Raw genomic sequence first — 56,775 nt, forward strand, 5'->3', positions numbered from 1 at the left:
TAGAGCCCTTAGAACGGGAAGCGCGCAAAACATTTATTATCTCTAATTCGGCGATCGCCGCCGGCATTTTATTGATTTTGGGGATCATGGGCTACGTTATCCATCGCGGTATCCTGTCGCCCCTCATGAGGCTCAACCAAGCCGTAGAAAATAGCAAAACCAGCGGCAACTTTAGCTTTGATGCCGGCAAACTAAACAACGAAATCACCTTCCTCGCCCATACCTTTAACGACGTTTATCAGCAGCTGGCCACCTACGAAGAACTCGAAACAGAAGTCCAACAGCGCAAAGAAGCAGAAATCGCCCTCCGGGAAAGCGAAGCAGAAGAACGCCGCAAAGCAGAAGCCCTCGCCGCGACCATCAAGGAACTCAAAGAAACCCAAATTCAACTCATCCAAACCGAAAAAATGTCCAGTCTCGGACAAATGGTGGCTGGCCTTGCCCACGAAATTAATAATCCCGTCAATTTCATTCACAACAATTTAGTTTGTGCCAATGGCTATCTCAAGGATCTCATCGACCTGAGTAGCCTTTATCGCAACATTTACGGCGACACCCACCCCGAAATTCGCCAAAAAATCGATGACATTGATTTTGACTTTATTCAAGAAGATGCCGCAAAGCTTTTTTGCTCTTTATTAAACGGCTCCGAACGGATTTATAACCTTGTTGTTTCCCTGAGAAATTTCTCCCGCCTCGATCAGGCCGAACAAAAAAATGTTGATATTCACGAAGGGATTGAAAGTACATTACTGATTCTGAATAATCGCCTAGAACGTCTCAAAAATACTTCTGTTCCACCGATTCAAGTGGTTAAAAATTATGGTGAATTACCTTTAGCCCATTGCTATGCCAGTCAGCTGAACCAAGTGTTTATGAATTTACTGAGTAATGCCATTGATGCCTTAGAGGAAAAGGTTGATGGCATTATTACGATCACCACGAAATATCTTGATTCTGGCTATCTTAAGGTGGCGATCGCCGACAATGGTTGCGGTATTCCCGAAGGTATTCGTGATTCTTTATTTGATCCTTTTTTCACCACAAAAACCGTTGGTAAAGGTACAGGTTTAGGGCTATCGATCAGCTACAAAATTATTGTGGAAGAGCATAACGGTAAATTATATTGCGAATCAGAAGTGGGCGTTGGCACAAGCTTTACCCTCGAAATTCCCTGCTAGGACATTTAACTGCGTTAAGGGGCTAAGCGTTGCCGCTGCCATGTGTGGTCTGACTGCAAGGCAAACACAAGGCGGTCATGGAGGCGACTGGGACGGCCTTGCCAAAATTCAATTTTGTCGGGAATCACTCGAAAGCCTCCCCAGTGCTCTGGGCGGGGAATTGTGCTTGCTTCGGGATATTTTTTAGCTAGCTTTTCAAAATTATTTTCTAAAACTTCACGGGCGGCGATCGCCTCACTTTGGGGAGAAGCCCATGCCCCAAGCTGGGACTTACGGGGACGACTATTAAAGTATTGGTCAGATTCTTCTGGGGCAATTTTTTCGACATGCCCTTCAATGCGGATTTGTCGCTCTAGCGGTTCCCACCAAAAAACGATCGAGGCAAAGCCGCTTTGGGTTAGCTCTTGTCCTTTACGGCTTTTATAGTTCGTGAAAAAAATAAAACCTGTTTCGTCAAAATGTTTCAGTAAAACCACTCTTGCACTCGGTCTACCATTAGCCGCTACTGACCCTAAAACCATCGCATTTGGCTCACGAATTTCTTCGGTATCGGAAGCTTCGGCAAACCACGTGGCAAACTGCTGCATTGGGTCATCATTCACATCGTCTTCGTGGAGACCATCACGGGTGTAGTTTTGGCGGAGATGGGCGACGTGCATAATCATGGGACAATTTTAAAAGATGAAAAAAGATGGCAAACGCACCGTATTTTAACGTATTTTTCTTGGGCAATTAGGCGGTGGAGAAATAGGCGATCGCCCCAGAATTTTTTGTAAAGATAAATAGATTTTGACCAACTGTCCTTCCTTGGGGAAGGTGCCGAAGGCGGAAGGGGTTTCGATAAGTTGCAAGACCCACAGACAACCCACCCATTCGACTGAGCTTGAGACGTAGGATCCCCCTAAATCCCCCTTTGTAAGGGGGACTTGAGTTTTTTTGTGGTTCTATAGCTTATTGAAATGATGATATTCGTAATGCTGTCTTTTCTTTAGAGAAGCTTTTTTCGACAAAGAGGTTTCAGCAAATTACGCAACTGAGAGAGAATCTACCTCTAGCTTTAATCACTGGTGCAAGGGGTCTGTTGTAGATGGGTCAACGAAATATTGCGGCAAATATCCGTAAACTTTGGTTATTAAAAGGATTAGAGTCGGCTTGGTTTCCGATCCCCACCCTAATCATTTTCTACGAATCCCACGGCATCTCCCTTGAGCAGGGCGTTCTTCTTAAAGCAATTTTGTCTGGGGCAATTTTTCTGGGCGAAATTCCTTCTGGCTATTTTGCCGATCGCCTTGGTCGGAAAACGAGCTTAATTTGTGGTGCTTTTTTGTGGCTTTTGGGCTGGCTTATTTATTGTACCCAAGGCAGTTTTAGCTGGTTTGCTATGGCTGAAATTTTAGTGGGGCTAGGCGGCAGTTTGATGTCTGGTGCAGATAGTGCGATCGCCTACGATAGTCTTTTGCAACTGGGTCGAAAATCAGAATATCGAGCTTGGGAAGGGAAGGCGATCGCCATTACAGGTTTAACCGAAGCCGTATGTGGTTTAGTCGGGGCATGGGTGGCCGCGACAAACTTGGTTTATCCCTTTTATCTGCAAACAGGCTGTATTTTCCTCTATCTCTTGCTGGCGCTAACCTTACGAGAACCTACAATTCACCACTCTCAAGAAACACCACGATGGCGATCGCTGATTCCTGCCATTCAAAAGATTTTCACCGCGCGACCATTTTTGCGCTGGCTACTTTTGTTTTCAGCAACCCTCTCCTGCGGTTCATTCCTAATCGTGTGGCTCTCCCAAGAATATTTAGTGCAAAATGGCTTGAAGCTGACACAGCTCGGTTGGGCTTGGCTTATTCTCCATGGTGCTTTGGCGATCGCCTCCGGCAATGCCGCAAAAATTTCGACCCATCACTATCCCGTCGTTTTTGCCTCATTACCAATTTTGCTGGCGATCGCCTACATTAGCTTAGGGCTGACCCAGAGCCTATGGGGCATCATTTTTATTATTGCCATCTACATTGTGCGCGGCTTCAACTCACCACTGGTTTTAAGTACCCTCCACGACCACATCCCCTCCAACCTCCGGGCGACCCTCATCTCAGTCAATAGCTTTCTATTTCGCCTAATCTTCTTCGCCTTTGCCCCATTACTCGGCCTCGTTAGTCGCCTCAGCAACTTTAGTATGAGTCTCATCTTTACAGGTATTTTTCTGGGGGCGATCGCCTTTTATGCCTACTGGCACATCAAGCCCACATTACACACCCCCCCGCCATAACATCCGACCCAAACAAAACTAAAGACGGCGATCGTCACAACCCACAAATCCATCCCGGAACTTTCCTGAAGCAATCCCCCTCTCAAGAAAAAAGGATAGACTGGGTTAAAAAATACGCTAAAACAGTGTCGACAAGTAGTTAAACTCCCTGACAAAACTAACCTAGTCCCATTAGCGTTTACCCCTTGTGCTCCTCAGCTATGACATTTTCAAACGCAGGCAGTATTCTGGCAACACTCAGCCAATTTACCCAATTCAACCGTTCCAATGCCTTAACCGAAAGAGTACAAGATATTTCGATTAACGAATTTGTCTGCCTCCTAGACTTTATTACCGCCGAGTTCCAGCAGTTCCTGCGCGCCCTCGACATGATCAATAACGAAGCATTAGAAACAATGCTCGACCAGATCATGGAAGCCTTTACCTTCAAAATTGGCCAGATCCTTAAAGCAGAACGCACCACCATTTTCCTTGTCGACGAAGAACAACAACAACTCTGGTCAAAAATTGACCGCGGCCACAAAAATGGCCCCCGTAACCTACGCATTCCCCTCAAGCTCGGCATTGCCGGACATGTTGCCGCCACCGCTGAAACCCTAAACATTGAAAACGCCTACGAGCATCCCCTGTTCAAAAAAGATATCGACGAGCGTCCCGGCCTACAAACCAAAACCCTACTCTGCATGCCGATCTGTAGCAGCACAGGTAAAGTGGTTGCCGTTGTCCAACTCGTCAACAAAAAAGGCGAAACATCCTTTGACGACCAAGACGAAGAACGCTTTTCCGAATTCGCCTCATCCATCGGCATCATTCTCGAAACATGCCAATCCTTTTACATTGCCGCCCGCAACCAACGAGGTGCTTCAGCCCTCCTCAAAGCAACATCTAGCCTTGGCCAAAGCCTAGATTTAGAAGCGACCCTACAGGCAGTCATGGAGCAAGCCCGCAAACTGATGCAGGCAGATCGTAGCACCCTATTTATGCTGAGTCGCGAGACTAGCGAACTGTGGAGCAAAATCGATAGTGCTGACCGTACCCAGAAAATGGAAGTCCGTATTCCCGCCAACCGTGGTATCGCCGGATTTGTGGCCTCCACGGGTCAGGTGCTCAATATTACTGATGCCTATGCGGATCCCCGCTTTGACCCCTCGACGGATCGCCGCACCGGATATGAGACCCGCACCATTCTTTGTATGCCTGTATTTAACTCCAATAGTGAGCTGATTGCTGTTACCCAGCTCATCAATAAAGAACAGGGCAGTTTTAGCGCCTCCGATGAAGAGTTTATGCAGGCATTTAATATTCAAGCGGGTATTGCCCTCGAAAATGCCAAGCTCTTTGAAAATGTTTTAACGGAAAAACAGTATCAGAAAGATATTTTAGAAAGTCTTTCTGACGCAGTCATTTCTACCGATTTGCAGGGACGTATTGTCACGATTAATGATGCCGCCCTAGAGCTCTTGGGGTATCCCGCAGGTGAACATCACAATGAAACGATGCGACAACTCTGGGAATGTAAATTAGTGGATCGCCCGGTATGGGAAGTTGTCCCGATTGACAATTTACAGGCGCGTTTAGAGGACAGTTTGCAGTATGGTGCAAAATCCTATGTTCCGGAACAGGATCTACATTTAGCGTCCTATTGCCCGCCAGATAGGAGTTGTCTTTTAGCGGTTCCTCAACCGTTAGCGCCGGAAGAGTACCTCATTTGGAATGAAGAGGAAATTGCTGATCCTGCTTATTTACAGCCTATTGATCGCAATATTAATCTTAGTGTGAATCCCCTTACTAATGGTGAGGGTCAGGTGCGTGGTGGCTTGGTCGTCATTGAGGATATTAGTCAGGAGAAGCGCATGAAATCCACGCTATATCGGTATATGACACCGGGTGTAGCGGAGCAGGTTATGGCGCTTGGTGATGAAAATTTGATGGTGGGGGAACGTCGCGATGTGACGATTTTGTTTTCTGATATTCGAGGTTACACTACACTGACCGAAAATCTCGAAGCGACGGAAGTGGTCTCTTTGCTCAATCAATATTTTGAAACGATGGTGGAGTCGGTGTTTGACTACCATGGCACTTTGGATAAGTTTATTGGTGATGCGCTGATGGCGGTGTTTGGTGCGCCTTTACCTCTTGATGATCATGCTTGGATGTCTATTAAGTCTGCTTTGGACATGCGTCGCCGCCTTGATCGGTTTAATCATCGTCGTGTGGTGGATAATCAACCTCAAATTCAGTTTGGTATTGGGATTAGTTCGGGTGAGGTGGTATCTGGCAATATTGGCTCCCAAAAGCGTATGGATTATACGGTTATTGGTGATGGTGTTAATGTTAGTGCTCGCCTTGAAAGTCTGACGAAGCAATATCTCTGTGACATTATTATTAGTGAAGAAACACTGGCGCTGTGTGGCGATCGCCTCTGGGTACGGGAGCTAGACAAAATTCGTGTGAAGGGCAAAAGTAAGGCGACAAAAATCTATGAGGTGATTCAAGAAAGGGAACATCATTTGACGGACAATCATCATGAATTTCTTGATTTGTACCACCGGGGGCGGGCTGCCTATATGAACAAAGATTTCCAGCGGGCGATCGCCGCCTTTAAGCAAGCCCACAAAATCCATAAACATGACCAAGCGACTCTCATTCATTTGCGTCGGGCACAGCGCTTTTCTAATAACCCACCGGGAAAAAATTGGGATGGGATCTACACGATGCAAACGAAGTAAAGGCGAATTGGCTCAACGTATTGGTGATCGTTCAACTGGATTTAGCGTGAAATCGTTGTGGTGAGGATGTCCCGTGCTGCCACATCGCAGGCAGTGCCATCACCCATTACGGAGCGCATTTCGGCATAATCGGCGAAGATCTGATCGCGGCGATCGCCCGCATGAATCAAGCTGAGGGCTTCTTTGGCAATATTTTCAGCGGAGGCTTCTTCCTGCCACAATTCCGGCACAATGCCACGCATCAGCATCAAGTTCACCGCAGACATAAACGGGATCGAAAAACGCACAATCCATCGGGCAATCCAAGCGGTGAGGGGATGGATTTTATAGAGCACCACCTGGGGCACATCCAGCAGGGCAACTTCTAGATTGACTGTGCCTGATTTTGTGATCGCTACATCTGCAGCGGCGATCGCCACGGGAGCATAGTGGGGATTCTCAATTAAAATCGCGTTCAAACCCGCCTCATTAACGGCTGTTGCAATGGCATTACGGTAATGGGGCAATGCGACTGGAATTAAAAATTTCAGATTAGGGATACGTTGCTGGAGAATTTTGGCCGCCCCCACAATACTGGGCAATAGATATTTCAATTCTTGGCGACGGGATGCCGGTAACAACGTCACAATTTTTTGATCTGGATTTAGCCCTAATTTATCGCGGGCATCCATTTTATTCGGACATTGCTTCATCTTTGCCACAAGGGGATGGCCAATGTAATTTACGTCAATGCCGTACTCGGCAAAATAACGGGCTTCCTCAGGAAAAATCGCCAAAATACGATCTGTCACCTTGGCGATCGCCTTAGTATTGCGGTCATTAAACGACCAGACCCAAGCTTGGGGGGCAATATAATAAAACACAGGAACCTGCGGCAAACGACGGCGCACAAAATTACCGATGGCAATATTCGGCCCGACATAATCAATCAAAATAATCCGGTCAGGGGGATTCTGCTTGAGATAACGTTTTGCCTGTCCTTGTACCCGTAAAGTCGGAATAATATAGGGTAACGATTCCACCAGACCAATGGAGCCGATACGGGTGGTATTCCCCAGCAGTTCAGCCCCCGCCGCCGCCATGCGATCGCCCCCCAGCGCCGTGATTTTTAGATCAATATTGAGTGCCTCAGCCTGACGAAATAGCGCTTCGACTAAAAGACTGCCCTGTAAATCACCGGATACTTCCCCGGTGCTAATAAAAATATGCATTACTTAACTCCGTTTCCCCGGCGTTAAACCGCGTCGCTCCGGTTGGAGGGCTGTTTCAAGAAAAGTTTGGAGATGGTGGAGATGTTCATGCTCACCGAGGGTATTTAGCTTGGCTATTGCATCGGACATTTTTAGATCGGAGCTGTAGAGTGTTCGAAAAGCTTTTTTTAATAATTTCATTTCAGCGCGATTAAGACCGCTTCGCTTCAGTCCAACGAGGTTGAGTGATCGCACCCTTGAAGGATTCCCTTCTACCAACATAAACGGCGGCACATCTCGATCAATGCGACTCATGCCCCCCAACATTGCCATTTTGCCAATATGCACAAACTGATGAATCCCTAACATCCCGCCAATTACTGCGCGGGACTCAATCTCCACATGGCCGGCGATCGCCACACTATTGGCAATAACGATGTTGTCCGCAAGCACACAATTATGGGCAACATGGACATAGGCCATCAGCAAATTATTATTACCAATAATGGTCTTTTCCCCTTCTGCCGTCGCCCGATTAACCGTTGTATATTCCCGAAATGTATTGCGATCGCCGATTTGGACTAAACTGGCAGCTCCTTGATATTTCAAATCTTGAGGCTCTAGACCAATGGCAGCACCCGGATAAAAACGATTCCCTTGACCAATCGTTGTGCGACCGTTGATTATCACATGGGCATCGATAACACTACCCGCACCAATACTGACATGCTCACCAATGACAGCATAGGGGCCGATCTGGACGGACGGATGGATCTCGGCTTTTGGATGTACCACTGCCGTGGGATGAATCAGAGTACTCAACGGAATTCTCCAGCTTGCTCCATAGTAGTTTAGAAAGATGTTGTTATCGCCTATTCAAAATCAAGGCGCGAAAAGAGCATTTCACCGGAAACAGCAACTTTACCGTCCACTGTACCTGTGCCTTTCATCTTGGCGATACGCTTGGCTTTTACCGTAATCAACTCCACTGTCATAATTAGCTGATCCCCCGGCACAACAGGACGACGGAAACGCACCCCATCAATGCCAGCAAACCCAAAAAATGTATTTTCCATCCCCGGCATCTGGGTCAAAATAAAACCGCCAACCTGTGCCATCGCTTCCACCATCAGCACACCGGGCATAATCGGGTGATTGGGAATATGACCTTGGAAATGGGGCTCATTAAAGGTGATATTTTTTAGGCCAACGGCCTTTTCGCCGGGAGCATACTCAAGGATGCGATCCACGAGGGCAAAGGGGTATCGGTGTGGTAGGAATTTCTGAATCTCTTCGACGGGAATGGGCTGGGATAAAGTTCCGTTATTTTCTGTGGTCATAGAAGCTGAGCGTAAATGACAGTCCCAAAGGGCTAATTTAGATTACTACAGATTGTTAACGCTACGGGATTCCCCCATAAATTTACGGTAAGTATTCCGGCGATCGCCTAACGGGTCATTCTCAATTCTTAGCGCGGATAATCTGGCGCTTCACTAAACACGTCCAGAATGTTCTCAATCGTTTCCTTTTGGTTAAGTTCAGCAGTCAGCTCATGGTCACGAAAAATCTTTTCTAAGGACATTTCCCATAATTCTGGATGGGCTTCACGGTTGAGTGCAGCAAAATTCATGGTGTCTCCCCAAATATTGAAAAAAGCTGATAACTGAGCTAACTCCAACATTTTCTGACGTTGAACGACTGTGAGAAATGGAAATCCGATAGATGAAAAATCAGAGGCATTCGATGATGTTGAAATTAATGTATTAAGTTGTTCATATTCTTCGTGGATCTGCATAAAATGCTGGCGTAATTCTTTTTCGACTTTGGCGATCGCCTTCTTGTTAGAACTATCTTTGAGGCTTGAAGCAAGCTCTAAAGCGCGTTTTTGATCGAAGGATAAATATGAGCCTTCACCTTTTAGTACCTTAATTAAACTTTCTAGGGTGTTTGCATCCTTTAATAATGAAATTTGTTCTATCGTTTGTAAACGCAGCGCACCATGAATATAAGCATCTGCACTACGGTCAAAAGAATCCATCTGCACAGTGAAATCCCACCAGTACTCTTCATCCTCTTTCAATAGGTTTTTGGGCAGTTGAATTTGGAGTAAACCACTCTCCGCCAATGGAGTTGGAATAGTTTGGGAGTGAATCAGATCGTCCTCTTCTTCGGGTTCGTTACTGCTACGCCACACAGTAAATTCTGCTTTAACATACAGAGGTCTTCTGACGGGGGCGGGAAGGTAAAACCAGAGACTTGGCTCTGTAGCTAATGTCTCAACAACATCCCCTGTCGGCAATAAAAGACGGAATAATTCCCAATTCATTTTTTTACCGCATCGTTTCATGCCTCCTACATGTCCAGTTCCAAAGGTTGCTTCACTGCGAGCACTACTTGGCGGCACGGGAAGTATTGTGGCGATATTGTTCTTGCTTTCCGACAAAAATTGAGAGGAAGAGGGTGTGGCGATCGCCTGTGTCAGGTTTAGACTCACACTGCAAACCAATCCGAAAGTCCCAAAAAGTAACTTTTGTTTATTCATCATCCCTTACCTTGTAGCTACTACTAAAACCATTCCCTTGCAGGCATGACAAATGCAATATACTGACGCAGACTTTGTTAAATCTTCAAACTAAAAAAATCACAGCACTAAATTATTTTTGATCAGGACAACGGAAGCGACCTTCGATAAAAGGACGTTTTTTCGCATGCTTCGTTTTGCGACCCGTGACTCTTTTACGCCACATTTTGAAACTAGAGCGCTTCATGTAGCGACGCATGATTTCAATGGTTTCTTGTTCTTTAAAACCAAATTGCATTTCAATAGCGTCAAAGGTAGTGCGGTCTTCCCACGCCATTTCAATCACTCGGTCAATGGTTGCACTGTCTAAATTCTTGATATCCATGTTTTCGTCTGGCTAAATTTGTCACAGTCATTAACTTGAGTCAATTAACTTAACGCAAAATCCACCGAAAAAGTTATACAGGTAACTCTAATGGAATCGGGCCTAGGTTACCTTTACGAAAGTCGTTTAGTAAGGTGACTGCGCCGCATTTCTTGTCTCATTGAACACGGCGATCGCCAAAAATATTCAATACCTCATACACCACCTAAAAAATTGTCAAACACACTTGCCTTTGGCAGACAGTCACCATGTGAGAGAACCTTCAAAACCATTACAATTTCATGCCAAATTTTCACTTCATCTTATCTTTGCCAAATGTTTATCTTACCTTTGCAGAGTTATCGACTTCACAAACAAATTAGCACTTACGTATGTTTTGGGCAGTGCCACAATATGTAGTAACAGCCTTCGTAAGTATTACTGACAATGGACAACCACCAACATTCACATAACTCCGACCACAACTCCGATCACAACAATTCATCTGGAGAGTTTATTGATACCCAAGTAGCTGGTGGTTTAGTGCTGCCCACAGATATGGCTTTTCTGCCAGATGGTCGCATGCTGGTTATCGAGAAAAGTGGATTAATCAAGATTTTTGAAGATCCAACAGTTCCGAATAGTAATACTGAAATATACATGGATCTAAGCGATCAAGTTTTTGACGATAAAGAGCGGGGCTTACTAGCCATTGAACTTGATCCGAACTTTGAAACAAATGGCCACTTTTATCTCTTCTACACCAATAGTGATGAGAGTAGAACAACCGTTTCACGCTTCCAACACGTAGAAAATAGCGGTGGTGTATCCAGTCGAGGCGAAATAGGTAACGAAACTGTCCTGTGGCAGGAACATGACATTGTCTCTAGCTGTTGCCATCAGGGGGGAGGCCTAGCGATTGCCTATGAACCCATTGATGGAAATGATCCTAGCCCTTATAAAATTTACATCACTGTCGGAGAAGAGTTTGATGGGCCGAAGTCGCAAGATTTGACCCACGATGATGGAAAAGTCCACCGCATTAATCTAACGGATGGTTCTATTCCCGCTGATAATCCTTACTATGAGGCAGCAACAGCAGGGAGCTACACACCGGAAATTGACACAAGTTCTGCCGCCAATTCCGCAGGCATTTTACAAACTATTTATTCCTACGGTCTACGTAATCCTTTTAGAGCTTCTTACGACCAAGAATCTGAGACTTTATTTATCGGGGAAGTGGGGGGCAACAATAATCGGACAGCTCAAGAAGATATCCATATTGCAGCTCCTGGTGCAAACCATGGGTGGCCAGCTTATGAAGGATTTTTTAACCCCACAAATGATCCCGGTAATCCCCTTCATAGTTACCCTCATCTAAATGGTCCCGGACAAGGTGCAGTACCGTACTTTGGGGCGAACGGGGCTTCTGTGACAGGGGGCTTAGTTTATCGCGGTACAGATTTTCCTGAGGAATATCAAGGGGCATATTTTTATGGGGATTGGGTTCGGAACTGGATTCGTTATCTAGAGCTAGACTACTCTGGCGATCGCCCCGTTGTCGTTCAAGACAACTTTTTTAAAAACGCAACAGGTCAAGTACTAGCCTTCGAAGAAGGTCCCGATGGCGCTCTTTACTACATCACCACCTTTCAGACGGGTAATATTTTTACATTTCAAGGAGCTGTCAACCGCTTAGATTGGAGTCAAGGCAACTCCGCCCCAGCCGGAGCAGGCATTATCCTAACCCCAGAAGAATTAGAAAGCCCTGTCGTTAACCACACAGTAACCTTTGAGGCTGATGTCATTGATCCAGATGGAGATGCTTTAAGTTATCTATGGTCTTTTGGGGACGGCATCGACTTTGACGGAGACGGCGTTGGTGACACAGCCACATCAACAGACCCCAACCCAACCTACACCTATACCGAAAAAGGTCAATACACTGTTGAGCTTGTGGTTACCGATGAAAATGGAGCCGCCACAGTATTCGACTCAAAAACCATTATTGTCGGTCAAAGACCAGAAGTAACCATTGCCACACCTTTAGAAGGTGGACTTTTCCGGGCAGGCGAAACCTTGACCTTCACTGGCAGTGCCATCGACCCAGAAGATGGAGTGTTATCAGATGATAACGTCGTATGGTCAGCTATTTTCTTACACAACGAACATACCCATCCGGGCATTAGTGGTGTACCGAATCAAACAGGTGGTGTGACATTTACCATTGAAGACTTTGGTCACGATTATAGCTCCGATACAGGCTACGAAGTCTTTCTCACAGCTACAGATAGTGACGGTATCAGCACCACCCAGTCAGTAATTATTCGCCCCGAAAAAGTGGACGTAACTTTTGATGCCCCCATTGACAACTATCTTTTCTCCTTAGATGGTCTCACTCGCCTGGGGGACTTTACTCACGACACTGTTATTAATTTTAACCACACTATTGAAGCCCAATATAGCTATGTTTATCAGGGCTTTGAATATACCTTCTCCCATTGGGAAGATGATCCAACAAATACTAACCCTGTCCGTGAATTTATAGTTCCAGAACAAGATGTCACATTTCGACCAGTTTACGAACAAGGTGACTTTGTCGATAATGCTCTAGCTCTAAATGGGACTGGAGGGATTGCTGTCCCGAATCTCGTAGTAGGACAGGATGTTGGTGATTTCACCGTAGAAGCATGGGTGAAGTTTGCGCCAAATAATCCCGTTAATAATATTGATGGGTTAATCAGCTCAGGTACTTTTAGCAGTGGCAATGATTTAAACTTTCACGCCGGTAAATTTCGTCTTTTTAGCTCAACGAGTGGAGATGTAATTATCGCGAATCATCAAAGTGAAGCTGATGTGTGGACTCACTATGCGATCGCCCGAGAAAACGGCGTAATGAAAATCTACGTCAATGGCCAACTCGATCAATCCCAAACAACAACCTGGGTAGACCCTTTAGTCATTGACAACATCGGTACCGGTGTTCAATCAGCTGGCCTCAATGGTGAGTTGGATGAGCTACGTATCTGGTCGATTGCCCGTTCCCAAGCTGAGATTGCAGCCAATATGGAACAGGGCATTGCCAGTGATACTAGTGGTTTGGAGCGTTACTACCAGTTTGACGGCGGCATCATTGATGTTACAGGCAATTCTAATTCCGTACCTCTCCCCAGCTCTGCTCAGTTAGTGCCATCAACAATACCCATCATCTCTGAACCTATCGGTAACTTATCTCCCATTGCTGTCGATGACGAAGCCACTGTCCTCGCTAACAGCACCACCCATCTTCACATCCTTGATAACGACTCTGACCCTGATGGCACCATCAACCCTCAAGTTGTTGAAATTCTTGATGGGCCTAGCCATGGCACCTTGGAGATGATGGATACCCAAGCAGAACTCGACGAGCGAAACAAAGGGCCTCATCACTTCGGGCATGCTGAATATACACCCACCACTGACTTTACTGGTGTCGATACTTTTACTTATCGCGTTCAAGATGATGAAGGTGCTTGGTCTAATCCTGCTACCGTCACTGTCACTGTAGAATCTGACACTCCTTTACCCACACCAAACCAAGCACTTTCCCTTAACGGCCGTGGTGGTGTCGATATCGATGACCTCACTTTATCTGGCGACTTCACCATCGAATCTTGGGTCAAATTCACTGAAGGTCAATCTATTAACAATAAAGATGCTCTCGTTAGCTCAGGAACCTTTGGTGATGGTAATGACTTAAACTTCCACGCTGGTAAAGCTCGTCTCTACAGTTCTAGTTACAGCAACTATGATCCTGTTATTGCCAACCAATCTTCCACAACTGGGGAATGGCAGCACTATGCTTTTGTTCGAGAAGCGGGCATTACGCAAATCTATATTGATGGTGTTTTGGATGCTACATCTTCTGATACTTGGACTGATGATTTCCTCGTCGATTACATTGGTACTGGTGTTCAATCCAGAGGTCTAGATGGCGCATTAGATGAACTTCGTATTTGGTCGATTGCCCGTTCCCAAGCTGAGATTGCAGCCAATATGGAACAGGGCATTGCCAGTGATACTAGTGGTTTGGAGCGTTATTACCAGTTTGACGGCGGCATCATTGATGTTACGGGCAATTCTAGTCCTGCGCCTTTACCCAGCTCTGCTGAGTTGGTTGATTCTACGGCCTGGCTCTAGTAAGAATTTCTGGTCTATGACAAGTTCTAAACTTTAACTGAATGGCTATGGGGATATTCGCCTAACATTTACAGTGACTCGGATACGACTACTTTTACTAACTTCACGGTGGTAGAAGTATGGGAATTGCGAATAAGGATGAAAAAAACTCACTCTTGGGAGAAGCTAGGGGTGGGTTCTCCATGGGCTGCGCAATCTACCGAAACTCTTTCTGCTCTTCGAGCACCTTATCCGGGGAAGGATTAAAGTTCTTTATTGTTTAATCGCAATTACTATAATTGTTTTTGTTAAAGATTTGGGGCATTAGTCAAGTGGGTAACTCTAATGGAATCGGGCCTAGGTTACCTTTACGAAAGTCGTTTAGTAAGGTGACTGCGCCGCGCTCTTTGTCGCCCTGAAAGCGATGTTCTCCTAGGGCAATGATGTAGTCTTCGCCAGACATTTCTGTGGGGTCAAGATCGTAGCGATCGCCTAAGACTTGTCCAAAATTTAGCGCTACTAAATGTTCTACGAGGGCTTGGGCGACCAATTCATTGTCGTAGGATGCTGCGCCAATATCTTCGCAAATGGCGAGTTTTACGGCATTAGCTTGGTCGTCTAGTTTCCACGGAATCACACCGGGCGCATCGAGCATTTCGATCTGATCAGAAATTCTTACCCAGCGTAATTGCTTGGTAATCCCGGCTTTACGGGCACTAGCTACGACTTTTTTGCCGACGAGACGATTAATCAGGGCTGATTTGCCGACGTTTGGTAATCCCATCACCACGGCTCTAACGGGACGGGGTTTCATGCCGCGGGAAATCCGGCGATCGTTCATGGCTTTACCCGCAATTTGGGCGGCTTTAATCACGCCTTTTACGCCTTTGCCTTGACGCGCATCGGTAAAGACAGGTTGGAGTTTTTGCTCTTGATACCAATCTCGCCATTGGGTGAGGGTTTCGCTGGGAATCATATCTCGACGGTTAACTACAATTACCCTCGGTTTGTCTTGCACCCATTCGTCAAATTGGGGGTGGTGGGACGCAAAGGGGATGCGGGCATCGAGTACTTCTAAGACCACATCAACGCGATTGAGTTGTTCTTTGAGTTGGCGTTCGGCTTTGGCGATATGTCCGGGATACCACTGGATCGGCTGGGGCATGGGTCTAAACTGAGGTGATTGTTTCTAGATTGCTTGGGTAAACCACCAAAATTCTCCTTGTAGGAGGGATTAGGGGCGGGTTCTTTGTGAGTCCAATAACCAACTGAAACCCCTTCCGCCTTCGGCACCTTCCCCAAGGAAGGATGTTTACTTAATACTGAATCTGCTTTTGCAAGAACTCTAATGTAACCTACTGGTTGGTCTTCGTAGCAAATCTTCAGGGTAATGGCTCGGCAAAAATCAGGAGATACCCGGCTAGGGGGCGACGGTTACGGATACCTGTATGGGCAGTAATGTTTTTTGCGTCTTTGCCAATTAATAGGTGCGTTGCATCGCCGCTGTCTACCATTGCGCCGTCTTGTACGCCAAGGGCGATCGCCATTTCGACCATGCCGGCATCGGTAATTTCTTCAAAGGCAATTAAGTAAAGATATTTATTGGTGTTATCGATGCCCATAAAGGTGCGGGGAATGGGATCGGCAAAACCACTCATTGCGCCGGGACGGGCTTGCCCTTCAGAAATGGACACTCCCTGTACTCCAATGCCTAAAACTGCGGTTTGTAATATTTCTGTTGTTGGTGGCTTATTGGTTTCTATGCGGGCGTTACCGGCTTTATCCCACCACAATAAATAGCTATGTTTGTGCTGGTGACTTGCTTGACCATCAATCACTAAAGTCTCAAGGGTCGTAACGGCATTGCCGGGGATTGAGCGCCAAATTTGGTGGGGGGTATAGCGGGTGGTATTTACAAAAATCGAGGGTTGCTGTCGCTGTAATGCCCAATCGGCAAGGGTTAGTTTAAATAGGCGATCGCCTTCTGTTTGGTTCCACGGTTCGGCGGGTAAAGGAAAATCTGGCTCACGGTGTTGCATCTCCAAACCCGGCGTATCCCACTGCACTCGTACCGCCATCATGCGACCTTTCCCAAGGTTGTCCGGTATTTCGGTCACTAATAAATCAACGCCTTGGTAAATTGGTTGCCAATCTTCCGTTAGGGCTGGTCGTAAGCTGCGTAATCCGGCGATCGCCCCCAAGACCAACAAACAAGATACACCGCTAATACCCAGTAACCAAGAACGCCAATGTTTTTTTGCATTAGGTTTCGGAGATATTTTTTGGGGTGATTTGAGCATAAATTTCGCGACCGTGAGATGATTCCATCACTCTGAAAATCTTACTTTTTCCACTCCAGAAAAAAATAAAATCCTTTACCTGACCAATCCGGTCATGCTGCAAGTATTTTAAGTTATGCCAAGCTAACGATGGGACTTGAACCCACGACCTACGCATTACGAATGCGTTGCTCTACCAGCTGAGCTACGTTAGCAATTTTTCTGGATATTGATTTTACTATACTTTTTCAAGAGACTAACTGATTCGGTCTTTTAGTTTGGTGCGGGGTCGAGTCGCTGTTTGGGGATTTTGCTCTTTGTGGAGGGCGATCGCCACTCATGATAGATAAAAAAATTAGGTCAAAAACTTTCTAGGGTACTGCTAAAGGTTTCGTAAGGTTTTACGCCGGTAATTGCTGTTTGCAACTCGCCGTCTTTAAAAAACAGTACTGTCGGAATGCTCTTCACCCCAAATCTCGGTCCCACAAACGGATTTTCATCGACATTAAGTTTGAGGATTGTCGCGCGATCGCCATATTTTTCTGCGAGCTGGTCTATTAAGGGAGCAACCAACTGACAAGGCTCACACCACATCGCCATGCAATCAACCACCAGAACTGATGCACTGCCCAGCAGCACCTCTAGCTCCATTTCGTCTTTTATAAATTCAGCTTTGCCCATTATGGATATCTTTCAATATATGAGTTACTTGCACGAGTCATTTAGAATGCTTCGCTGAAAAGATCCTTTAATTTTGCCCGGAGTTTAGCCGCTTCTTGGGGATTTTGCTCTTCGTGGAGGGCGATCGCCTGTTTAAAGAATTTTGCGCTTTCTTCGATTTGGCCAATGCGATAGAGAATGGCAGCCAGATTCTGGTGTGCCCAAGGATTCAAAGGATCATATTTCAAAGATTGTTCGTAGGCTTTAATGGCATCACCAGCGCGACCCACAGCTTTTAGTGCCATACCCATGTGATAGTGCCCCGGTGCAAAGGTCGGGTCAATGACGACTGTTGTTTGATGTTGGGCGATCGCCTCATCAGCCTTGCCGAGGGTCTGCAAGAGTGCTCCGAGATTATGATGTGCGCCAATTTTTAATTTATTGAGAATTGGCTGTTCAATGGCTTGGTTGTAATGTTTAATCGCCTTATCGGTTTCGTCTTGCTTGCGGAAAGCATTAGCGAGGTGATAGTGCAATTCGTACAAAAGATTTGGGCTGGCATTGGCGCTACATTTAAGCCCTTGTTTTAGGGTTTTTAAACCTTTTTTCGCTAGTCCTTCATAAACGTAAATTGCTCCTAATTTGCTACACACATAGGGGTCATTTTTATGGTCGGCGAAATAAGCTTCCATTGCCCGTTTGGCGCGGGTGCTTTTCTCCAGTTTGGCGATCGCCTCGCGTTTGTAGCCCGTATGAAAAATCGCGACAGTATCAATATCTGTAATTTGCCACTGGGGTTCTGCGGTCATCAGTTCGGCCACGCTATCGTCGATCATGGCGTGGTAAGGGCGCTCAAATTTCACAGCGGGATGATTACGAAATAGGCGCGACACCAAAGAATAGGGAGACTGGGCTGCCCCAATTTCGTACCGCACGAGATTCACCACTAAAGTATCTGGCGCGGCGATCGCCTGTTCGATATCGACAATGGCTCTTTGGTTCAGGGTTTCGTCGGCATCCAGTACAAGGATCCATTCTTTCGTGACTAACCTGAGGGCTTCATTTCGCGCCGCCGCAAAATCATTTGACCATTCGTAATGACCAATTTTTGCGCCAAAACTCTCGGCGATCGCCACCGTATCGTCCGTCGAACCCGTATCGAGAATCACGATTTCACCTACGACATCCTGCACACTCCTGAGGCAGTCTGCGAGAATATCAGCCTCATTTTTGACAATCATGCAGAGACTCAAGCGATCTTTCATGGGTTTCGTTGTAGCCAGTAAATTCTAAATATACACAAACAAAATTGTACCTGAAAATTGTCGAACATCAGACATCAAAGATATTTTCAGAAAAACAGTTTATTTCTTAATTTTTACGATACAAAATACAATATTCTTTTTAATATAAAAAACAAAATTTAATCCAAAAAAAATAGATTTTAAACATCAAATCCATAAAATCAAAATCATTTCTAACAGTGGAATTTAGATAACAACCCTTTTCCCTTTAAACATAACTTTTCAAAAAAAATAATCCGGCTACTGTACGGCGAAAAAAATCTAGTTAACCCAGTATTTGGTATTGTCAAAATAGGCGATCGCCACTGTGACAAAAATACTCTCATAGAGAGCCATCAAACATGCAACTATCACAACATTGGTTGAAATTAGGGATTGCTGGATTCCTCATCATCGGCGGTGGCGGCATCAGTATCTTCGGTTTTGGGCTTATCGAAGAGGCGATCGCCGCACAAAACTGGCCGACGACAGAAGGCTACATTAGATCAACAAAATTAGTGCGTGAAACACGCGGTAAGCGGAACATCCCAACCCATCATTTATCACTTTCCTACGGCTATATTGTCGATAAAACAGCCTATATAGGCGATCGCCATTCGTTTGGAAATGGTAATATCGCAAGCCAGAGATTTCGTAATAGAAGCCAGGCGATCGCCACACAAAACAAATATCCGATTAATAGCAAAATTACGGTTTACTACAACCCAAAAAATCCAAGCTCTGCCGTGCTCACCCCCCATCTAAAGTTGACAACTTTCATGCCAGTAACATTAGGACTTCTCCTTTGTTCCGGTGGCCTACGCTTACTATTTTCTAGCTTGCAAAATCCCATATAATATAATCTTTTTTATCTTAGCAATGTCAAATAAAATCAGTAGAGTACTTGCTTTTGTTTACGGTATTTTTTGTTATATTACCTTCATTATTTCAGTATTAATCCTTATATGCTTTATTGAAAATATTTTCTTACCAAAGACCCTAGACTCAGATCAGGCGATCGCCCTATGGCAAGCTTTATCTATTAATACTAGTTTAGTGAGCTTATTTGCTTTGCAGCATAGTGGCATGGCACGTCAGCACTTCAAACAATGGTGGACAACTTTTATTCCAAAACCGATAGAAAGAAGCACCTACGTTCTAGCTGCTAGCGTCATTTTAATTTTCGTAATTTTTGCTTGGCAGCCCCTCGGAATTTCCATTTGGGAGATCACAAATCCCTTTATTTTTTATAGCCTATATAGCTTAAGTTTTGTCGGTTGGCTACTAGTAGCCTTGTCTACCTTTAGTATCAACCACTTTGATTTAGTTGGCCTAAGACAAGTTTACTTTAATCTCAGCAATCAACCCTATTTAGAATTAGAATTCATCACACCAAGACTCTATCAAACTGTCCGCCATCCCATGTATAGTGGCGTTTTATTGGGAGTATGGTGCACCCCCAAAATGACCCTATCCCATTTAATTTTTGCCATCCTATTTTCCGCTTATATTTTTGTGGGTATTAAGCTAGAAGAAAAAGATTTAATTACCCACCATGGTGAACAATACAAAACCTACCAAAAGCAAGTCCCAATGTTATTTCCTGATCTTTTAAAATTTAGGAAGACAAACTAAATTTAACATAAAATCTTTAATTCCCATTAACTTATATCACGACCTAGACCATACAGCTTTTTATGGTGACTATGATATTTTTAGTGAGGTTATTGGAATAAACAATGGTACTTAGATTTAACCCCAGAGCCAAGTCTCTTAGTAAAGCGAATTTAGTTTGTCTTGCTTATTGTGCCAATCTTATTTATCAGCCCAAACAGAAAATTGAGGCATCCCTCAAAAATCTTGGCTTTGACCTTGAAGGTCGAAACTTCTTTCTCTCCAATCCAGATACCGACACCCAATGTTTTGTGGTGGGCGATCGCCAAAAAATCATCATTGCCTTTCGAGGTTCCGAAAGAAAAATTGCCGACTGGGCGACCAATACCAAAGCGATTCGCACCAATTTCTCAGAGGACAAAACCTTAGGAACAGTGCACCGAGGCTTTAATGCAGCACTCAATAGCCTCTGGCCTGAACTAGAAACAGAAATCCAAGCCCTAAGAACCGCCAACCAAACCATTTGGCTCACAGGTCATAGTCTGGGGGGAGCTTTAGCCACCCTTGCCACCGCAAAATTGCATTTAGACAATTCCCAAATTCCGGTGAGCGGCTTATATACCTTTGGCCAACCGCGCGTTGGTAGCCAGAAGTTTTCCATTGCCTTTAACTCGCAGCTCAAAAATATCACCTTTCGGTGTGTCAACAATAACGACGTTGTCACGAGAGTGCCGCCACAAATTTTTGGCTATAGCCATGTCGGTAGATTAATGTATTTTGACGCAAGGGGAAGGCTACGCAATGATCGCAATTTATCTTGGTGGGCAAGATTTTGGGATCGTCTCGAAGGTCGTTATCGCGACGTTTTTGACCTCGACCCAGACGGTATCGGCGACCATAGTATGGCGGAGTACATTCAGCTCGCTTTAAAAGCCTATAAAAGATAAAAAAGAAAGATATGAAAGAAAGACAAAAAAAGGTAGAAATTAAAGCTTTAAACTTACAATTTCTACCCATATTATTTATTTAAATAAACAAACGAAAGTGATTAGAATTTGATATTAGAAAAAGTAAAAACCTTTTCCCCAACAACTTCATCATTTTCTTTAGATGTAATCTCACGCTTTGTTAAGACATAGTAGCCATCAATTTTCTCGAAGCTATCTCGAAAGAGGGTTGTGCCACCTTGTGGCTCTTTTGTCTCAGCATCAAAATACACCGAGTCGTAACCAAGGGATAAATAGCCTTCGTCTGTATCTAGGGTTTCAAAGGTATTGATGTTGACGATGACATTGCGAATCTTACGATTAACGAAGGTGACAGTGTCGTTTTTGATTTTGTAGCTGTTGCCCATAGAAGCGCCAGTTACTTTAATTTCCTGTGCGCCATTGGCATCTTTTTCACCAAACTCAAAGGAGTTTTTGCCGTGGCTCTCTTCAAAGGTACGGCGAACACGGTGAATCGTCATCTCCCAGAGTTGCCCCTCGATTTCTTTTTTTGCAGCTTCGTCTTCGATGCCTGTCACTTCAAAGGACATGTCTGGCTTGATAGTAACTTGACCGCTATGGCTCTCCTCGCCATGGGTAAAGGTGACATCGGCGGTAAAGCCGGGAAAGTCTTTGTCCCATGTGTAGCGATTGTCGTAGGCGGCACGAAAGGCATCTTGGGCAGTCAATGTCTGCGTCATTGTTTTATACTCCAGCAGTGTTCACGAATTTTTTCCTTATCTAGGATAACCATCTGCTCTACCTCATTACTAGGGGAATACCGAACTGTTATGAATCCTGTGCTTCAAATTGCGATCGCCACGGTGCTGTTAGGGTCATCAGGGGTGTTTATTAAGTTTGCTGATCTTTCTCCTTTTGTCACAACTTTTTTTCGAGCGGGTATTCCTTTAGCCATTGTCTCTGGAATATTTTTTTATCGTAAGGAGCCTCTTTTTTGGGGCGCATCACCTTTACTGCTGTTCATTTCTTTTCTCGATGCCATTCGCGGACTGTGCTACGTGATTGGCTTTAGCTACGCAGATCTGAGCAGTGCGGTGATCATTCTCTACACTTGGCCGTTATTTGCGACATTATTTAGCTGGGTGTTTTTGAAAGAAGCGATCCCCAAGCGCAATCTTTTGCTTCTACCGTGCTTTCTGTTGGGCATCATTGTGATCTATGCCGAGGGAGAAATTAGTTTATCGAGTAGTAATTTTCTTGGTTTAACGAGTGTCTTAATCTCGGCAATTCTTGTCGCCTGTACTGTTGTTATGTACAAGGAAAAATCAGAAACTTTTTCTGTGTATCGTCTGATTTTTTACCAAAACTTTTTTGCGGGAACTTTAGCGTTTCCGTTTTTGCTTTTCACCCGCCCTTTTCCAAATCTGTTTGAATCCACAATGGGTATTAGCTATGGGTTTTTAATTGGTTTTGTGGGGTTTGTTTTATTTTTCTCGGCTCTGAATAAATTGAAGGCTTCGACAACTGCGATTTTGTGTTATTTGGAGGTTTTAAGTACGATTATTTTTGGGGTTTTATTTTTTAAGGAGCAGCTTTCTCCTAATGTTATTCTAGGGGCATCGTTAATTCTTGGTGGAAGTTTCTTTTTAAAGAAATAGTTGTCGTAAAAGTCTGTGGCGATCGCCTTTTTATTGTGGTGGATATTTCAATATAAAAACAAAAAGCATAATGCCACTGGGCAAAAAGAAAGTCCCCAAAACCAATGGGACAAAGGTACCGAAATTTGTACCGGGTTGGAGGATAGCAAAACTGGGTTCTGTGGGCTTGTAATACACATCGATCTTACTGCCAATGGGATATGTGTTTTTTTCGGCGATCGCCTGACTTCTTTCTCGATATCGTTTGCTGGCGGTCGAGCCATCTCCGAGGGAATAACGAGTATTTGTATAGGAAATGCCTCCGACTTGGTAGCTATAGTTGAGGGTCAAATGATGGGTCACTCGTCTTGTATTACCGCTCCCTCTAAACTCCCGCACAATATTGACAGCCTTGATTTCGCCTGTTGTTGTCGGCCAATTTTTTGAGGCAAAACCATCCCGCAAAAAGCTGATGCCAAAGATTATTAGTGCAGCGCCCCCAATGGTTGTGGTTCCTGCAAAGATAGCCGATGACCAATATTGCCAAGGTTGAAGTTGTTGTGTCATGGGATTTTGTAAAGAGGGGCGATCGCCGTACTACACAGCAATAGGCATGATGGGTTCAAAATGTAGCACCATAAATTGCTCTGAGGTTAAACCAAGAAATTCAAACGTCCGGCCTTGGCGATCGCTAAACTCCACTTCAAAAGCTTTTCCTTCTGCCAAAATATCGACGATTGTACCAACTTGTCCTCTCGGTAAATTGCAATCTGGTAAATCGATAGTTAAAGCTACGACATCCAGTAGTTTAATCGAGTAATTCATAAAGCTTGAGTCTGAATATATTGCCGTAGTAAAGAGTTGACCAAGTCTTTTGGTTCTTGATTTTGATTATGTAACCACTGCAAGATATCGGAATCTAATTCGATAAAATTATTGGCTTTATTTGCAGGGATTTTTAAAGTCGCTTCCGCAAAAAAACTTTCTGTCAGCGGCGGAATATCAGAGTAATCAATATCTTCATCTGATATTGACTCCAAAGCTTCCCAATTAGTTTGAGATGTAGGCTTCAAATTGTCTGCGCTCATAACGGTTAGCCTTTCGTGCAGAAATAATGCGAATGGTATTTTGATAGCGTTCTGTCCAAACCACTACTGCAACGCCGCGACGAATGAAACCAATGCCAATCCATCTCTCTTCTCCATAATCAAATCGATCATCGAGTCTAGATAGCATTTCTCGCTCAAACATTATGGGCACATCAGCAAAATCAATGCCGTGCTTCTGAATATTCGAGAGATTTTTGGATTCATCCCACTCAAATTGCATGGGTTTGGACAGCCACTACTATTTTAGTGTGCTCAACAATTAAGCATGTAAACGACGGGCGATCGCCTGACTCCAGTTTTCAGTCATTGCCTCTACAGAAACATTAATTAGCGTGGTTTCACCAGAATTAATCACGAGAGAACCGGAGTTTGTGACTTCACCAATTTGTTTAAAGTTAGCGGCGATCGCCGCGTTGAGTTTGGCTTCAAAGGCGGCTTGATTTGACCCAGAAACTGACACCAAAATTTGACCGCAGGTTTCACCAAAGAGGGTTGTGTCTAGGCGATCGCCCCCGGCTTCAATATTCACGGTTGCGCCTAAACCTTGACCAATACAAGACTCGGCGATCGCCACAGCAAAACCACCTTCTGCAAGGTCATGGGCAGAACTGAGTAACCCTTCAGCCACGCCATCACGCACAACTTTTTGGACGGCTTTTTCTAGCTCAAAATCAACTTGGGGCGGAATGCCTGCAACGGTGTCATGGATGGTATTGAGATATTCAGAACCACCGAGAGTAACCGCCGCTTTTGTGCCGAGGAGATAGATTTTGTCACCAGAATTTTGGAACGCCAGACCGCAAACTTTGCCGATATTTTCCACACGTCCCACCATACCGATGACAGGAGTCGGATAAATCGGTGTAGGTTTGCCATCGCTATCGAGGGTTTCGTTGTAGAGGGAAACATTACCGCCCGTCACCGGCGTATCTAACGCGCGACAAGCTTCGGAAATGCCCTTACAGGAATTCGCCAATTGCCAATAACCAATGGGTTTTTCGGGACTGCCAAAATTGAGATTATTTGTGATCGCCAGAGGTTCTGCACCAACACAACTTAAATTGCGGGCTGCTTCTGCCACCGCTGCTTTTGCCCCTTCCAGCGGATTCAAATAAACATAGCGGGGATTGCAATCAGTACAAGCCGCCACTCCAATAGTCGAATCATCGGGCTTACCATTCGCAGGACGCACACGGACAACCGCCGCATCTGCACCACCGGGGAATATCACTGTATTGTTTTGCACTTGGTGATCATATTGACGATATACCCATTTTTTGGAGGCGATCGTCGGCACATCCAGCAAGGTCAACAACACCTCACTCCAAGTCTTGCCATCAATGCCTTTTTCATCGCAACTCGGCAAAGCATCCACAGACCAAGCCGCTGCTTTTTGAGCATATTCGGGCGGTTCCGCCATCAACTCATGGTGATAAATAGGCGTGTCATCGGACAACGCGCTGGCAGGCATTTCTGCGGCAACTTCACCCTTAAACATGATTTTAACGATGGGTTCCTCAATGACTTCCCCCGCCACAACTGCTTTCAAGCCCCAACGGTGGAAAATGTCAATGAGTTCCTGTTCACGGCCTTTGTGGGCGACGAATAACATCCGCTCTTGGGATTCCGACAATAAATATTCGTAAGGAACCATGCCTGTTTCGCGCACAGGAATTTTATCGAGGTCGAGCAATACGCCAACTTTTCCTTTCTCTGCCATTTCCGCTGTGGAGCAGGTTAAACCCGCTGCCCCCATATCCTGAGCCGCGGCCACTGCCCCCGTTTTAAATGCTTCCAAACAAGCTTCAATTAATGATTTTTCGGTAAAAGGATCACCCACTTGAACAGCCGGGCGATCGTCCATGGAATCATCGGTCAGCTCCGCACTAGCAAAACTTGCACCGCCCATGCCATCACGTCCCGTTGTGGAACCCACATACAAAACAGGATTGCCGATTCCGTAGGCTCCCGATTTGATAATTTCTTCGGTTTCCATCAACCCCATCGCCATGGCATTCACCAGAGGATTACCAGAATAAGCCTTATCAAAATAGACTTCACCACCAACTGTCGGCACTCCCACGCAATTACCATAGTGTGAAATACCCTCTATGACCCCTTCAAAAATGCGGCGAGTTTGGGGATTATCGAGGTTACCAAAACGGAGGGAATTGAGGACGGCAATGGGACGCGCACCCATCGTAAAAATATCGCGGAGAATACCACCCACCCCAGTTGCAGCCCCTTGAAATGGTTCAATAGCCGACGGATGATTGTGGGATTCAATTTTGAACGCGAGATGCAGACCATCCCCCATATCGACTACACCAGCATTTTCACCGGGGCCAACTAAAACTCGCTCGCCCTCAGTCGGAAACCCAGAAAGCAAAGGCCGAGAATTCTTATAACAACAGTGCTCAGACCACATCACTCCAAACATTCCCAACTCAGCACGATTAGGATGGCGACCTAAACGGCTCACAATTTCATCGTATTCTTCGGGCTTGAGTCCTTCTGAGGCGATTTCTGCGGGAGTGAAGGGGCAAGTGGTCATGGGTTCTGCATCAATAGTTTCTGTAACAGAGATATTGTATCGGCTTCAGGGGATGGATTGATCAGGATAGAGAAAGGCGATCGCCTGTGTTGCTTAAGTTTGTGGTTATGATGATCGATAGGAGTTTTCAGCAGGTCAACTCAGATGGAAAAGATTCTCTACGAACAAGATTTTGTAATCTGGATCGAGAGCACGGTTGAGAAATTAAAAGCAGGAAATTTTTCGGAACTTGATCTAGAGCATTTAATAGACGAGGTGGAATCCTTGGGGAAACGAGATAGGCGAGAACTAAAAAGTCGTTTAATTACATTATTTGAACATCTTTTAAAACGTCATTATGTGCCAATGCCCAATTGTTATCGAGGCTGGGAAGTGACGATCCGCAGAACCCAATCTAAATTAAAAGACTTGTTGGCAGATTCTCCTAGTTTGGGCAATTTACTGGAAGAAATTTATCTGGATTGCTATCGAGAAGCTGTAGCCAATATGTGCATTGAATATGATGTTGAATTCCCGCAAGAATATCCTTTTCTCAACACATCAAAAGGTTTACTCGAAGAAGTGAAATTGAATGACTAATTGGGAGGCGATCGCCCTTCTTCTTTTCGTTCTACCAAATGCGTTTCATTTTGAGAGAAAAACCCGGAAGCTCAGGAGAACAATTTACAGTTTGAGGATTTCCGAGGATTTACGGCGATCGCCCTCTTAACCAAGCCTCTACAATGAATACAAAAGGAGGGTCATATGCAAATCACTATTGACTTACCAGCGGATCTCGAAAAAGAACTGATAGCCAAAGCATCAGAATCCAAACTTCCTCTTCAAACTTTAATTTTGCAGACATTGCGACAAAATACCCAAACAGTCCCTACTGTCATGACTCAGTGGCCACAAGAAATTCTTGATTTTTATGGCGATTCTGAGTTTCCCGCTTTTGAATCTCACCGAGAAGATCTTGTGCCTCCTCCCGAAGTCGAGTTATTTGAATGAAATATTTGCTCGATACTTGTGTGATTAGTGATTTTATTATATTAAGGGTGAAATCGGAACCACAGAAGGACTAAAAAAGACATCTCCTCTTGAAATTGCTGTTTCCACAATTACGGTAATGGAGTTGCGCTATGGACTGGCACTCAATCCACAACGCGCCAAGAAAATCGAATCGGCGATCGCCAGTTTTGTAGAATCTGTTAGTACCATTCCCTTTAGATATGAAACAGCTGAACAAGCAACCCAGATTCGCGCAGCTTTGAAATCAAAAGGTCAACCCATTGGTGCATATGACGTATTGATTGCAGCCACGGCTTTAGAACATAACCTCATTATGGTCACCGCAAATCAACGGGAATTTGAACGCGTCCCAGATCTGAAACTTGAAAATTGGCGAGGTAAATAGCGTTTATCAAATGCGTTTCATCTTGAGGGAAAAACCAAGCAGCTCAGGGGAACAATCTACCGTTTCAGGATTTTCGAGGATTTGTGGCGATCGTCTTACTCACTTCATTGAGAAAAACTCTTGTCTTGTGAAGTAGAGGAATAGTTTCAGATTCGTCAAAATCAACAAAATCTGCATAATCCGCTTCATGTCTGCGTTCGAACAGATCATTGTAGAGTCTCGCTAAATCTTTAGAAATAATGCCAGTTTTGACATAGTTTTTATTAAAAAGACTCCGCACCCCCGTATGTTTTGGAGAGGATAAACTATCTTTGAGCAGTAGTGCAGACACTGCATAGAAACAACTGTAATACAAACGATTAATACAGCTATTCCAGTTTTTGATAGTCGCTAAGAATTGAGCTGCTTGATATGTCTCTTCTGCACGATCCAAACGATATTGAATAATCTCTTTAGACATTAGGCTGACAGCAAGATCGCATCAGATTTAACAGACTGATAAAAAGGAGTTTGCTGAAATTTTGGAGTATGCCAAAGCTGTTTACTGCGAATGATCGAACTAACGACAGTATCTGTTTCCCATTCAATCTCATATAAATGATGTCGAATGTTATCCGTTAGCTGCTGATTGACTTTTCCATCAACCAAAATAAGCAAATCCCAATCAGACTCTTCTGTTGCATCACCACGGGCGCGAGAACCATACAAAAAAACTTCGGCATTTGGTGAAATGCTTTCTACTTCTTGGGTTATACGTTGCAAAAATTCTTTTTGACTCAGCATTAGGTCTTTCCAGAACGAAGAGCTGTCGCAACTCTATTTTAGTGGCTTCAGACAAAATCATATTGACGTGTGATTGCCCTTTTCTCTTTACCAAATTCGTTTCAGCTTGAGGGAAAAACCGGGAAGCTCAGGGGAACAATCAACCGTTTCAGGATTTTCAAAAATTTGTGGCGATCGCCCCGGACGATAAACATGAACAGTTTTATTTTTGCGATCCACTAAAAGACCTAAGCGCACGCCATTTTCAATATATTCAGCCATCTTTTCCTGCAAACCTTTTAAAGTGTCGCTGGTTAAAGTGTCGCTGGAAGAACGTAATTCCACTACAAAATCAGGACAGATGGGTGCAAAGGAAGCTTTCTGTTCATCGGATAGTTGATTCCAGCGCTCAAGCAAAATCCACGAAACATCCGGTGATCTAATCGCACCATTTGGAAAGGTAAATCCGGTACTGGAATCAAACACTTCACCCATTCCATCACTTTCTGCCCAATTTCCAACTTGTTGAGCGATTTTTGCATTTCGATTACTGGTATCCGAAAACACTGGTGGCATAACAATTACCTCACCAGTCGCTAGACGTTCGATACGTAAGTCTGGATTGTTTTGACAAAACGCATAGAATTGCTCTTCACTCACTTTCCCATCAGGTACACATACCGATAAATCTACAGCCCAAGGAAAATAAGTTGTTGGTAGTATTTGCAATGCTTTCATCGGCTCTAACCAAAAGTTTTTTGAGCTGCTTTTAGTTTATCAACGGTTTTTATGTGGTGGCGATCGCCCCTTTTTGTAGCGAAGATTATCGATTGGGGCGTATCAGTTGCAAGCGCATAACCTAAACGAGCATAATCCACAGGTGATAAAACTCTTATTTTGAAAGAATAGCTTTTACAGATCCATGACTCACTCTACCGATGCCAAAACCCTGACCAGTTGGATGGCAGGCGAATTTTCTAACTTTGACCAAGCCCTTGCAAACTCGGCTTTGTTTGCCCATATCAAAGTTTGTATGCGCCCAATGCCTCAGGATTTTTTTGGTGGTTATGGATTGTTTTTAGAGCAAGCCTACAGCTCGGATTTAGGTAATCCTTATCGTTTGCGGGCATTTCAAGTGAAACCTGTCGATGATCATCTGGAGCTGGTTCACTACAAACCGAAAGAAGAGATCAAAGAAAAATTTTTTGGTGCTTCCCGCGACCTTAGTATTCTCAAGTCGGTGACGATGGCTGACCTTGAGCCAATGCCTGGTTGTGACATGATTGTGACTTTTGAAAATGGCGCATTTAAGGGAGTCGTGCAGGAAGGTCGTGGTTGCAAGGTTTTCCGCAACAATCGTGAAAGTTATCTCGACAATCGCTTTGAAATTACCGAGAAAAATCTCATTAGTATTGACCGGGGACGTGACCCAGAAACCGATGAAATTGTGTGGGGTTCGCTAGCGGGTGCGTTTGAATTTAAGAAGATTAAGGATTTTTCGTCCGAGGTGGTTTAAATAAAGGTGATTTAAATAAAGGTCAGGGCGGCGATCGCCCTTTCGTCGTTGGGAAGCCAAAAATTCAGTCATAATAATCACCTAACGCTCTCGCTGTTTTTAGAGAATATATGTTGTGTCTGCTGCGAATCGAAAATTTTGCGCTAATTGATCGCCTCGAACTAGATTGGCGGGCAGGCCTGATGGTGCTTACCGGAGAAACGGGCGCGGGTAAATCGATTATTCTCGATGCTATTGATTTGGCGCTGGGGGGTAAGGCCAATGCTCGCATGCTTCGGACTGGTTGCGATCGTGCGTCTATTGAAGCAACTTTTTCTAGCACGCCAGAGTTGGAGAAATGGCTAGGGCAACAGGAAATTGATGCGCTCGACGATAAAACGGTGGTGTGCAGCCGTGAATTGAGCGTCGGGAAAAGTTCGTTGCGTTCTCGCTGTCGGGTGAATGGTGTTGTGCTCAACCAATCGCTGATGGCGGATTTGCGACAACATTTGGTGGAAATTACGGCGCAGGGTCAAACTGTTGAGCTGATGATCCCTGAGCGGCAACGGATTTTGCTGGACAGTTATGGTGGCACAAAGTTACAAAAACAGGTAGAAAAAGTGGCGATCGCCCACCAAGACTATTTAGCGGCAAAACGGCTGATTGACCAACGGCGCACTAGCGAACAGGAACGGTTGCAGCGCTTAGATCTGATCAAATATCAACTGCAAGAGCTGAACGAAGCGAATTTAGAAAATCCTGACGAACTGGACGAGCTAAAAAATGACGGCGATCGCCTGTCCCATGTGGTGGAGTTGCAGCAGCTTAGTTACCAAACTAACCAGATTCTCTATCAAAACGACGGCGGCGATAATCCTGCCGTAGCGGATTTGTTGGGTGATGCGGAAAATTTACTCCAAGAAATGACGGAATACGATCCTCAACTGGAAAGCATTTTAGAGATGGTGCGCAATGCCCTCACCGAAGTAGTGGAAGCCGGACATCAAATTAGTACCTACGGCGATAGTCTGGACACCGATCCTGAGCACCTTGCCCAAATCGAAGAACGAATCCGCGAACTGAAACAAATTTGCCGCAAGTATGGCGCAACCCTAGAAGAGGCGATCGCCTATCGAGAAAAACTTCAGGGGGAATTGGAAGAACTTACAGGCGGTGGTCAATCCATTGAAGAGTTAGAGCAAGCCTGCCAGTTGAAATTGGAGAGCCTCGAAAATCTTTGTAGTGAACTGACGGCATTGCGTCAAAAAGCGGCGACCAAACTCGAAAAACAACTGGTCAAAGAATTAAAGCCGCTGGCGATGGAGAAGGTGATTTTTGAATGTCGTCTGACACCAGTTAAACCGACTGCCACGGGCGCAGATTTGGTGACTTTTTACTTTAGTCCGAACCCCGGCGAAGCGGTGCAACCCCTCGCGGAAATTGCCTCTGGCGGTGAAATGAGCCGTTTTCTCCTCGCCCTCAAAGCCTGTTTCACCCAGAAAAAAAATACTTCTAAAACCTTAGTTTTTGACGAAATCGATGCAGGCGTTTCCGGTAAAGTCGCCCAGGCGATCGCCACCAAACTCCACCAACTCAGCCAATTCCACCAAGTGCTTTGCGTCACCCACCAACCCCTGATTGCGGCCATGGCCGATGCCCATTTCCGCGTGGCGAAAAAAGTGGTGAAACAAAAACAAAACGGCAAAGAACCCCGCACCATTGTGACAGTGGATCAGCTAGAACAATTACAAAACCGTCGCGACGAACTGGCTCAACTGACCGGTGGAAATTCAGCAGATGACGCGATTTCCTTTGCAGAGTCCCTTTTATCCCAAGCCGAAGAACAAAAAATCAAAGTTACCCAATCAAAATGACGCTAGGTTGCCCAGTTGGTGGATAATCCCCCTAAATCCCCCTTTGTAAGGGGGACTTGGAAGTTTCCCATTTGCCTCAGTACTATTTAACGTGAGTTTTGCTTAAGCATGCTCGGAAGTACGACGCGGTGAATGGGAGAGCGAGAGATCGGGAGATGTTTCTATGCAAACAATCCTACTAGCTTTCAAAAAATGCAAATTTTCGTGGCTTCCCCGTGTCTCTCCCTCTCCGTGTCTTTACCTCTCAATGTCTTTACCTCTCAATGTCTTTACCTCTCCGTGTCTTTCCCTCTCCGCGTCTCTTTTTCTCTAGAGAATTTTGGCTACATTCTTATCCATAACTGACGTTATTTAGGACGGCTATAAATGCAGCCAGATGTACAGGTTTCAAGAATTTCGACAGCACATAAACCCATTAATTTTTTGGCTTCTAATTGCTCATAAATCCATTTGGCGATCGCCTCACTGGTCGGACTTTCCATCTCCAGAGTTTCATTGAGGTAATAATGATCCAGATAATCCTCTAGCAAAGGTTTCATGGAGGATTTGAGATCACTAAAATCCATCAACATGCCCTGCTTTGCACCGCTCTCAATGAGGCGATCGCCCCTAATATAAACCCGACAAACCCAACTATGACCATGGAGACGCGCACATTTGCCGTCATGGTGGGGGAGGCGATGGGCAGCCTCAAAGCGAAATTCCTTATAAAGTTGCCACTGTTCCATAGGGAAAGCCAAACATTATGCCCAAGCAATGTAAGGAAGCTGCTGCGCCGTTGCGGCAATCTCAGCCGCCCCTGTCACCAGTTGACCGCAACTATCCCAAGTGCCATTAATTAACGCCTGTCGCGCCCCTTCCCCAAGGCTAATGGGCTTTGACCAGTCACCACAAACAATCTCAGATTTTTCGAGATCCACGATAATTTCAGTCTCTGGATTTGCCTCAATAAACCCTTGCACCGCCGCCACCGTTGCAGCATCTGCCGTCACACAGGGAACACCATTAGCGAGGCAATTGCCAAAAAAGATTTCCGCAAAACTTTCACCAATAATGGCCTGAATCCCCCATTTTAAAAGAGCTTGGGGCGCATGTTCCCGGGAAGAACCACAACCAAAATTATGATTTACCGCGAGGATGCTAGCCCGTTGAAATTGCCCTTGGTCAAAGGGGTGACGACCATCCATCTGTTGGCGATCATCCGCAAAGGCCTGCTCTCCCAAACCATCGAAGGTGACACATTTCAAAAACCTTGCGGGAATAATGCGGTCTGTATCAATATCATTACCGCGTAACGCGATGCCATTGCCTGAAACTTGTTTGATTTCGCTACTCATTTCGCCAGTTAGAACCAAGAGAGATTGTTAATTTAGCATATGCCTCCACTGTCCTTGGAAATTATCTCGGCATCATTGCGGCGATCGCCCACTGTTCTGAAATCCACAGCCGAAAACCGATTTAGTAGATATAATTTGTTACGAAGCCTATTAAGAAATGTTGCGTCCCCCCTATGAGCAATCCTCTCTACCAAGCCCTGACTTACAGCCGCGTTTTCGCAGAAGTGCTCAAGGAAAAAGTCGAAACGAGCCTCACCGATGTCCTCAGTGATCTCGGTAAACTTGATGCTGAGCGAAACAAATGGGTGAAAGAATTTAACGAAGAATTTCAAGCCAGAGCCGAACGGGAAATCAAACGAAATCCCGATGCAGGCAAGCCCGTCACCATCAGCATTGACGATGATGATTCTACAGATTTTCAAGAAACCATTGACAATCTCCGCGCAGAAATTGCCGCCCTAAAAGCAGAACTACGCGAATACCGCGATCGCCAATCTAACTAAATTTCCCAGTTGCCGCGATATCCCGCAGCGATCGCCCCCGAACCCGCCACTTTTATTTCAATCACAAGCAATCCTTCGATAGGCAAATTATCTTTGTGTCAGCATTTTCTCCCCAAGTAAACTCAGCGGTAGCATCAAAATCGTCCGCCACAACAGCTTCTCAGCTCGAGCAAGCAAAATCTGCCTATCGTTGGAATCGCGGGAATTATTCAAAAAATCGGCGACGGTTTGATATTTGGGTATTTGTCCTGACCCTAATTTTCAAGCTCATTCGCAACTCAAAGAAATGGACATACCGCGGTGGCTTTACCGAAGAAAAATTACGCGATCGCCAGAAAATTCAAGCCCGCTGGATTAAAGAAAGCTTTCTCGAACTCGGCCCGACATTTATTAAAGTAGGACAACTCTTCTCGACCCGCGCCGACCTTTTTCCAGCCGAATACGTTGAAGAACTATCAAAGCTCCAAGACCGCGTGCCAGCTTTTTCCTTCGAGCAAACCAAAAAGCTCATTGAAGAAGACTTCGATAAACCCCTCAACGAATTGTTCTATAGCTTTGATCCAACGCCCCTAGCCGCAGCCAGTCTAGGTCAAGTCCATAAAGCTCAACTCCACAGTGGCGAAGAAGTCGTAGTTAAAGTGCAGCGCCCCGGTTTAAAGCAACTATTTACCGTTGATCTAGCCATTCTCAAAAAAATTGCCTTTTACTTCCAGAACCATCCCCGCTGGGGCAAAAATCGCGATTGGTTAGGCATTTACGAAGAATGTTGCCGTATTTTGTGGCAAGAAGTCGATTATCTCCGCGAAGGACGTAGTGCCGATACCTTCCGCCGCAATTTCCGCAATGCCAACTGGGTAAAAGTCCCAAAGGTTTTCTGGCGTTATGCTTCGCCCCGTGTACTGACCTTGGAATATATGCCCGGCATCAAAATCAGCCATTACGAAGCCCTTGATGCAGCGGGTCTAGAGCGTAAAGAACTAGCAAAACTCAGTGCCCAAGCCTATTTACAGCAACTTTTAAACGATGGCTTTTTCCATGCCGATCCCCACCCTGGCAATCTGGCAGTCAGTCCCGATGGCGCATTGATTTTCTATGACTTTGGCATGATGGGCGAAATCAAAGCCAACGTAAAAGAAGGCTTGATGGAAACCATGATGGGTGTTACGGAAAAAGATGCTGATCGTGTGGTGAATTCCCTTGTTAATTTAGGAGCACTACAACCGACCAATGACATGGGGCCAGTGCGTCGCTCGGTGCAATTCATGTTGGACAACTTCATGGATAAGCCCTTCGATGCCCAGTCCATCACTGCAATAAGTGACGATCTCTACGAGATTGCCTATGATCAGCCCTTCCGTTTTCCTGCCACGTTTACCTTTGTAATGCGGGCTTTTTCCACCATTGAAGGGGTTGGGAAAGGACTAGATCCTGATTTTAATTTTATGGCGGTGGCACAGCCATTTGCCCTACAAGTGATGAGTGAAAATTTACCGAGTAGCAGCAGTATCATCGACCAGCTTGGCAAGCAGGCTGCCCAACTGGGTACTTCGACCTTGGGGCTACCGAGGCGCATTGAGGATACGATTGAGCGATTAGACCGGGGTGATATTCGGATTCGGGTGCGATCGCAGGAGTCGGATCGGCTGCTCCGTAAAATTAGCGGTATGCAGTTGGCAACGAATTATACGCTAATTCTCTGTGCTCTAATTTTGTCTGCTACGCTGTTATTTGTGAATCAGTCGTTCATACCAGCGGCTGTTATTGGTGCGATCGCCCTACTTCCGGCAGGAATCCTCTGGCGACTACTCAAAAGACTTGATCGCTATGATCGAAAACTCTGAGCAAATCCGCTAGACTCAGTGCAAAATTGATTGATACGTTCCCCAAAACAAACGCTTATGAAACGCCATTTTACGGGTCTGACTGATCCGGGGTTGGTACGCTCCGCTAACCAAGACTCTTATTACTTTGATCCTGAGGGACGTTTTTTTATCGTCGCTGATGGCATGGGCGGCCATGCTGGTGGTGAACAAGCGAGCCGTATTGCCGCAGAAACCATCCGCAAAACGTTAGAAGCTCGCTGGAAATCTTCAGACAAATCCGATGAGCTGCTGAAGGCGGTGATTAAAGAGGCCAATGAAGCGATCTTGGTTGATCAAGTCGAGCACCCAGAACGACAGGATATGGGAACGACGGCTGTTGTCGTGATTTTCCGCCAAAAGCAGGTGTGGCGTGCCCATGTGGGCGATTCGCGTTTGTACCGTTTTAATAGCGATCGCCTCGAACAGCTCACGGAAGACCATACTTGGGTGGGTAAGGCGATGAAGGTGGGTGACATTACGGCAGAGCAAGCAAAGGTACATCCTTGGCGGCATGTCCTCTCCCAGTGCCTTGGTCGCAAGGATCTTTATCAAATTGAGATTGATACCATTGAGCTTGAAGCGGGCGATCGCCTTTTACTTTGTAGTGATGGATTGACGGAAGAAGTCGAAGATGACCAAATCCAATCGATTTTAGAAGCTAGCGACACTCCGGAAAAAGCTGCTACTAATTTAGTGGAAGCAGCAAAAGAAAATGGCGGCTCTGACAACGTTACTGTCGTAATTATCGGCGAAGAAGCAGCTTAGAGTTCAGGGACGATCATTTCTCCTTGACTCACCAAAACTGAGGCTCCACCCACCTGAATTTTCGTGACAGCCGATTCGCTAGCGGAGAACGTCAGCGTGAGTTTGCTTGGTCTGTCCATTTTTACGCCCTGCTCAATTTGCCAAGTTTGGGTTCCAGCACTGCTATCTAAGTAGCGATACAAATAACCAGCAAGGGATGTTGCCGCAGAACCGGTGGCCGGATCTTCTGCAATGCCAAGACCCGGTGCAAACATCCGCGCGTAAATCTGGCGATCGCCTTCTACAGCGAAAATATAAACATTGGCAGCATCAGTCCCTTGTAATGTCTCTTGCCAAAAAGTTTGATTCAAAGCACTCTCATCAACGGCATGGCGATCGCGCAAAGGAATATACAAAAACGGTAGGCCGCAGGAAATAACAGCAGGCAATAACTCTTGATGTAATTGTTCCGCGCTGAGATTTAATAATTTGGCAGCATCAAGTATTGGCGACACATCAGAAAATTCAGGTAGTTGAGCCGCTTGGAGCGCAGTGCTAACAACCGAAGTATCTTGCCAAGTTAAAGAGACAGGCACTTTGCCCACACCTTCCTCTAAATTGACACAAGATAAATCAGGTTTTACTAAACCGATATGGGCTAATAAATAAGCTGTACCCACAGTCGGATGTCCTGCAAATTCCAGTTCCGTGCGGGGTGTAAAAATCCTCAGTTTAAAGTCACAGTCTTCCTGTTCCGATGGCAAAACAAAAACCGTTTCAGACAAATTTAATTCTTGGGCGATCGCCTGCATTTGTTGGGCATTAAGACCTTTAGCCTGCGGAAAAACAGCCAAAGGATTACCACCGAAAATCTGCTCGGTGAAAACATCTAACGTGTAAAAAGAGTATCGATTCATAGAAGTTTAATACAGGGAAAATTAACGGCGATCACGCTCTAAATCTTGGAGCACTTTTTCTTCATACCACCCCTCAGATTTACCCGGTTGCTTGAGTTGCGCCGAATAAATTAACCTTTCAACAGCTTGGCGATCGCCATGGAGTAGACGGATGAGTTGTTTCCTTAAAGCAGAATCCTGACCACGATTAGAAGAACGCCGTTTAGGCTGATTGAGCAGTACGATTGCGCCCTTTTTACGCCGCTGTTGCCTCGATAGCTCTAACCACAACAACCAAACCGCACCGACGAAAACCAGAATAAAAAACAGCAGTATTAGATTAATAATCAATTGATCCATCGTTGTCTGTGGGAAGCCCCGATTAACGGCATTAAGACAATTAGATCAAAACAGGCTCACTTTTGACTGTGATCGAGGTCTCTGCCAGCTCTAAAACTTTAGGAATGAGATCTTCTCGTTTCACCGCCATCAAATGCACACCTTGACATAGATTTTTTGCTATTTTCACCTGTTCCGCCGCAATTTTTATGCCCTCCTCTAGGGGATTTTCAGCGTGGTCAAGACGCTCAATAATGCCATCAGGAATCTGTGCACCGGGAACGCAACGATTGATAAAACGCGCATTTTTAGCTGATTTCAATAGAAAGATGCCAGCGAGAACCGGAACATTATGCTGAGCCGCCACACGCTCCATAAATTCTTCAAAGCGCACAAAATCTGTAATCATTTGCGACTGAAAAAACTTTGCACCAGACTCTACCTTTTTCGCAAACCGTGATTCGATGGTGTACCAACTTTTCAGCTGAGGATCAACGGCTCCCCCGGCAAATAGGTCGAGTTCACCGTCGGGTAATTTTTTGCCGTTAAAGTCTTGACCATCATTTAATTTGGTGATGAGCTTCAGTAAACGTACCGACTCTAAATCAAAGACAGCTTTCGCTTTTTTGTGATCCCCAGCTTTAACAGGATCGCCGGTTAACGCAAGAACATTCCGCAAGCCTAAGGCATGAGCACCCATCAGATCTGCTTGGAGTCCGATCACATTGCGATCGCGGCAGGCCATCTGGAAAATTGGTTCAACACCGTTTTGCAGCAATAAAGTTGAGGCGGCAATAGAAGCCATACGCATTACGGCGCGGCTACCATCGGTAACATTAACGCCATGCACCTTGTCCTTGAGTAACCTTGCCATTGCCAGCATCTGGGCTGGGTTTCCACCTTTCGGGGGAGCGACTTCGGCAGTGATCACAAATTCTCGATTTTCAATGGCGCGTCGCAGGCGGGTTGTCATGGAAGCTATGGCTAAAGTTAACTAAGGGTGATTAATTATTTTACAAGGCGGGTAGAAAACCGAGGGCATCTTTGACTTTTTTGAGAGTCGCATCGGCAACTGTGGCAGCTTTTTCTTGACCGTCACGCAACACTTGGTCGAGGTAGGTTTGATCAGCAGTTAGCTCGTTGTATTTGGTCTGGATGGGTTCGAGGGCGGCAACAACGGTATCGGTTAGCAGAGGCTTAAATTGTCCCCAGCCCATATCGGCGCACTCATTGGCGACAGCTTCTTTGGATTGTCCGCTGAGCAACGCGTAGAGACCTAAAAGGTTATTACATTCGGGGCGATCGCCGTTCCCAAATTCCAGACCACGAAACTGATCGGTTTTACATTTTTTGATCTTCTTCTTAAGCACATCGGGCGGATCAAGAAGATTGATGCGACTCAGTTCGGAGGGGTCAGATTTCGACATTTTCTTAGTGCCATCGGTCAAGCTCATCACCCTTGCACCTGTTGTACGAATCATGGGTTCGGGCATTTTAAGGACAGGGTTTTTCTTTTTGCCAAATTTGTCGTTAATACGGGTGACGATGTCGCGAGTCAGTTCTAAATGTTGTTTTTGGTCTTCACCGACGGGGACTTTATCGGCATCGTAAAGCAAAATATCGGCAGCCATGAGCACAGGATAATCGAGCAAACCGACACTGACATTTTCGCCTTGTTTCTGGGCTTTTTCTTTAAACTGAATCATCCGCTCCAACCAGTTCAACGGCGTAATGCAGTTCAACAACCAAGCGAGTTCGCTATGGGCAGTTATATGAGATTGGACAAAAATAGTAGAGTGATCGAGGCTAATGCCACAGGCAAGATACAGTGCGGCGATCGCCCTTGTATTGTCGGCGAGGACTTTCGGGTCGTGGGGCACAGTAATGGCGTGGAGATCAACGACACAGAAATAGCTATCGTAATCCTGTTGAATTTCTACCCAGTTTTGGATCGCACCAAGGTAGTTGCCGAGGTGGAGGTTGCCGGTGGGTTGTACGCCTGAAAGGATACGCTGTGCCATTTGTTGCTGCTCGTCCGTTGTCTGCTCACCGAATTATCGTACAAAATGTTTCGGACTGTAAAGCTGCACCGGTTTGCGGCGATCGCCTTTTGCACTTTTCTCGAATACATCTTGCGTACGCAAATTGATAATGCAATTAACCCCGTCTATCGGCTAGAAGAATTGGGTTTTTGATTGCGGCTATTACGAGAAGGACGAGACTTTGCGCCATAGCTTTTCTTGCGATTTTGACTATTACCACCGCTACCGCGTCGCTGTCTGTTTTGTCCACCGCGTTTGGGTTTTTGTTCTGTTTCCAGCTCAGATTCTGGCGTTGGTTCGTAACCGGGCAGCACTTCTTTTTCTAGCTTACGGTTCAGAAGTTTTTCGATGTCTTTTAGCAGGGTTTTTTCGTGATGTGCCACCAACGACAACGCCTGTCCTTCGTTGCCCGCACGCCCTGTGCGACCAATCCGGTGTACGTAGTCTTCCGGAACATTAGGCAACTCAAAATTCACCACATGGGGCAACTGGTCGATATCCAAGCCACGGGATGCCACATCCGTTGCCACGAGTACCCGAATTTTCCCTTCTTTAAATTCTTTTAGTGCCCGGGAGCGCGCTCCTTGGCTTTTGTTGCCGTGAATTGCCGCGGTGGTTAGGCCATCCTGCGCCAACTGCTTTGCTAAACGATTTGCGCCATGTTTGGTGCGGGTAAAGACTAAAACCTGTTGCCAGTTTTTAAAGCCAATGAGGTGAGATAACAATTCTCGTTTACGTTTTTGATCCACGAGGTGTACCATTTGCTCTACCTGTTCGGCGGCGGTATTGCAGGGGGCAACTTCCACTTGCACTGGGTCATCTAATAATGTTTTGGCTAATTTCTGAATCGCAGAGGAAAAGGTGGCAGAAAACATCAGGGTTTGGCGATCGCCGGGAATCTTCGCCATTATTTTGCGAATATCGCGGATAAAGCCCATATCCAACATGCGATCGCACTCATCTAAAACAAAAATCTCAATTTTCGACAAATCAATCGTTCTTTGGAAAACATGATCAAGGAGCCTTCCCGGCGTTGCCACGACAATATCGCACCCTTTCTGGAGGGCTTGGATCTGGCGCTTAATATTTACGCCGCCATAAATGACCACGGGCTTAAGGGGTAAGTATTTGCCGTAGGTATTGACGCTCTCGCTGACTTGGATGGCCAGCTCACGGGTGGGCGTAAGAATCAAGGCGCGGGGAGAACGGGAGCCTTTGGATACCGGAGTTTCGCTGAGTCGTTCCAGAAGGGGCAGGGTAAAGCCTGCGGTTTTTCCGGTTCCGGTTTGGGCACTGGCGAGCATATCGCGCCCGTCTAAAATTGGGGGGATGGCCTGCTGCTGAATGGGGGTTGCTTCGGTGTAATTTTCGTCGGCGATCGCCCGCAGGATTTCGCTTGATAGACCAAGGGTCTGGAATTTCATAGATGTAAAGTGCTCCTAAAAACGACCCTGCCCGAAATGCGTAGGATGCAGTTTTAAGAGCTATAGGGTTTATTGCTTTGCTTGCAGCGCTCATCACTCGAATCAACAATTAATCAAGCTGCAACAGGCTATATCTTAGCCTCAGCCCATAACAGTAGCATGGATTTTGGCTAGTTGCGTTGTAAAAAGGCTTGGAAAGACAGGAAAGAAAGGGGGCGATCGCCCTTTTATGTAGGCAAAAAATCCAAGTCTAAAATTTCGAGAATTTCAAAAGGAGAACTTTCAGGAAATTCACTTTGACTGATACCCGTTTCATCAGAAGCCAGACGACAGCCATTCAGATAACATTTCTCAAATTCTTGCGTGAGAAATCCTTTTAAGCTAGGACTAGTCTCCAAACTATCTAATATTCTTTGACGATACTCTGTGATGGTATATCGCCAACTATTGGTTCTTTTTTCTGGCTGGTACTTGTACTTGAGGAGATGCATCAGCAGGATTTTTAAATTACTTTTAAGGGCATTTTTTTCGCCCCTGCCCATATCTTCCAACTCCTCCATTAAATTTTGATAATCCACATCCAAAAGTTTGCCTTCTTTTAAAGCCCGGATATTTTCTGCCAGCCACAATTGAAAATCCTGCTCATACAAAAGTTCTACTGACACTGGTGATTTTGTCGTAGTCATCGGCAACTCCAGTCGGCTCAAAATTTCACTACCCAAGTGTAAAAGGTGCTCTATGGCGCGGCGATCGCCTCCAGAGCTCCTTGCATCATGCCGAACCATTCGATCAAACTATCTAGCTGTTGCTGGGGTTTCATTACGCCCAGACCACGCACTGTGACTTTTTTAGAAGTGTAAACAAAGCGTGAATGTAAATGTTTGGGGAGTTTTTCTTCTAGGAGTTTCCAGGCAGGTTCTTCCATCGGGGTTTCTAGTAAAATATTTTGTTTGCCTTCCGGTTTAATGCGCGAAAAACCAAGGGATTTAGCCATATTTTTTAGTTCAATTACTTGCAATAATTGCTCCACCGATGCAGGTAATTTACCGTAACGTTCTGTCCATTCCGAGGCAATTTGCATTCGTTCTGGTTTGGAACTAGCTTTAGTAATTAAACGGTAGGCATCAAGTTTTTGGTCGGTGTCGGTGATGTAGTTACCGGGGATAAAAGCCGTGAGTTTGAGATCCACTTGGCAGTCATCCACCTGCGGGATTTCTTGGCCGCGAATTTCACTAATGCACTCCTGCAACATCTCCATATAGAGATCAAAGCCGATCGCCTCCATTTGGCCGGACTGTTCTGCGCCGAGGAGATTACCCACGCCACGGATTTCCATATCGCGCATGGCAAGCTGATAGCCGGAACCGAGTTGACTAAATTCTTGCAAGGCTCGTAATCGTTTCCGCGCTTTTTCTGTAAGTTCACCTTTGCTGGGATAAAGCAACCACGCATGGGCTTGAATACCCGATCGCCCCACCCGTCCTCTAAGTTGATAAAGCTGGGAAAGACCAAATTTTTGGGAATCTTCGACAATAATCGTATTCACGCGGGGAATATCGAGACCAGACTCCACAATGGTGGTACAGAGCAGCACATCCGCCTCGCCATTACTAAAGGTGAGCATAGTTGCTTCGAGGTCGGATTCGTTCATCTGACCATGGGCGATCACCACCCTTGCAGACGGAATCATTTCCCGCAGTTGTGCTGCAATTTCTTCGATACCTTCCACGCGGGGAACCACATAAAAAATTTGACCACCGCGATCTAGCTCGTTGCGTAGTGCCGTACGAATTACCTCCGGTTGGTAGCGAGACACATGGGTTTGGATGGGGCGACGGGATGGTGGCGGTGTCGTAATTAAACTCATTTCCCGAATGCCAGAAAGGGACATATATAAAGTCCGGGGAATCGGTGTGGCGGATAAAGTTAGGACATCAACTTTTGTTTTAAACGCTTTAATTTTTTCCTTTTGATTCACCCCAAAGCGCTGTTCTTCATCGACAACCAACATCCCTAAATCTTTAAATTTGACCTCTTTTCCTAATAGTTTTTGCGTGCCGACAACGATGTCTAATTCACCATTTTTGAGCCGCTCCATAATCTCCTTTTGTTCTGAAGCGGTACGGAAACGATTGAGCAGACCAATGTTAATAGGGTAAGGGGAAAACCTTTCTTTGAGGGTGTGGTAATGCTGCTGGGTCAGAATGGTTGTGGGCGCTAATAATGCCACCTGTTTATGACCGCTGGTGACTACTTTAAAAATTGCCCGAATTGCCACTTCTGTTTTACCAAAACCCACATCGCCACAGACGAGCCTATCCATGGGGCGATCGCTTTCTAGATCTCGCTTAATATCCTGTACCGCCTTCAGTTGGTCAGGAGTCGCTTGGTAGGGAAAAGAATCCTCCATTTCCTGTTGCCATGGTGCGTCAGGCGGATAAATATTGCCCTGCATCTCCGCCCGTTGGGCATAAATTTTGAGGAGATCAACAGCTAATTTTTTAACAGATTTACGGACTTTATTTTTGGTCTTTTCCCAAGTTTTACCGCCCATTTTGTGGAGCTGAGGGCGACCTGTGCCAGTCTTGCGGTAACGGGATAAAGTATCAAGAGAATCTGCCGGAATTCGTAATAAACCATCCGCATATTTAATCGCTAAATATTCACGGGATTGTAATGTTTCCATTTTGAGAAAACGACCAACCCCATGGCTTTTATGCACCACATAATCACCGGGACGCAACTTATTTACATCAACCGTTTTCGACGCTGCTCGGCGACGTTTACGGATATAGCCAAAACTCGTTAGAGCATGTTGCCCGAAGAACTCTCGATCAGTGACAATGGCAATGCGATAGGTCGGTAAAATAAAGCCTTCTAATTCCGCCTGACCTTTATATTTCAAGGCGATCGCCGTGCCTTGGATTTGGTGTTTATCGATGGCGGGAAAATCTTTAGGATTGGGAATAAACTGGGCTGCACAATCATGTTCTTGGAGTAGAGATACCGAGCGCGAAGGTTGCGCCGAAACCAGCCACGTATTGTATTTATCGAGGGTGATGGTGCTATAAATTTCCCGTTTACCCCGAATAATTTCCGCCAACTTCCCGAACTGGTGGGGAGTGACAGGCAAGGGACGACTGGACAGATTAATTGCTTTGTCCGTGACATCATCCAGCTCCGACAGAATCACCCGATGGAATTTATCGTTGAGTAAATCGAAGGATTCCTGTGTGGTGCGGTGAATTTTTGGCAAAGTCTGTTCACCATTAATGAGTTTCCACTGAGCATCAATGGTTTCATAGGTTTTATCGCCGTGGGCAACACATTGATCCAGCTCATCGATCGCCACCAGAGTTTCCTCGGGCAAATAATCCAATAACGAAGCGACTTCCTCAAAAGCAACTCCCAAAAATCGCTGCATCCCCTCCGGATAAATCCCTTCCTCCCATTGCTCTAATTCCTCATCAGTAAGATTTAGCTCACTCGGGTCGGCGATCGCCTGACCAATCAACGGACTAAACTTAGTCGGCGTTAAATTCAATTTCTCCAACTTATCCAGCGATCGCTGAGTCGCTGGGTCAAACTCCCGAATACTTTCCAGCTCATCCCCAAAGAAATCGAGGCGCACCGGCAATTCCGCCGACACCGGAAAAATATCCACAATATCGCCGCGCCGCGTCCATTGCCCCTCCGTTTCCACTAGCGTTGTGCGCTCATAACCCAACCTTTCAAGGGTCGCCGCAATTTTCTGACTATCAACTTCCGCACCCTTCTCTAACCTTAAACAATAGCTCCGAAACAGATCCCTCGGCGGCAAATGCGGCTGCAACGCCTTCTCCGTCGCCACAATCGCCAACTTTTTACTGTTATCTGTTAACTGATAACTGATAACTGACAAGGTTTGCATCTGTCCCCAAACCATTTCCGACTCGCTATCAAACGCTTCATAGGGAGAAGCTTCCGAGGTGGGGTAGAACAGAACTTGCCCCCAACCCATCGCCTCTAGCTGTGCTGCCCAGCGTCCTGCTTCTTCTAAGGTTGCACAGACCACCAAGAGATGTTTTTGTTGGATATTGGCGATCGCCGAACTAACTAAACCCTTTGGTAAGCGAGGTAAACCACTGAGTTTGATTTCTTGACGTTTAATGAGCTTTTGGTTGAACTCTTCAGTAAGGGCAGAACAGCTAAGATAGCGAACAACGGAATCAAAGGTCATAGGGGCAAAATCGGCGGCAACAAGGATACGCAGATTAATAACTTAATACAACCCACTGCATAGCGTCATTACTTGATATCCATAAGCTGAGTTTTTTACGAATTTCCCGGCGATCGCCACCAGATTTTATCCAGCCACTAAATTTAAAAGGAGAACCATAGCAAGGGGGATAACAAAGCCGTGCAATCTGACGAGATCTATCGACTGGCTCAAGGGGGCAATCCAAGGGCGATCGCCGAAATCCTCAAGGCGCAGTTTCGTGACCAAGGTATCCGAGTCATCGTTAAAACCCCCGCAGAAAAACAGCTCAACATCGTGTTTGAAAGCTCAACAACGCCAGACCAACAGCATATTCAAACACAGCTTCAAGCTCTACAATCCCACTGGCAAAAGCATCTCACACTAAAAATTACGGCAACGGGATTTCGCTTTGGAGAACTCGAACCAGACTGGGAATGGGCGATCGCCAAAGGATTACTTTCTTCAGAAGAACGACAACAATCTTCAGAAAATCTCGCACTCATTCAAAAGACACCCGAAGTCCAACAGAAACGCTCAGCTCTCGCAGTTCAATTACAAAAAATCCTAGAGCCGCAACTTTGGCATAGTCAGATCACCCAAACAAAAAACGCGTTGGTAATCAAGCTCAATGTCATCAAAAATATTGACCGTCGCCATTGTCGTCAAGTTATTCAAACCGCTGTCCAAGCCCTCGACAGCCCAGAAATCAAAAAAGTCTATCTCAACGTTTACCATCGCCAAAAGCAACAATATCTCTGGAAAGAAGCCTTTGACCCTAACGATGATTTCGACACAAATATTGCTGTTTCCCCTTCACCCCAAAAACAACGGCGATCGCCCACCCAAGACACCCTTAAAGCATTAACCATCGGCATTAGTTGCAGCATAGCCATATTCATTGTGCCGCTGAGTCGCTTTATTCTCAACGCCTTTCTGACCTTCGTCCACGAACTAGGCCATGCCGCAGCCTACTGGACATTTGGCTATCCCGCCGTACCCAGCTTTGATTTTATTTTCGGCGGAGGCATTACCCTTGCCCTCAACCAAGCCCCAATTTTGGCGATCGCCATCTATGGCTTACTCAGCTATATAGCCTTCCAGTACCGCCATAATCGCAATACCCTGATCATCCTAGCCAGCATTACAGTCATCCATTTACTCTCCCTACTCAGCCCACTACACCAGACACTCATCATCACCATGGGGCATATCGCCGAACTCATGGCAATTTTTATCTGCGGCTATTGCGCCCTTGGAAAATATTTCTGTTACGTCGGCGGCGAACAAACAATCTATGCAATGTTAGCAAGCTTTAGCTTTCTCGAAAGTTGCTCCTTCTTCGGACAACTCACCTTTAGCAACAGTTTTCGCATCGCCTACCGTGTCGGCAAAGGCGGTTTACTCGACAACGATCTCGTCAGACTCTCTAACGACTACCTATCCCTAGGCTTAGCAGAAATCGCCTGTATTTTTCTCTTAGCCACAATCATGATGCCCCTTGCCACCTGGTATGCCTTTCATTACGAGCCACTATGGATTATGAAATTTTATCGACTGTGCCAACGCAACCCAGACTCGAAGCCCGGATTATGACAAGATTAAACAATAGAGATTTCAACGAAAGACGGCACATTCCCCGTTTGGCAGCAGAACTAGTTCACAGTAGTTTAAACCCACGCAAAAGCATGTCACAGCCTAGCCTCAAGATATTGTAATTTCGTTCGCAGCCCACTAAAGTTCACCAAGTTAAACCCTAACGGCGCAAAAGTTTCAGGCAATCCTCAATATTTCGCCTTAAGTCCCAACCATAAGACCTAAAACATCAGCCCACAAAGTGGCCACTCTAATCCTGATATTGCTCTAGAAAAGCCTGCTCTGTCGTAAAGATTTTAAAAATACGATCCATATTCGTCAGCTCAAACAACATCTTAATTTGCTGATTGACATGGCAAAGATATAACGTCCCACCATGGGCGCGCACAGTTTTGAGGAGGAGCACAAGAGAGCCAAGACCAGCACTATCCATAAAGGTAATGCCAGAAAAATTTAGAAGAATGTGTTTTTTCCCCTCATCGGTCAAACTTTTGAGCACATCGTCTCGAAATTCTAGAACCTTGATATTGTCAAAGATTCCAGTTGGGTGAAACGTTTTAAGTTGATCCATGGCGTTGCGGAGTCAAAAAAATTAACCGAGGGGGTCTAAATATTGACGCTTAAATTCTTCTTGATCCGAAAAAATGTCAAAGATTTGATCCATGCTCGTTAACTCAAACAACATCTGTAGCTGGTGGTTAAGGGAGCAAAGGTAAAGCTGGGAGCCTGCATTTCGCACTTCTTTGCGGGCGAGTACTAACGCACCTAAGCCGGAGCTATCCATAAAAGTTACTTGGCTAAAGTCTACCAACACCATCGATGCTTGTTTGGCTCCTTCGATAATTTGGCGACGAAAGCTCACAGCTTTGTTGTTATCCAAAATATCGGCTGGTCTGACTACAGTGACATTCGGAGACATAAAGTGCTAGGTAAATTAGATGCGCTAACTTTTTAACGATACCAAAACTTGGGCAAGTCGGAGCGACGTAATGGCACAAAAAATCTTAATCTTAGGTGGAACTGGACAGATTGGTCAGCGGGTTGCGGCGGATCTTTTGGAACAAGGATCTATGGCGATTACGGTGACAGGTAGGCATGCAGTGTCTCACCCTTCTTGCTTGGCAAGGGAAAATGTGAGTTTTTTGCGGCTTGATCTGGATTGGCAAGATAAATTGCAGCAGGCGATCGCCGAGCATGATTTAGTCATTCATTGTGCGGGGCCCTTTCACCGCCGGGACGGACGCGTTTTAAAAGCTTGTATTGCTGAGGGAAAAAATTATATCGATGTGAGTGATCACCGTTGCCTCTACGAAAAAATCAAGCCTCTCACAATAGAAGTCGAAAAGGCAGGGATTACGGCAATTTGCAATGCCGGCGTGTTTCCGGGGATTTCCAATAGCATGGTGCGTCTTGGCGTAGAGCAATTAGACCAGCCGGAAAAAATTGAACTGTATTATGGCGTAGCGGGTTCCGGCGGGGCTGGGGAAACGGTGATGACGACAACTTTCCTTGGATTATTAGAGCCATTTTCTGTGTGGCAAGATGGGCAATGGGTCAAAAAACAGCCCTATTCCGAACCCGAAAAAATTCATTTTGCTGCGCCCATTGGTCAAGCAACGGTCTATTGGTTCGATGTGGCAGAAACTTTTACGTTTCAAGAGTCGTTTCCCGTGCAGACGGTCATCACAAAGTTTGGCTCAATTCCCCATATTTACAATCAGCTCACCCGGGCGATGACTTTGCTTCCGGCTGGCATGCTTAAAAAGACGCAAGTCATTAAAGGTTTATCAAAAATCAGCTATGGCATGACCCAAGTGAGCGATCGCCTCACGGGTGTTGGCGTGGCCATGCGGGCAATAGTCACAGGCACAAAAGATGGTAAATCCCAAAAAATAACCATTGACTTTGTCCATGAACATACGGCGATCGCCGCCGGACAGGGAGTCGGCCTAATCGCCGAACTACTCTTGACTGACCAACTCAAGAAAAAAGGATTCTATCCAGTCGAACAGATTATCCCCAGCCCCCTATTTCTAAAATTAGCCAAAAAACGCAACATGTCCATCACCCTCAACACCCAGCCAAACCCCTAGGAAGCAGACACAGAGAAAAAATCAGAAACCCCCTGCCGCGCAATAAACTCAATCGCCGCCTCAGCCGTCTTTTGCGGATGAAAATAATGGAAAAAATATCTCCCCCCCGGACATTGCCACAAACAATCCGTAGACTTCATCCAAGGTCGCCAATCCCTGTGCAACTGGGGGTCAATCACCACATCATTTTCACCACTGCAAACCATCAAGGGCATCGCCACAGCCTTCGGAGTTAACCTCAAAGTCTGATAGAGCGTATGCACCGACAAAGCCATCTGCAAATCATCCTCTAAAAGCCCCATCAGATACCGAACCGTCTCATTACTTTGGAGCCCAAATAAATTGTAAACCGTCTGCTTTAACAGTACCTGGCGCGGACAAGGCAACAACCTCAGTTGAGCATAATAATGCGCCTGCCAATCAATCGCCGGATACACACCAACCGCAAATAACGTTAAAGACTTAACTTTTTTCGGATAATTGTAAGCGTACAACAGCGCCAACAACCCACCCGCACCATGACCCATCAAATGCATCGGGCGATCACTTTGACTCAAATACCGATGAAGTAGCCGAATCGCCCCATCCAGAGAAACCCCCTCATCCAAAGACTGCGTATAATCCCAAGTCCCAACCCGATAAACCCTTGACAACTCATGCAAAACAGGCTGATTAAAAACCTTTAAAGCCGGACTCACATTAATCCAGAGAATATCCATCTCATCCAACAAAGAAAACTTATCTACCATCAAAAATAAACCTGAAACTAATTTAATAAACCTAAAATTTTATACATCTAAACTTGTCACTTCTTCACCAAACAATCCTCCATTAATCCCACGATCTAGATTAGTGAAAATATCCAGAAATGACTCCATAGAAGCAAACAAAAAAAATCCTACCCATCAATCTCCATAGCCAAAACAGACCACTTGAAAATAAGAAATGAGGAGCCAACATTGCGACCCCTCACGCATGAGGAAACCTTAAACCCTAAAGCCCGAATGCCGGCTTAATTTGAGTGACCCACGTAGAGATGCGGTCAGCCGTCATTTCAGATTGATTATCTTCATCCAAAGCTAACCCAACAAACTGACCACCACGATCCGCTTTAGAAGCAGCATGCTCATAGCCCTCAGTAGACCAATGACCCACTGTTTTACCACCAAGACTAGAAATTTTCGCCTCTAACAAGCCCATCGCATCTTGGAAATTATCACTGTAGCCAATCTGATCACCAGCGCCAAAATACGCCACTGTTTTACCACTAAAATCAACATTATCGAGATCTTCATATAGTCCGTCCCAATCAGACTGTAGTTCCCCAATATCCCATGTCGGACAACCAATAATTAAATATTCATAGCTGTCAAAAATATCTGTTTCAATGTCCGCTACATCAAACACATCAACCACATCCGCACCACCTAATGCCGCTTGGATCGCTTCCGCAATCTCTTCAGTATTACCTGTTTGAGTACCAAAAAATAGACCAATTTTTGCCATGATAAATTCCGTTAAAGTGAGTATAAATTCAGAGGAAAAATAACTTGAAATTTCTGGTTTTAATTCTTCTCTAAAATAAAATTCCAACCTTCTTTTTTTTAATTTGGCACAGTGAACGAAGAAAAAAAGGGTTCCAAATCACTAGAAGGAACCCAATTGTCGTTGAGAGAAGAAACTTTCTTGTAGGAGGAAAATCAAACCAATGTCTAAGTCAATGTCTAAAACTTAAGCATCAGCAGTAGAGAGGGCTTGCTCCACGCGGCGGAAGTCAAAACCCATCGCTCTTAGGGCGTGCCAAAGATGACCCTGGAGGAAGAAAAAAGCAAAGAAGAAATGCATATTTGCTAACCATGCCCGCGAAGTATGATGATTTAGCCCGAGATCAACGGTGTCAGCAAAGTAAGGAACAATGCTTAATTTCACATCTAGGACTGGTCCATAAAATTCAACGGGATAGGCTGCTGTATTGACGGCGCAGAAGTATGCTGCAACGAAACCAGCAAGGGCAATGCCACCAAGGGAATAGGACAGGATTGCCTCGCCAGAAAAGAGAAGTAATTTTCTCGCCCAACTTAGTGGAGGAACAATAATGTGCCAGATGCCACCGCCAATGAGCAATGCGCCAACGTAAATGTGGCCACCAACGATATCTTCGAGGTTATCTACGGTTGCAAAGTGAGTTTGGTAACCATAAATGGTTGCAGGGCTTAATGTTGGTTCGGTGACAACTCGCACAGTTTCGGTTGCAGCGTCATACAACCCACCGAAATACATTGCTTTTGCAACGAAGAGTAATGCTCCAAATCCCAATAGGAGCAAGTGATGACCGAGAATCATACCCAGCTGTTTGGGGTCTTCCCACTCGAAATGGAATTTTTTTGCGGTTCCATCTGTGGTTTTGAGATCTTCTGGTGCTTTGAGGGTATGGAACAGTCCCCCTGCGCCGAGTACGGCAGAAGCAATCAGGTGGATTGCTCCGATCACGAAATAGGGATAGGTGTTAATTGTCCCGTCTTGGCTGATACCGAATCCTAGTGTGGCTAGGTGTGGTAACAAAATGAGATTTTGTTCGCCCATGGCAATGGTGGGATCGAAGGAAGAAATCTCGAAGAGTGTAAAGGCTCCTGCCCAAAATACGATAAGTGCAGTATGGGCAACGTGTGCGCCAATAAATTTGCCAGACAAGTCTACGAATCGGGCATTTCCTGCCCACCATTTGTATTGAACGTCTGGGTTGTCATAGGTCTGCATGGTTATAAGCTTACGAGTAAACTCGACATCGTTTTTTATTGACTATCTTTTGCAATAATCGTTCTGGAGCTATTCTACAAAGATTTGCAATAAGATCAAGTTAAGTTATGTAACAAAAAGATTTTGGTGGTTGTTTTGTTGGCTTCGGAGGCTTTTTTGTGGTTTTTTATCGGTTTTAGGTGAGCTTGCTTTGTGGGTTTTCTTGGTTTGGGCAAGGGGATTTATTTTTTGTTTTGTTTTATTGATAGTAATTCTTATTTTGTGGGGACTGGTTTTCGGGATGCTTTTTGACTTTCTTTGTTAATAAAGGTGATTGGAGGGGGTGTGATGTTCGGTGGGGAGTTGTTTGGGGTGTGGGGAGGTGTCGCGATTGGTCTGGCAAAAAATAATTGCGTTATTGTCTGAAGTGGTTTACTGAGGCTCTCTCTGGCTTTGCTGTCTCTTTTTGAAAGGAAGATAAGTTAGTTGGTGGGGCTGCTGCAGAGGAGGGCATTGTCAATTAAAAATCATTAAAATGGTCAATTTACAGGTGACTAACTGACTTTATTTTGTGATTTCGGGGTTTTGGGACAGTTCTGGTTTGTGGCGGGGGTGGCGATCGCCTCACATGATGTGCGATGCCGGGGTCAAGGGGCATTGTTGCTGGAGTGGTTTTCTGGGGATTTGGTTTTGGGGGATTTCATTTTGGTGGTGTGGCGGCGGGGTGGTGTGGGCTAAAAGTTCTGGGTAAAAGGTCTGAAAGGTTTCGTTGACTAACTGGTATTTGGATTCCAGCAAGGGGATGGCCTCAAGCATGGGGGCAAATTTTGGGCGGCGCACGACGATACGACGGATGGAAAATGCCACGCCTTCTAGCTCTGAGTAACGATGTAATAATCTACTTTGTTGCATGTGATGAATCATCTCGGCCGCGTTTGTCGGCAACTGGTTTGAAACTTGCAAAATCTGCGTTAGGCGAGACTCAATAAATTCTTCTCGGGAATTTGTATGATGCCATTTCTCCCAAGATTGGGACAGACAGTGGTCAAAAACAAGGTCTAGGATGACGGCGGAAAAACGTCTCAATTGCCCCGGAAATAGTTTGCGTGAGGCTAAAACAACGGGGTGGGTATCGGTAAAGGTATCGATTTTTTGATGGAATTCCATGCCTCTGCGATATTCGGGACAGCTAGGGTTACGACAAAGGTCGGCGGCTAGATTTCCGGCTGAGGCGACGGGAGAGAGGCGATCGCCCACGTGTAAGTGTGCAAGTAAATTCATGGTGTGGTTATCTGACCTCAAAGAAAGCACATCTTTTTAGTGTGTCGGTCTTTTGTTTTTTTGGTGGCAGATGCTGGATATATATTTATATTTTCGAGTTTATATTTTTGGGTTGCTGTGCTGGGTAAGGGGATGGGCGATCGCCGGACGTTTTACAATGACTCATCACCATTGTTCTGATTTGGCAAACCATGAAGTCAAAGTTTTCCTTTGCCACGCCTTACTTATTTTTATTGCCAGCGTTATTGGTTTTGGGGTTAACCGTTGCTTTCCCCGCTGTGCAGGCGTTTTATTTAAGTTTCACAGAATACCAATATGATTTGACCGCAGCACCGACCTGGGTTGGTTTTCAGAATTTTTCGCGTTTGTTTAAAGACCCACTTTTCTGGAAAACCCTCGGCAATACAGTCCTCTATCTCATTGGCGTTGTCCCTCTATTGGTGAGCTTATCCCTCGGTTTGGCGATCGCCGTTAATCAAAAACTACGTGGCATTACTTGGTTTCGAGCCGCCTACTACACCCCAGTAATTGTGTCCTTAGTCGTGGCGGGCATTGCCTGGAAGGCGCTCTATGCTTCCAACGGCTTCCTGAATCAGCTCATTAAACAATTGGGATTGGGCGACGGTATTCCGTGGCTGACCGACCCAAAACTAGCCATTTGGAGCGTGATGCTCGTGACCATTTGGAAAGGCTTGGGCTACTATATGGTGATTTATCTGGCGGGGTTACAGGGCATTTCACCGGAGCTCTACGAAGCGGCATCCCTCGATGGCTCCGACGGTTGGCGCAAACATTTTGATATTACGGTGCCTCTGATGCGCCCTTATATTTTGTTGGTGTCAGTGATTTCAGCCATTTCGGCCACAAAGGTCTTTGAGGAAATTTTTGTAATGACCCAAGGTGGCCCGTTAAATTCATCTAAAACCGTTGTTTATTATCTCTACGAACAGGCTTTTCAAAATTTAGAGATTAGCTATGCTTGCACGATTGGCTTGGTGTTGTTTTTAATTATTTTTATTTTGTCAATTTTTAATCTCTATCTCTCTCGCCAAACGAATCAACCTCTTTAAAGGGTTTCAAAGGATTTCTAGGTCATTATTGTGCCAATCTTTGATGTTGGGGCAGTTTTCAGTAAAAAAGGCGAGGAGAAAATCTTAGTTGGTACAAAGATCTGCGGTATCAGGGGAGATCGCCAAATAATCCTTTGCCCAGTCACAGGCATAGGTGAAGGTATCCAAGGCGCACATGGCATCCATCTGCCATATTTTGATTATCAATACGCCCTAAAATTTCCCGCTCCACAAAATAACTTAAATTTTGCAATAACGAAATATCTGCCGCCCCACGCCACCACGCTTTCAACTTTAATTCCCGCCGTAATTTTAGACCGCGCCATAGCTCTAAAACAATACCTTTATACCATTGCACTGGCGTTATATTTTCTCCACCAATCCTGGTCATATCAAGGTGTGATCGGTGAAATTTATAGGCAAAACGTTAGAGAAATCAGGGGTAAGATCATATCTAAAAAAAGCAAATAAAATCAGTCAAAGGAAGAGGCGATCGCCGCCATTTCTTCAATATGCCAACACACACGATTACGTCCAGCTTGTTTCGCTTGATAGAGCATCTCATCAGCTTTTTGAAAAAGCATTTGGCGTTCCTCTCCAACCTTAGGCCTCCACAGGGCTCCCCCGACACTCATCGTTAGCTTTAGGGGTGGTGATAAAAGCTCATTATTCACAACCGTTAGATCGAGGGCTGCCACCTTGAGACGAATTTTTTCCCCTAGGGCGATCGCCTCCGCTGGATCCTGCACTAACCGCAATAGCACAAACTCCTCACCACCATAACGGGCAACACAGTCAAAAAAATCACTCTTTATTTGCAACAGCACCTGCGCCACCTGAACCAAGACATAATCACCCGTTGTATGACCATAGGTATCATTACATTGCTTGAAAAAATCAATATCACACACCAACAACACTAAGGCCTGATCATTCGTTTGGGCCATATGCCATCGAGCCTCAAAAATAGCATCAAAACTACGGCGATTGTAAAGCTGCGTTAGAGCGTCGCGTTCTGCCAAACTGCGCAACTCAAAATTTTCCTTTTCAAGCTTTTGTAATCGTTCTCGATCAAGGCTCGCCTGCAAATTTGCCACACTCCTATTTGTGGTGAGTTGTTCGAGTTCTGTTATTTGTGCTTGGAAATAATTACGGTACAATTCACCGCACAAAGTGACACGACTACCATCACGTTCTACCAAACCTAAATATTCTAATTTGTAGGCAATAATGGCAGGTAATTGGACTGGCTCTACGGCGTTAACAAGCTGACATAATGCCCCAAATAATTCTGGATACCGACTAAAGATCTGCCATAGACGCGAAAAGTGGGCGCGATAAATACTTTCACGATGGAGAACCGCTTCAAAATAATTTTGTATTGTCTCTTGCCAGTTTTGGTGATCAGACTCCAAGGTTCGATTAATTTGCCGGGAAAAATGCTCTAAGGTTAAGCTGATCAGGTGGGGATGTCCCCCTAGCATTTCACTAATATATTGAGCAGTTTTTGTTGTCCATGACAAACCGTAGCGGTGGGCTAATTCGGTGATTTCTGCTGCATTAAATCCCCTCAGGGTAATGGGTAAGCCCACATTAAAAGGTGATTGCTGCACATTGAGGGTAATGTAAATTTCGGTGGCATAGGTCACGACTAAATTTAGTTTTGACCATGCAGGTGTACGGCGGGCTTCTTCGTACCAAGAGCGAAATAGGGGTAAAACTTCCCGTGCGGTGTTGCCGTAGCCAAAGAGACAGTCGAGGTTTTCGATGACGAGGATGAGGCGATCGCCCTCAATAATTTCGAGGAGATATTCTTCAAAATAAAAAGAACAATTGAGTTTTGCTCCGAGGTCTTCATCCCAATAATCATCTAAGGTAGAAGTGGCTCCCAGGCTACGGGTTACGAATAAACATAATGCCCGCAAAAACTTTTCTGGTGTGGCGAATAACGTTACATCAACTTTGCGTAAATCTAGAACAATACGGCGATCGCCGGCCTGCTGAAACCGTTGAAAAACATAGTGCAAAAAAGAAGTCTTCCCAAACTTCTGCGGTGCTCGAATGCGTAGTAAGCCACCACCTTGGGACAGAGCAGCCTCGATACGCTGATAGTCAACTTGGGGCATAACATAATGTTGATAGTCTCTCGTTTCGGTAATGGACATTGGCATTGGTATCAACCAAAGATTTTGTATGAAAATCCAATTATTTTTAACGCAATTAAGGGATCGCAACTACTCAATACCGACGCTAGTCAGACAAAGTATTGGATTTAAGCTTTTGCCCAAAACTCATTAAATATCGGCAAACACCCCAATATAATTTTGTTGATTGAACAACATCTCGTCAATTTAAGTTGTAGCAAATAATCTCGTATCTTTCTAAAGATGGTGATGGTGACTGGTCGCCCTCTTAACTGCGCTTTAGTTTTGCCATGACGCGATTTTTTAGAATTTCCAGTTCGGGTAGTTTGAGGAGCATTGCTAGTCCGAAAAATATTGACAAAGACACGGCGATCGCCACCACTAACTCTAAACCTTGAATATAAAGATTATTACCAAAGCTCAGAGAAGCCACTCCAAGCGAAATC

General features: G+C 45.4%; 57 protein-coding genes and 1 tRNA gene (2 of these 58 running past the window's edge). 20 read left to right on the forward strand and 38 right to left on the reverse strand.

Annotated elements, in window-relative coordinates; genetic code table 11:
* Positions 1 to 1,181, forward strand: partial view of a sensor histidine kinase gene (locus NIES208_RS05110; protein WP_075890388.1) — the 3' portion only. The gene continues 505 nt to the left of window position 1, outside the view; the window shows 1,181 of its 1,686 coding nt (coding positions 506-1,686); its start codon lies beyond the left edge, outside the window; the stop codon is at positions 1,179 to 1,181.
* A 14-nt stretch (positions 1,182 to 1,195) separates the two neighbouring features.
* Here NIES208_RS05110 and pdxH read toward each other — a convergent pair whose 3' ends face one another.
* Together pdxH and NIES208_RS18875 are read right to left on the reverse strand one after the other, a co-directional pair.
* A complete protein-coding gene (gene pdxH / locus NIES208_RS05115; protein ID WP_315861618.1) occupies positions 1,196 to 1,840 on the reverse strand; it encodes a pyridoxamine 5'-phosphate oxidase in 645 nt (214 codons plus the stop codon).
* A 73-nt stretch (positions 1,841 to 1,913) separates the two neighbouring features.
* Positions 1,914 to 2,054 (reverse strand): hypothetical protein, encoded by a 141-nt coding sequence (locus NIES208_RS18875; RefSeq protein ID WP_171971722.1) that lies wholly within the window; start codon positions 2,052 to 2,054, stop codon positions 1,914 to 1,916.
* A 214-nt stretch (positions 2,055 to 2,268) separates the two neighbouring features.
* Between NIES208_RS18875 and NIES208_RS05120 the strand changes: the two genes are divergently transcribed.
* Positions 2,269 to 3,453: an MFS transporter gene (locus NIES208_RS05120; RefSeq protein WP_075890392.1), complete on the forward strand. Its 1,185-nt coding sequence runs from the start codon at positions 2,269 to 2,271 to the stop codon at positions 3,451 to 3,453.
* A gap of 200 nt (positions 3,454 to 3,653) precedes the next feature.
* Positions 3,654 to 6,182 carry an adenylate/guanylate cyclase domain-containing protein gene (locus tag NIES208_RS05125; protein WP_075890394.1) on the forward strand — a complete coding sequence of 843 codons (2,529 nt, stop codon included), beginning with the start codon at positions 3,654 to 3,656 and terminating at the stop codon, positions 6,180 to 6,182.
* 41 nt (positions 6,183 to 6,223) lie between these two features.
* Here the strand turns inward: NIES208_RS05125 and lpxB are convergent, their stop codons facing one another.
* The 5 genes from lpxB to NIES208_RS05150 all read right to left on the reverse strand — a co-directional run bounded on the left by lpxB (position 6,224) and on the right by NIES208_RS05150 (position 10,278).
* A complete protein-coding gene (gene lpxB, locus NIES208_RS05130; protein ID WP_075890396.1) occupies positions 6,224 to 7,393 on the reverse strand; it encodes a lipid-A-disaccharide synthase in 1,170 nt (389 codons plus the stop codon).
* A 3-nt stretch (positions 7,394 to 7,396) separates the two neighbouring features.
* On the reverse strand, positions 7,397 to 8,194 hold the full coding sequence (gene lpxA / locus NIES208_RS05135) for an acyl-ACP--UDP-N-acetylglucosamine O-acyltransferase (RefSeq protein ID WP_075890398.1): 798 nt from the start codon (positions 8,192 to 8,194) through the stop codon (positions 7,397 to 7,399).
* Positions 8,195 to 8,244: 50 nt separating this feature from the next.
* Positions 8,245 to 8,712: a 3-hydroxyacyl-ACP dehydratase FabZ gene (gene fabZ / locus NIES208_RS05140; protein ID WP_075890400.1), complete on the reverse strand. Its 468-nt coding sequence runs from the start codon at positions 8,710 to 8,712 to the stop codon at positions 8,245 to 8,247.
* 128 nt (positions 8,713 to 8,840) lie between these two features.
* On the reverse strand, positions 8,841 to 9,917 hold the full coding sequence (locus NIES208_RS05145) for a DUF928 domain-containing protein (protein ID WP_084176542.1): 1,077 nt from the start codon (positions 9,915 to 9,917) through the stop codon (positions 8,841 to 8,843).
* Positions 9,918 to 10,026: 109 nt separating this feature from the next.
* Complete coding sequence (locus NIES208_RS05150) at positions 10,027 to 10,278, reverse strand: TIGR03643 family protein (RefSeq protein ID WP_075890404.1); 252 nt, start codon at positions 10,276 to 10,278, stop codon at positions 10,027 to 10,029.
* 426 nt (positions 10,279 to 10,704) lie between these two features.
* On the opposite strand from NIES208_RS05150, the gene NIES208_RS19605 reads away from it, so the two are divergent.
* The gene (locus NIES208_RS19605) at positions 10,705 to 14,436 is read left to right on the forward strand and encodes a PQQ-dependent sugar dehydrogenase (RefSeq protein ID WP_075890406.1); all 3,732 of its coding nucleotides are present in this window, start codon (positions 10,705 to 10,707) and stop codon (positions 14,434 to 14,436) included.
* A gap of 307 nt (positions 14,437 to 14,743) precedes the next feature.
* Here NIES208_RS19605 and ylqF read toward each other — a convergent pair whose 3' ends face one another.
* The 5 genes from ylqF to NIES208_RS05180 form a co-directional block, all read right to left on the reverse strand.
* Positions 14,744 to 15,580, reverse strand: a complete 837-nt coding sequence (gene ylqF, locus NIES208_RS05160; RefSeq protein WP_075890408.1) for a ribosome biogenesis GTPase YlqF — start codon at positions 15,578 to 15,580, stop codon at positions 14,744 to 14,746.
* 217 nt (positions 15,581 to 15,797) lie between these two features.
* Positions 15,798 to 16,715: a phosphodiester glycosidase family protein gene (locus NIES208_RS05165; protein WP_075890410.1), complete on the reverse strand. Its 918-nt coding sequence runs from the start codon at positions 16,713 to 16,715 to the stop codon at positions 15,798 to 15,800.
* A 121-nt stretch (positions 16,716 to 16,836) separates the two neighbouring features.
* Positions 16,837 to 16,909 (reverse strand) — tRNA-Thr (locus tag NIES208_RS05170).
* Positions 16,910 to 17,054: 145 nt separating this feature from the next.
* Positions 17,055 to 17,375: a thioredoxin family protein gene (locus NIES208_RS05175; protein WP_075890412.1), complete on the reverse strand. Its 321-nt coding sequence runs from the start codon at positions 17,373 to 17,375 to the stop codon at positions 17,055 to 17,057.
* Between the two features lie 41 nt (positions 17,376 to 17,416).
* On the reverse strand, positions 17,417 to 18,619 hold the full coding sequence (locus NIES208_RS05180; protein ID WP_084176543.1) for a glycosyltransferase family 2 protein: 1,203 nt from the start codon (positions 18,617 to 18,619) through the stop codon (positions 17,417 to 17,419).
* Between the two features lie 380 nt (positions 18,620 to 18,999).
* On the opposite strand from NIES208_RS05180, the gene NIES208_RS05185 reads away from it, so the two are divergent.
* The 3 genes from NIES208_RS05185 (at position 19,000) to NIES208_RS05195 (ending at position 21,198) form a co-directional block, all read left to right on the forward strand.
* Positions 19,000 to 19,494 carry a DUF3592 domain-containing protein gene (locus NIES208_RS05185; RefSeq protein ID WP_075890414.1) on the forward strand — a complete coding sequence of 165 codons (495 nt, stop codon included), beginning with the start codon at positions 19,000 to 19,002 and terminating at the stop codon, positions 19,492 to 19,494.
* Between the two features lie 22 nt (positions 19,495 to 19,516).
* Positions 19,517 to 20,272, forward strand: coding sequence for a methanethiol S-methyltransferase (mddA, locus tag NIES208_RS05190; protein WP_075890416.1), 756 nt, complete (start codon positions 19,517 to 19,519; stop codon positions 20,270 to 20,272).
* 104 nt (positions 20,273 to 20,376) lie between these two features.
* Complete coding sequence (locus NIES208_RS05195; protein WP_075890418.1) at positions 20,377 to 21,198, forward strand: lipase family protein; 822 nt, start codon at positions 20,377 to 20,379, stop codon at positions 21,196 to 21,198.
* Between the two features lie 101 nt (positions 21,199 to 21,299).
* Here NIES208_RS05195 and NIES208_RS05200 read toward each other — a convergent pair whose 3' ends face one another.
* A complete protein-coding gene (locus tag NIES208_RS05200; protein ID WP_075890420.1) occupies positions 21,300 to 21,938 on the reverse strand; it encodes a DUF3386 domain-containing protein in 639 nt (212 codons plus the stop codon).
* 90 nt (positions 21,939 to 22,028) lie between these two features.
* On the opposite strand from NIES208_RS05200, the gene NIES208_RS05205 reads away from it, so the two are divergent.
* Entirely contained in the window at positions 22,029 to 22,856 is an 828-nt protein-coding gene (locus NIES208_RS05205; protein WP_075890422.1) for a DMT family transporter, read from the forward strand.
* Between the two features lie 30 nt (positions 22,857 to 22,886).
* Here the strand turns inward: NIES208_RS05205 and NIES208_RS05210 are convergent, their stop codons facing one another.
* Genes NIES208_RS05210 through purL form a run of 5 tightly spaced genes read right to left on the reverse strand, consistent with a single transcriptional unit; the run spans position 22,887 to position 26,498 of the window.
* Positions 22,887 to 23,402, reverse strand: a complete 516-nt coding sequence (locus NIES208_RS05210) for a DUF3592 domain-containing protein (protein ID WP_075890424.1) — start codon at positions 23,400 to 23,402, stop codon at positions 22,887 to 22,889.
* A gap of 30 nt (positions 23,403 to 23,432) precedes the next feature.
* Positions 23,433 to 23,660 carry a DUF4926 domain-containing protein gene (locus NIES208_RS05215; protein ID WP_075890426.1) on the reverse strand — a complete coding sequence of 76 codons (228 nt, stop codon included), beginning with the start codon at positions 23,658 to 23,660 and terminating at the stop codon, positions 23,433 to 23,435.
* Complete coding sequence (locus NIES208_RS05220; protein WP_075890428.1) at positions 23,657 to 23,923, reverse strand: hypothetical protein; 267 nt, start codon at positions 23,921 to 23,923, stop codon at positions 23,657 to 23,659. Before NIES208_RS05220 ends, NIES208_RS05215 begins: the two co-directional genes overlap by 4 nt.
* Positions 23,886 to 24,164, reverse strand: a complete 279-nt coding sequence (locus NIES208_RS05225; RefSeq protein ID WP_075890430.1) for a BrnT family toxin — start codon at positions 24,162 to 24,164, stop codon at positions 23,886 to 23,888. The genes NIES208_RS05220 and NIES208_RS05225 overlap by 38 nt, the downstream gene beginning before the upstream one ends.
* Before the next feature lie 39 nt (positions 24,165 to 24,203).
* Complete coding sequence (purL, locus tag NIES208_RS05230) at positions 24,204 to 26,498, reverse strand: phosphoribosylformylglycinamidine synthase subunit PurL (protein ID WP_075890432.1); 2,295 nt, start codon at positions 26,496 to 26,498, stop codon at positions 24,204 to 24,206.
* A gap of 144 nt (positions 26,499 to 26,642) precedes the next feature.
* Between purL and NIES208_RS05235 the strand changes: the two genes are divergently transcribed.
* The 3 genes from NIES208_RS05235 to NIES208_RS05245 all read left to right on the forward strand — a co-directional run bounded on the left by NIES208_RS05235 (position 26,643) and on the right by NIES208_RS05245 (position 27,894).
* Positions 26,643 to 27,077: a DUF29 domain-containing protein gene (locus tag NIES208_RS05235; protein ID WP_075890434.1), complete on the forward strand. Its 435-nt coding sequence runs from the start codon at positions 26,643 to 26,645 to the stop codon at positions 27,075 to 27,077.
* Between the two features lie 165 nt (positions 27,078 to 27,242).
* Positions 27,243 to 27,488 carry a hypothetical protein gene (locus tag NIES208_RS05240; protein WP_075890436.1) on the forward strand — a complete coding sequence of 82 codons (246 nt, stop codon included), beginning with the start codon at positions 27,243 to 27,245 and terminating at the stop codon, positions 27,486 to 27,488.
* A 118-nt stretch (positions 27,489 to 27,606) separates the two neighbouring features.
* Positions 27,607 to 27,894 (forward strand): PIN domain-containing protein, encoded by a 288-nt coding sequence (locus NIES208_RS05245; protein WP_235641338.1) that lies wholly within the window; start codon positions 27,607 to 27,609, stop codon positions 27,892 to 27,894.
* A 64-nt stretch (positions 27,895 to 27,958) separates the two neighbouring features.
* On the opposite strand, the gene NIES208_RS05250 is transcribed toward NIES208_RS05245, so the two are convergent.
* The 3 genes from NIES208_RS05250 to NIES208_RS05260 form a co-directional block, all read right to left on the reverse strand.
* On the reverse strand, positions 27,959 to 28,354 hold the full coding sequence (locus NIES208_RS05250) for a HEPN domain-containing protein (protein ID WP_075890438.1): 396 nt from the start codon (positions 28,352 to 28,354) through the stop codon (positions 27,959 to 27,961).
* Complete coding sequence (locus NIES208_RS05255; RefSeq protein ID WP_216349360.1) at positions 28,354 to 28,677, reverse strand: nucleotidyltransferase domain-containing protein; 324 nt, start codon at positions 28,675 to 28,677, stop codon at positions 28,354 to 28,356. The genes NIES208_RS05250 and NIES208_RS05255 overlap by 1 nt, the downstream gene beginning before the upstream one ends.
* A gap of 87 nt (positions 28,678 to 28,764) precedes the next feature.
* The gene (locus tag NIES208_RS05260; RefSeq protein ID WP_075890440.1) at positions 28,765 to 29,394 is read right to left on the reverse strand and encodes a Uma2 family endonuclease; all 630 of its coding nucleotides are present in this window, start codon (positions 29,392 to 29,394) and stop codon (positions 28,765 to 28,767) included.
* Between the two features lie 184 nt (positions 29,395 to 29,578).
* Between NIES208_RS05260 and NIES208_RS05265 the strand changes: the two genes are divergently transcribed.
* On the forward strand, positions 29,579 to 30,172 hold the full coding sequence (locus NIES208_RS05265; protein WP_075890442.1) for a chromophore lyase CpcT/CpeT: 594 nt from the start codon (positions 29,579 to 29,581) through the stop codon (positions 30,170 to 30,172).
* 110 nt (positions 30,173 to 30,282) lie between these two features.
* Complete coding sequence (recN, locus tag NIES208_RS05270; protein WP_075890444.1) at positions 30,283 to 32,025, forward strand: DNA repair protein RecN; 1,743 nt, start codon at positions 30,283 to 30,285, stop codon at positions 32,023 to 32,025.
* 347 nt (positions 32,026 to 32,372) lie between these two features.
* Here recN and queD read toward each other — a convergent pair whose 3' ends face one another.
* Positions 32,373 to 32,753 carry a 6-carboxytetrahydropterin synthase QueD gene (gene queD / locus NIES208_RS05275; protein WP_075890446.1) on the reverse strand — a complete coding sequence of 127 codons (381 nt, stop codon included), beginning with the start codon at positions 32,751 to 32,753 and terminating at the stop codon, positions 32,373 to 32,375.
* 15 nt (positions 32,754 to 32,768) lie between these two features.
* Positions 32,769 to 33,362, reverse strand: coding sequence for a 3-isopropylmalate dehydratase small subunit (gene leuD, locus NIES208_RS05280; RefSeq protein WP_075890448.1), 594 nt, complete (start codon positions 33,360 to 33,362; stop codon positions 32,769 to 32,771).
* Positions 33,363 to 33,535: 173 nt separating this feature from the next.
* Here leuD and NIES208_RS05285 point away from each other — a divergent pair, with 173 nt between their 5' ends.
* The 3 genes from NIES208_RS05285 to NIES208_RS05295 all read left to right on the forward strand — a co-directional run bounded on the left by NIES208_RS05285 (position 33,536) and on the right by NIES208_RS05295 (position 36,492).
* The gene (locus tag NIES208_RS05285; protein WP_075890450.1) at positions 33,536 to 33,865 is read left to right on the forward strand and encodes a DUF6825 family protein; all 330 of its coding nucleotides are present in this window, start codon (positions 33,536 to 33,538) and stop codon (positions 33,863 to 33,865) included.
* Between the two features lie 95 nt (positions 33,866 to 33,960).
* On the forward strand, positions 33,961 to 35,706 hold the full coding sequence (locus NIES208_RS05290) for an ABC1 kinase family protein (protein ID WP_075890452.1): 1,746 nt from the start codon (positions 33,961 to 33,963) through the stop codon (positions 35,704 to 35,706).
* A gap of 57 nt (positions 35,707 to 35,763) precedes the next feature.
* Positions 35,764 to 36,492, forward strand: a complete 729-nt coding sequence (locus tag NIES208_RS05295; protein WP_075890454.1) for a Stp1/IreP family PP2C-type Ser/Thr phosphatase — start codon at positions 35,764 to 35,766, stop codon at positions 36,490 to 36,492.
* Here the strand turns inward: NIES208_RS05295 and NIES208_RS05300 are convergent.
* The 7 genes from NIES208_RS05300 to mfd all read right to left on the reverse strand — a co-directional run bounded on the left by NIES208_RS05300 (position 36,489) and on the right by mfd (position 45,391).
* Positions 36,489 to 37,388, reverse strand: a complete 900-nt coding sequence (locus NIES208_RS05300; protein WP_075890456.1) for a PhzF family phenazine biosynthesis protein — start codon at positions 37,386 to 37,388, stop codon at positions 36,489 to 36,491. The two genes, NIES208_RS05295 and NIES208_RS05300, sit on opposite strands and share 4 nt — an antisense overlap.
* A gap of 21 nt (positions 37,389 to 37,409) precedes the next feature.
* Positions 37,410 to 37,727 carry a hypothetical protein gene (locus tag NIES208_RS05305; protein WP_075890458.1) on the reverse strand — a complete coding sequence of 106 codons (318 nt, stop codon included), beginning with the start codon at positions 37,725 to 37,727 and terminating at the stop codon, positions 37,410 to 37,412.
* Between the two features lie 40 nt (positions 37,728 to 37,767).
* The gene (locus tag NIES208_RS05310; protein ID WP_075890460.1) at positions 37,768 to 38,679 is read right to left on the reverse strand and encodes a methylenetetrahydrofolate reductase; all 912 of its coding nucleotides are present in this window, start codon (positions 38,677 to 38,679) and stop codon (positions 37,768 to 37,770) included.
* 40 nt (positions 38,680 to 38,719) lie between these two features.
* The gene (gene trpS, locus NIES208_RS05315; protein ID WP_075890462.1) at positions 38,720 to 39,727 is read right to left on the reverse strand and encodes a tryptophan--tRNA ligase; all 1,008 of its coding nucleotides are present in this window, start codon (positions 39,725 to 39,727) and stop codon (positions 38,720 to 38,722) included.
* Positions 39,728 to 39,873: 146 nt separating this feature from the next.
* Positions 39,874 to 41,172: a DEAD/DEAH box helicase gene (locus NIES208_RS05320; RefSeq protein WP_075890464.1), complete on the reverse strand. Its 1,299-nt coding sequence runs from the start codon at positions 41,170 to 41,172 to the stop codon at positions 39,874 to 39,876.
* A gap of 227 nt (positions 41,173 to 41,399) precedes the next feature.
* A complete protein-coding gene (locus NIES208_RS05325) occupies positions 41,400 to 41,957 on the reverse strand; it encodes a DUF29 domain-containing protein (protein ID WP_235641339.1) in 558 nt (185 codons plus the stop codon).
* The gene (gene mfd / locus NIES208_RS05330) at positions 41,909 to 45,391 is read right to left on the reverse strand and encodes a transcription-repair coupling factor (protein WP_075890466.1); all 3,483 of its coding nucleotides are present in this window, start codon (positions 45,389 to 45,391) and stop codon (positions 41,909 to 41,911) included. Before mfd ends, NIES208_RS05325 begins: the two co-directional genes overlap by 49 nt.
* A 180-nt stretch (positions 45,392 to 45,571) precedes the next feature.
* On the opposite strand from mfd, the gene NIES208_RS05335 reads away from it, so the two are divergent.
* Complete coding sequence (locus tag NIES208_RS05335; RefSeq protein ID WP_075890468.1) at positions 45,572 to 47,005, forward strand: hypothetical protein; 1,434 nt, start codon at positions 45,572 to 45,574, stop codon at positions 47,003 to 47,005.
* Positions 47,006 to 47,255: 250 nt separating this feature from the next.
* Here NIES208_RS05335 and NIES208_RS05340 read toward each other — a convergent pair whose 3' ends face one another.
* On the reverse strand, positions 47,256 to 47,576 hold the full coding sequence (locus tag NIES208_RS05340; protein WP_075890470.1) for an STAS domain-containing protein: 321 nt from the start codon (positions 47,574 to 47,576) through the stop codon (positions 47,256 to 47,258).
* Between the two features lie 21 nt (positions 47,577 to 47,597).
* A complete protein-coding gene (locus NIES208_RS05345) occupies positions 47,598 to 47,924 on the reverse strand; it encodes an STAS domain-containing protein (protein ID WP_075890472.1) in 327 nt (108 codons plus the stop codon).
* A 70-nt stretch (positions 47,925 to 47,994) separates the two neighbouring features.
* Here NIES208_RS05345 and NIES208_RS05350 point away from each other — a divergent pair, with 70 nt between their 5' ends.
* On the forward strand, positions 47,995 to 49,098 hold the full coding sequence (locus NIES208_RS05350; protein WP_075890474.1) for a saccharopine dehydrogenase family protein: 1,104 nt from the start codon (positions 47,995 to 47,997) through the stop codon (positions 49,096 to 49,098).
* Here the strand turns inward: NIES208_RS05350 and NIES208_RS05355 are convergent.
* From NIES208_RS05355 to NIES208_RS05370, 4 genes are all read right to left on the reverse strand, one after another.
* On the reverse strand, positions 49,095 to 49,847 hold the full coding sequence (locus tag NIES208_RS05355; RefSeq protein ID WP_084176544.1) for an alpha/beta fold hydrolase: 753 nt from the start codon (positions 49,845 to 49,847) through the stop codon (positions 49,095 to 49,097). The two genes, NIES208_RS05350 and NIES208_RS05355, sit on opposite strands and share 4 nt — an antisense overlap.
* 244 nt (positions 49,848 to 50,091) lie before the next feature.
* Positions 50,092 to 50,604, reverse strand: a complete 513-nt coding sequence (fldA, locus tag NIES208_RS05360; protein ID WP_075890516.1) for a flavodoxin FldA — start codon at positions 50,602 to 50,604, stop codon at positions 50,092 to 50,094.
* 225 nt (positions 50,605 to 50,829) lie between these two features.
* Positions 50,830 to 51,855, reverse strand: a complete 1,026-nt coding sequence (locus NIES208_RS05365) for a chlorophyll a/b binding light-harvesting protein (RefSeq protein ID WP_075890476.1) — start codon at positions 51,853 to 51,855, stop codon at positions 50,830 to 50,832.
* 603 nt (positions 51,856 to 52,458) lie between these two features.
* Complete coding sequence (locus NIES208_RS05370; protein ID WP_075890478.1) at positions 52,459 to 53,115, reverse strand: acyl carrier protein phosphodiesterase; 657 nt, start codon at positions 53,113 to 53,115, stop codon at positions 52,459 to 52,461.
* Positions 53,116 to 53,306: 191 nt separating this feature from the next.
* On the opposite strand from NIES208_RS05370, the gene NIES208_RS05375 reads away from it, so the two are divergent.
* Together NIES208_RS05375 and NIES208_RS05380 are read left to right on the forward strand one after the other, a co-directional pair.
* A complete protein-coding gene (locus tag NIES208_RS05375; RefSeq protein WP_075890480.1) occupies positions 53,307 to 54,185 on the forward strand; it encodes a carbohydrate ABC transporter permease in 879 nt (292 codons plus the stop codon).
* A gap of 30 nt (positions 54,186 to 54,215) precedes the next feature.
* Positions 54,216 to 54,656, forward strand: coding sequence for a hypothetical protein (locus tag NIES208_RS05380; protein WP_075890482.1), 441 nt, complete (start codon positions 54,216 to 54,218; stop codon positions 54,654 to 54,656).
* 2 nt (positions 54,657 to 54,658) lie between these two features.
* On the opposite strand, the gene NIES208_RS05385 is transcribed toward NIES208_RS05380, so the two are convergent.
* Both NIES208_RS05385 and murJ read right to left on the reverse strand, forming a co-directional pair.
* Complete coding sequence (locus NIES208_RS05385; RefSeq protein WP_084176545.1) at positions 54,659 to 56,356, reverse strand: AAA-like domain-containing protein; 1,698 nt, start codon at positions 56,354 to 56,356, stop codon at positions 54,659 to 54,661.
* A gap of 241 nt (positions 56,357 to 56,597) precedes the next feature.
* On the reverse strand, positions 56,598 to 56,775 hold the 3' portion of the coding sequence (gene murJ, locus NIES208_RS05390) for a murein biosynthesis integral membrane protein MurJ (RefSeq protein WP_075890486.1). The gene runs 1,424 nt beyond the window's last position; 178 of the gene's 1,602 nt are visible here — the last part of the coding sequence; the start codon falls outside the window, past its right edge; its stop codon occupies positions 56,598 to 56,600.

The organism is [Limnothrix rosea] IAM M-220, from assembly GCF_001904615.1.
Lineage (GTDB): Bacteria > Cyanobacteriota > Cyanobacteriia > Cyanobacteriales > MRBY01 > MRBY01.

Bases quoted from the DNA above. Each gene is read 5' to 3' on its own strand.
- pdxH (WP_315861618.1), bottom strand. From the start codon at position 1,840: ATGCACGTCGCCCATCTCCGCCAAAACTACACCCGTGATGGTCTCCAC.
- NIES208_RS18875 (WP_171971722.1), bottom strand. From the start codon at position 2,054: ATGGGTGGGTTGTCTGTGGGTCTTGCAACTTATCGAAACCCCTTCCGC.
- NIES208_RS05120 (WP_075890392.1), top strand. From the start codon at position 2,269: ATGGGTCAACGAAATATTGCGGCAAATATCCGTAAACTTTGGTTATTA.
- NIES208_RS05125 (WP_075890394.1), top strand. From the start codon at position 3,654: ATGACATTTTCAAACGCAGGCAGTATTCTGGCAACACTCAGCCAATTT.
- lpxB (WP_075890396.1), bottom strand. From the start codon at position 7,393: ATGCATATTTTTATTAGCACCGGGGAAGTATCCGGTGATTTACAGGGC.
- fabZ (WP_075890400.1), bottom strand. From the start codon at position 8,712: ATGACCACAGAAAATAACGGAACTTTATCCCAGCCCATTCCCGTCGAA.
- NIES208_RS05145 (WP_084176542.1), bottom strand. From the start codon at position 9,917: ATGATGAATAAACAAAAGTTACTTTTTGGGACTTTCGGATTGGTTTGC.
- NIES208_RS05150 (WP_075890404.1), bottom strand. From the start codon at position 10,278: ATGGATATCAAGAATTTAGACAGTGCAACCATTGACCGAGTGATTGAA.
- NIES208_RS19605 (WP_075890406.1), top strand. From the start codon at position 10,705: ATGGACAACCACCAACATTCACATAACTCCGACCACAACTCCGATCAC.
- ylqF (WP_075890408.1), bottom strand. From the start codon at position 15,580: ATGCCCCAGCCGATCCAGTGGTATCCCGGACATATCGCCAAAGCCGAA.
- NIES208_RS05165 (WP_075890410.1), bottom strand. From the start codon at position 16,715: ATGCTCAAATCACCCCAAAAAATATCTCCGAAACCTAATGCAAAAAAA.
- NIES208_RS05175 (WP_075890412.1), bottom strand. From the start codon at position 17,375: ATGGGCAAAGCTGAATTTATAAAAGACGAAATGGAGCTAGAGGTGCTG.
- NIES208_RS05180 (WP_084176543.1), bottom strand. From the start codon at position 18,619: ATGAAAGATCGCTTGAGTCTCTGCATGATTGTCAAAAATGAGGCTGAT.
- NIES208_RS05185 (WP_075890414.1), top strand. From the start codon at position 19,000: ATGCAACTATCACAACATTGGTTGAAATTAGGGATTGCTGGATTCCTC.
- mddA (WP_075890416.1), top strand. From the start codon at position 19,517: ATGTCAAATAAAATCAGTAGAGTACTTGCTTTTGTTTACGGTATTTTT.
- NIES208_RS05195 (WP_075890418.1), top strand. From the start codon at position 20,377: ATGGTACTTAGATTTAACCCCAGAGCCAAGTCTCTTAGTAAAGCGAAT.
- NIES208_RS05200 (WP_075890420.1), bottom strand. From the start codon at position 21,938: ATGACGCAGACATTGACTGCCCAAGATGCCTTTCGTGCCGCCTACGAC.
- NIES208_RS05205 (WP_075890422.1), top strand. From the start codon at position 22,029: ATGAATCCTGTGCTTCAAATTGCGATCGCCACGGTGCTGTTAGGGTCA.
- NIES208_RS05210 (WP_075890424.1), bottom strand. From the start codon at position 23,402: ATGACACAACAACTTCAACCTTGGCAATATTGGTCATCGGCTATCTTT.
- NIES208_RS05215 (WP_075890426.1), bottom strand. From the start codon at position 23,660: ATGAATTACTCGATTAAACTACTGGATGTCGTAGCTTTAACTATCGAT.
- NIES208_RS05220 (WP_075890428.1), bottom strand. From the start codon at position 23,923: ATGAGCGCAGACAATTTGAAGCCTACATCTCAAACTAATTGGGAAGCT.
- NIES208_RS05225 (WP_075890430.1), bottom strand. From the start codon at position 24,164: ATGCAATTTGAGTGGGATGAATCCAAAAATCTCTCGAATATTCAGAAG.
- purL (WP_075890432.1), bottom strand. From the start codon at position 26,498: ATGACCACTTGCCCCTTCACTCCCGCAGAAATCGCCTCAGAAGGACTC.
- NIES208_RS05235 (WP_075890434.1), top strand. From the start codon at position 26,643: ATGGAAAAGATTCTCTACGAACAAGATTTTGTAATCTGGATCGAGAGC.
- NIES208_RS05240 (WP_075890436.1), top strand. From the start codon at position 27,243: ATGCAAATCACTATTGACTTACCAGCGGATCTCGAAAAAGAACTGATA.
- NIES208_RS05245 (WP_235641338.1), top strand. From the start codon at position 27,607: ATGGAGTTGCGCTATGGACTGGCACTCAATCCACAACGCGCCAAGAAA.
- NIES208_RS05250 (WP_075890438.1), bottom strand. From the start codon at position 28,354: ATGTCTAAAGAGATTATTCAATATCGTTTGGATCGTGCAGAAGAGACA.
- NIES208_RS05255 (WP_216349360.1), bottom strand. From the start codon at position 28,677: ATGCTGAGTCAAAAAGAATTTTTGCAACGTATAACCCAAGAAGTAGAA.
- NIES208_RS05260 (WP_075890440.1), bottom strand. From the start codon at position 29,394: ATGAAAGCATTGCAAATACTACCAACAACTTATTTTCCTTGGGCTGTA.
- NIES208_RS05265 (WP_075890442.1), top strand. From the start codon at position 29,579: ATGACTCACTCTACCGATGCCAAAACCCTGACCAGTTGGATGGCAGGC.
- recN (WP_075890444.1), top strand. From the start codon at position 30,283: ATGTTGTGTCTGCTGCGAATCGAAAATTTTGCGCTAATTGATCGCCTC.
- queD (WP_075890446.1), bottom strand. From the start codon at position 32,753: ATGGAACAGTGGCAACTTTATAAGGAATTTCGCTTTGAGGCTGCCCAT.
- leuD (WP_075890448.1), bottom strand. From the start codon at position 33,362: ATGAGTAGCGAAATCAAACAAGTTTCAGGCAATGGCATCGCGTTACGC.
- NIES208_RS05285 (WP_075890450.1), top strand. From the start codon at position 33,536: ATGAGCAATCCTCTCTACCAAGCCCTGACTTACAGCCGCGTTTTCGCA.
- NIES208_RS05295 (WP_075890454.1), top strand. From the start codon at position 35,764: ATGAAACGCCATTTTACGGGTCTGACTGATCCGGGGTTGGTACGCTCC.
- NIES208_RS05300 (WP_075890456.1), bottom strand. From the start codon at position 37,388: ATGAATCGATACTCTTTTTACACGTTAGATGTTTTCACCGAGCAGATT.
- NIES208_RS05305 (WP_075890458.1), bottom strand. From the start codon at position 37,727: ATGGATCAATTGATTATTAATCTAATACTGCTGTTTTTTATTCTGGTT.
- NIES208_RS05310 (WP_075890460.1), bottom strand. From the start codon at position 38,679: ATGACAACCCGCCTGCGACGCGCCATTGAAAATCGAGAATTTGTGATC.
- trpS (WP_075890462.1), bottom strand. From the start codon at position 39,727: ATGGCACAGCGTATCCTTTCAGGCGTACAACCCACCGGCAACCTCCAC.
- NIES208_RS05320 (WP_075890464.1), bottom strand. From the start codon at position 41,172: ATGAAATTCCAGACCCTTGGTCTATCAAGCGAAATCCTGCGGGCGATC.
- NIES208_RS05325 (WP_235641339.1), bottom strand. From the start codon at position 41,957: ATGGTTCGGCATGATGCAAGGAGCTCTGGAGGCGATCGCCGCGCCATA.
- mfd (WP_075890466.1), bottom strand. From the start codon at position 45,391: ATGACCTTTGATTCCGTTGTTCGCTATCTTAGCTGTTCTGCCCTTACT.
- NIES208_RS05340 (WP_075890470.1), bottom strand. From the start codon at position 47,576: ATGGATCAACTTAAAACGTTTCACCCAACTGGAATCTTTGACAATATC.
- NIES208_RS05345 (WP_075890472.1), bottom strand. From the start codon at position 47,924: ATGTCTCCGAATGTCACTGTAGTCAGACCAGCCGATATTTTGGATAAC.
- NIES208_RS05350 (WP_075890474.1), top strand. From the start codon at position 47,995: ATGGCACAAAAAATCTTAATCTTAGGTGGAACTGGACAGATTGGTCAG.
- NIES208_RS05355 (WP_084176544.1), bottom strand. From the start codon at position 49,847: ATGGTAGATAAGTTTTCTTTGTTGGATGAGATGGATATTCTCTGGATT.
- fldA (WP_075890516.1), bottom strand. From the start codon at position 50,604: ATGGCAAAAATTGGTCTATTTTTTGGTACTCAAACAGGTAATACTGAA.
- NIES208_RS05365 (WP_075890476.1), bottom strand. From the start codon at position 51,855: ATGCAGACCTATGACAACCCAGACGTTCAATACAAATGGTGGGCAGGA.
- NIES208_RS05370 (WP_075890478.1), bottom strand. From the start codon at position 53,115: ATGAATTTACTTGCACACTTACACGTGGGCGATCGCCTCTCTCCCGTC.
- NIES208_RS05375 (WP_075890480.1), top strand. From the start codon at position 53,307: ATGAAGTCAAAGTTTTCCTTTGCCACGCCTTACTTATTTTTATTGCCA.
- NIES208_RS05385 (WP_084176545.1), bottom strand. From the start codon at position 56,356: ATGCCAATGTCCATTACCGAAACGAGAGACTATCAACATTATGTTATG.